We start from the raw sequence: 55,189 nt of genomic DNA on the forward strand, positions 1-55,189 counted from the left end.
CGAAATCGGCGGTACCGTCAGCGTCATCGACAGTCTCAAACGCGAGGTGGTGAAGAAGATCCAGTTCGCGATTGCGGGACTGCGGCCCGAAACCATCCAGCCGGTCGGCATCGCAATCAGCGCGGACGGCAAGAAAGCCTATGTCGCGCTCGGCCCAGCGAACCACGTCGCCGTCATCAACACCGAAACCTACGAGGTGGAAAAATACATCCTGGTCGGCCAGCGCGTCTGGCATCTCGACTTCACCCCCGATCAGAAGACGCTGATCACCACCAACGGCAATTCCAACGACATCACCTTCATCGACACGGCGACGGACGAGCCGGTTCAATCGGTTACGGTGGGCCAGCAGCCTTGGGGCGTGGCCATATCGCCCCACTAGACCGCAGCAATGATCAGGGAGGCCGACGTGATGAATATTTGCCGCGGGGATGTTGCAAGTGCACTAGATGACCAGCGCGCCCCGAAGGAGCCAGCGGCATGCAGCATGTGAGGACAAGCGGAGCTGGAGAGGAGGTGGCAGCGCTCGATGTTGCCGGCATCAGCCATTCCTATGGTCCGAAGCGAGTGCTCCAGGACGTCTCGTTCTCGATCGCGCCGGGAACTTTCACCGTTCTGCTCGGCCTCAATGGGGCCGGCAAGACAACTTTGTTCTCACTGATCAGCCATCTTTACGGCACCCGCCGCGGATCGATCCGCATCTTCGGCCATGACGTCAGCCGCGCTTCGGGCGAAGCGCTCAGGCGTGTCGGCATCGTATTCCAGGCACGCACGCTCGACCTCGACCTCAGCGTCCACCAGAACCTCTCCTACCACGCCTCGCTGCATGGCATTGGCGGACACCAAGCCCGGCAGCGCATTGCCGCGCTGCTCGATACAGTCAACATGCAGGGCCGTCAGCATGACAAGGCACGCAGTCTTTCCGGCGGCCAAATGCGGCGCATCGAGATCGCGCGGGCGCTGCTCCACCGCCCTTCCCTGCTGCTGCTCGACGAGGCGACGGTCGGTCTCGACATCCAGTCGCGTGCGGGCATTTTGGCCACCATCCGCAAACTCGTCGAAACCGAGGGCATCGGTGTGCTGTGGGCGACGCATCTGATCGATGAGGTCGAAGACGGCGACCATGTCGTCGTGCTGCGGCAGGGCGACCTGGTTGCCAAGGGTAAGGTGGCCGATGTCGTTGCGACGAGCGGTGCCAGTTCGATCCGCGACGCCTTTTCCAGGCTCAACCGCATCGAAACAAGCGGCATCGCGGAGATGTCGCCATGAGCGCTCCCGCAATGCCGGCAAAAGTCGCCACCCTCACGCCGGTGAAGTTCGAACAGTTTGGGCTCCACCACTACCTCGTTTGCCTCAAAGGGATCGTCGTGCGGGAGTGCCTGCGCTTCCTGCATCAGCGCGAGCGCTTTATATCCTCGCTGGTTCGGCCGCTCGTCTGGCTGTTCATTTTTGCCGCCGGATTCCGGCAGGTGCTCGGCGTATCGATCATCCCGCCCTACAAGACCTACGTGCTCTACGAGGTCTACATCACGCCGGGCCTGTGCGGCATGATTCTGCTGTTTTCGGGCATGCAGTCTTCGCTGTCGATGGTCTATGATCGCGAAATGGGCAACATGCGCACCCTGCTGGTCAGCCCCTTCCCGCGTTGGTTTTTACTGATCTCGAAGATGCTCGCCGGTGTCGCCGTGTCGATCGCGCAGGTTTACGCGTTCCTGATCGTTGCCTGGTTCTGGGGCGTCAAGGCGCCGCCGCTTGGCTATCTCACCGTGCTGCCGGCGCTGTTCCTGTCAGGCATGATGCTGTGCGCGCTCGGCATGCTTCTGTCCTCAATGATCAAGCAGCTCGAAAACTTCGCTGGCATCATGAACTTCGTCATCTTTCCCGGCTATTTCGCTTCTCCGGCACTCTATCCCTTGTGGCGTATCCAGGAGGCTAGCCCCCTGCTCTACAAAATCTGCCTCGCCAATCCATTTACTTACGCCGTCGAACTGATCCGCTTCGCCTTCTACGGCCAGGTTGACTGGCTGTCGCTGGGCGTCGTTGCCGGCTGCACGCTGCTGTTCCTTGCCGCCGCCATCATCGCCTACGACCCTTCGCGCGGCCTGATGACCCGCAAACAGGACACGGGAGGAAATGCCTGATGGCGCGAATGATCCATGTTCGCGGTCTGGCTCTGGTCGCCATGCTCGCGCCGGGCGTCAACGCCATGGCGGCCAACCCCGATCCAGACTGGCCCTGCATGCAGCGCAAGGTGCCGCAACTCTCGCTCGGCCAGATCTGGAGCGGACCGGACCTTCCTTCAGCGGCGAAGGACTGGTCGAAGGACCCCACCATCTCCGCCCTGATCGAGGAAGTGGCAGCTCGCCGGATGCCGATTGCGGAAGCTCAAAAGAAGATCAGGGATTTCGCGGCCTCCTTGCCGGCCGAGCAACTTGCACCCAAAATGGCGATGATGGTGCAAGGCATGTTCGACCACCTGGACGCCGAGCGCTCGCAGGTGATCTCCGGCATTTCCCGCTACGCCCACAAGCAGCTCGAAATGGCCGCCGCGTTGCGCAAGGAAGGGTCCGATGTCGATGCGTTGCGGGCAAAGCCGGATGCAGATCCCGAAGAGATCGATCGGCGAACCGAACAGCTGAAATTCGCAACGCGAATTTTCAATGAACGCGTCCAATCACTGACCTACGTCTGTGAAGTGCCGACGATAATCGAGCAGCGGCTTTATCAATTGTCCAAGGCCGTCTCGGAAACGCTCGCCGCGAAGAAATAGAACCTCATTCGATCTTCGCGGCGGATATCACGATCCACGGCCGGGCAGCACGCGCCAGCGCTGAACGAAATAACGGGGATGCGTCTCGATCCACTGGGCTACCAGCGATTGCGCCTGCATGAAGGCGGTCCCGGGATTCATCGCCAGGCCGTCCACCATCTGTTCGCGTTGTTCACAGGTCTGCGGCACATCCGTCAGGCAGACCATCATAACGAGCGTGTAGAGCATTACCCCTTGTCCCCTTCGATTCCCGAACCCCATGCCCGGGAGTTTCCGTGATACCGACCAGTCTGCAGGGATCGCACATACGGATCACTTACGGGTGTGAAAGGAACGTGGCCCCCGCTCTTTCGCGCCGCAATATAACATGGCGCTAATCTAACGCCAATGACCGCAGGGCTCGGTCGCGGCCGGGCCCGCAACGAAAAAGCGCGTCCGGCTGTGCCAGTGCCAAAAAATGTGAACTCCTGGAACGCGCTCTCGCATGGGCTCGACCGAAACAGGAATATCATTGTTGTCGACCTCAGACCGGCAGTCCGTTCTGCTTTCGCAGGCTCTTGTCGAAAGCGGATGCGGGGACGAAACGGCGCAGGAAACTGACCTGGCGCGCCATTTTTCCAGCCGCATACCGCCTCTTCGGAGCGGGATCGGTCGCAGCCGCCAAAACGGTCCTGGCCACCACTTCCGGCGCATCGCCTTTTTCCATCGCTTTCCGCACAGCTGCATTCATGCCGGCGCGCGCAGAGTCATAGATGTCAAGCAACTGATCCGGCCTGGCGAGATTTTCTTCAAATGAGGTGCGGGATAGGCGGGCTCCACCAACACGACGCGAATTCCGAAAGTACGCAGTTCGTGGTCGAGCGATTCGGAGTAGCCCTCCACGGCATGCTTGGTCGACGAATAAAGCGCGAAATAGGGAGCTGGAATGAACCCCTGCACCGAGCTCAAATTGACGATTCTGCCCTTGCCTTGGCGGCGCATTGTCGGCAACACCGCTTTGGTTACTCGCATAACGCCAAAGACGTTCACGTCAAACAACGACTTGGCCTGGGCCATCGAGGACTCCTCCGCGCCACCAAGCAGGCCAACGCCGGCATTATTGACAAGCAGGTCGATGCGCCCGGTCTCGGCCAGCACGTCCTGGACAAGTTTCGCCACGGACGTGTCATCGGTCACGTCACAGGCCAGCATGGTAACCCCATCGGATCGGTCGACGACGGCGCGACGGCTGGTTCCGAACACGCGAAAGCCCGCGTTCTGCAGGGCTTTGGCCGTTGTGTGCCCGATACCGCTGGATGCCCCCGTCACCAGGGCGACGCCTAGATTGGTCTTGTTCATGGAGGTCACTTCTTTCTTCGTTTTGGATTGGCGTGGGAGAAGCACGACAGGTCGGAGCGAAAGGCGTCAATCATGAGCGCCTCCGGTACTCGCGCCGGCCAGATCATCCGTCCAGCGCCGGAACAGCGCGCTGGCATTAACGCCTCCGAAGCCGAAGCCATTGGAGATTGCATAGCCCATCGCCATCGGCCGGGCCCGGTTTGCGACGAAGTCGATCCCGTCGCCGGCCGGATCGGGAGCGCTCAGATTGAGGGTCGGCGGTGCCATCTGATCCCTGAGTGCCAGGATTGCGAAGATTGCTCCGAGCCCGCCGGCGGCTCCGAGCAGGTGTCCGGTCGCCGATTTCGTTGCACTGACAGCTATCGCGAAATCGCGCCCGAACACGCTCTTGATCGCTTCGATCTCACCCAGGTCGCCCACCGGCGTGGAGGTCGCATGGGCATTGAGATGACGAACCTCGCGGGGCGAAATCCCTGCTTGGGCGATTGCGATCTCCATGGCCCGGCGCGCACCGTCGCCGTCCTCGGGACCGGAGGTGACGTGATGAGCATCCGCCGTCGTGCCGTAGCCGACAAGCTCGGCCAGCGGTCTTGCGCCGCGCGCCAGCGCGTGGCTCAAGTCCTCGATGACCAGCATGCCGGCTCCTTCGCCCATGACGAAGCCGTCCCGCGACTTGTCGAACGGTCGGGAGGCCTCATCAGGACGGTGATTAAAGGACGTCGAAAGAGAGCGTGCCGCGGCAAACCCACCGAGGCTGACAAGATTCATGCATGCTTCCGTCCCGCCGCACACGGCAATATCGGCCTCGTTGGCGCGGATTAGGCGAGCCGCATCGCCGATCGCCTGAATGCCGGCCGCGCACGCCGTCACGGGTGCACCGAGCGGACCTTTGAAGCCATAGCGGATCGAGACGTGGCCTGCCGCGAGGTTCACCAGGAAGGACGGCACCGTAAAAGGTGATAGACGGCGGACGCCGCGCCGGTCGACCGTGCGCACCGCCTCGGTTATGGCCGGGAACCCGCCGACGCCCGAGGCGATGATCGTGGCCGTGCGCAAGCGATCCGCTTCCGAGACGGGGGCCCATCTTGCTTGGGCGAGCGCCTCTTGTGCCGCGGCCAGCGCAAAGAGAATGAACCGGTCTACCTTGCGCTGATCCTTCGGCGGAAGGATGGCTTCCGGATCGAAACCAGCGTCCGGATCTTCTTCTGTGGAGGGCACCACCCCGCCGACCTTCGCCGGCAGGTCGCACACCACATCATCCGCAAGCCTCCGGATGCCCGAGCGGCCGGCCAGGAGACGCGACCAGGACGTTTCAACATCGGCAGCAAGGGGCGTAACCGCTCCCATGCCCGTAACAACAATCCGTCGCATCTATTTTCCTGTCAGTTTGGGCGCGCCGCAGGCGCTGCGCACGCCATTCAAGCGCCGGCTGCTTCGCGAACCTGTTCTGTCGCCGCATCCAGAAATGCCTGCGCGAGGTCGGGGTCGTTGACGACGCGCGAAAGGAGCACCGCACCGACCATTGTCGAGAGAATGGCCATGGCCTTGTCGCCGGGCCGCTCGCCGTCGGCCTCGCCAACCCAACTACCAAACATCTCAAGATATTCCCTGATCCCGGCTTCGAACGACGCTCTCACGTCCACGCCCTGTCTGGCGGCATCCGAACCGAGCGCCACGATCGGGCAGCCGTCCATCCTTTCTTCGCGATGGTCCATGCTGAGGTAGAACGCGATCACCGCGCCAAGCGGATCCTCGGGTTTTGCCGTAGTCGCGGCCGACCATCGGTGGGTGGCGCTCTCCATCGCCCGTTTGGACGCCTGCGCCGCCAGGTCCTCCTTTGACGCGAACTGCTTGTAAAAAGCGCCTTGGGTCAGCCCGGCACCCTTCATCAGATCCTTAAGGCCAATGCCGTCAAAACCGCGCTCCCGAAAAAGGCGGCTTGCCACATTGATAACGGTTTCACGGTTTTCCGCAGCCTGAATGCGACTTACGCGCATCGGTAATCTCCCTTTTAGCTTGTGTTCGTAATCTATATCTTATATAGAGGGCGAACGCAATCTATCAAGAGAAGATGCGAGATGATCCGCAAAATCCCGACCGCTCCGCTCTTGGCCGCACTGAGATGGGCATGAAAACGAGACCCGCCATCGTGCTGGCGGGCGTCCCGTTCGGTGGTCTTCCCGACAGCGCCACGGATCCGGCCAGCGGACAGAAAACCACTAAGGTTCCACCGGATCAGGAGAGGTCAAATGCTATACAGCTATTTTGTCGAGAAATCGATCCGACAGAGCTTCGACCACGTAAACAATCATCGCTGGGATGAGGCGGTGAAAGCAGTCGCGCCGAATGTCCATCACCGCGTTTCCGGCGCCCACGCGCTCGGTGGTGAGCGCCACGACAAGGAAGCCCTGCGCCGCTGGTTTGAGCGCCTCGGCCGTGTGCTCCCCAATCTCCATCTCACGGTTAACCACATCTGGGTGAAGGGCTGGCCGTGGCACACTACCGTGTTTGCCCAGTGGGACGGCACCGCAACGCTGTTCAACGGCGACACGTCGTACGTCAACCGTGGTCTCCACGTGTTCACCTTGCGGTGGGGCAGAGTCCATGCACTTGAGGAATTTTACGATTCACAAGCAGCGGCCCGCGGTCTTGCCGCCCAAGCGACAGCTGGCCTCGAAGAAGCTGTCGCCGAACAGATTATAAGTTAGCAGCAGCGCGGTGAGAGGCCCGTCGCGTTGACCGCGGGTGCGCTATCCGGCCTCATCGCTTAGCTGGTGGTCGCCCAGTACGGTCGGCTCGGCAAATGCGTATTTCTCCACCAGCGATGCCTCCCGATCCTCGATTATCAGAATCGACCCGGTAGAACGCGATCACCGCGCCAAGCGGGTCCTCGGGTTTTGCCCCGGTCGCGGCCGACCCTCGGAGGGTGGCGCTCTAAATTGCCCGTCTGGACGCCTGCGCCGCAAGGTCCTCCTTTGAGGCGATGCTTGTAAAAGGCGCCTTGGGTCAGCCCGGCACCCTTCATCAGATCCTTGAGGCCGATGCCGTCAAAGCCACGCTTCCGCAAAAGGCGGCTTGCCACGTTGATTGCGGTTTCGCGGTTTTCCGCGGCCTGTATGCGACTCACACGCATCGTCGATCTCTTTTTTTAGATTGCATTCGTAATCTATCTGCTATATAGATGGCGAATGCAATCTAAAAAAGGAGACACGAAATGATCCGCAAGATCCTGAGCGCTTCGCTCCTGACCGCGCTGTTTCTGGCGACCCCAGCGTTTGCCGAGGAAGCTACCGTCGGACGCCCAATCGAAGCCGGCAGCCTGCACAACGGACGCCTCGACATGGTGGTCTATTACGTCCCAATCGACGGCGACCTCCTGGAGGTCACCGCCACCTTCGCGCCCAAGGGCGGAGGCGATCCGCTGCGCGTCGTCATGGGCCTCGCCGACCGCGACTCCGTTGCCTTCTCCATGCCGGGCTACCGGGGCTCTCTCTACGCGTTCTCGAGGTCCGGCGAGGAGGTGACAGTCGCGACTGGGACCGACAAGCATCCGCGCGCCGACGCGCTACCGGACTGACTCGCCGCGCAGGTCGCAGCCGGCCGCTGCCGGTCGACACAGCATAGAGAATGAACGCAATCTATTTCGGCATGAGGCGATGGGCATGAAAAAGCGACTTGTCATTGGGCTGGGCAGCGTCCTGGCCGCGGGGTTAGGGGTGGCCGCATTCGTCACGCTGCCCATTCGCACGCAGGCAACCGCAGTGGCGGATCCGAGGCAGGAAGCGCCGATCGTCAGATTGGTGACGGCGGCGCCAGTGGCTGGATCCGAACGCGGTTTCACGGGCACGATTGCCGCGCGGGTGCAGAGCAATCTTGGTTTTCGCGTACCCGGCAAGATCATCGAGCGCCTGGTGAACGTCGGTGAACGGGTCAAGGCGGGCCAACCGCTTCTGCGGATCGACGACACCGATCTGGCTCTCGCGCTCACCGCCAAGCGCAATGCGGTCGCCGCGGCACGCGCTGTGCTGGTTCAGGCGAGCGCGGACGAAAAGCGCTATGCCGTTCTGGTCAAGAAGGAATTGGCAGCAACTCCGCAGCGCTACGAGCAGGCGAAGGCCGCGTTGGATACCGCGACCGCACAACTCGCCGCCGCCGAAGCGGAAGCGAAAGTCGCGGAAAACGAAGCGGCCTATTCCGTCCTGGTGGCGGACGCGGATGGAACTGTGGTCGAAACCATCGGCGAGCCGGGACAGGTCGTCTCCGCCGGTCAGACAGTGGTTCGGATCGCCCAGGCCGGCCCTCGTGAAGCGGTGGTCGCGCTTCCCGAAACGATCCGGCCGGCGATCGGCTCTGTGGCCGAGGCCGCCGTTTATGCGGCCGATGGGCGCCATACGGCGCATCTGCGGCAGTTGTCGGATGCCGCCGATCCCCAGACCCGTACCTATGAGGCCCGCTATGTGCTCGACGGGGAGGCCGCGGCAGCACCGCTTGGCGCGACCGTGACTATCCGGATCACAAGCCAGGCGAGCCAGCCGGAAGTCCAGGTGCCGCTCGGAGCCGTGCTCGATGATGGCGGCAAGACAGGCGTTTGGGCCCTGGATCGCGCTACCTCGACCGTACACTTCCAACCTGTCGGCCTTGTTCGTGTGACAAGCGAAAGCGCCGTGGTCTCCGGGCTGAACATGGGAGATCCGGTCGTTTCGCTCGGCGCTCATCTTCTGCAGGAGGGCGCTCGCGTCAGGTCTGCTTCCGAAAGCGGGAGCAACTGACGATGAACCTCAATTTTTCAGCGATCGCCGTTCGCGAACGGGCCGTCACCCTGTTCTTCATCCTCCTGCTCGTGGCGGCTGGCGCCTACGCGTTCCTTATGCTCGGGCGGGCGGAGGATCCCAACTTCACCATTAAGACCTGACGGTCACGACGGCATGGCCGGGCGCGACGGCCCGCGAGATGCAGGACCTTGTCGCCGAGCCGTTGGAGAAGCGGCTTCAGGAGCTCACCTGGTACGACCGGGTGGAGACGACCACACGGCCAGGTTATGCGTATATGATGGTTACGCTGAAGGACAGCACGCCGCCATCCGTCGTGCAGGAAGAGTTTTACCAGGCCCGCAAGAAGCTGGGGGATGAAGCCCGCAACCTGCCGCCCGGCGTCTACGGCCCCTTCGTCAACGACGAATATTCGGATGTGAGCTTCGCCCTTTATGCGCTGAAGGCCAGAGGCATGCCGATGCGTGAGCTGGCCAGGCAGGCCGAGGCAATTCGACAGGACCTCCTGCACGTGCCCGGCGTCAAGAAGATCAACATCCTCGGTGAGCGCCCCGAACAGATATTCGTCGAGTTCTCCTATGCCAAGCTGGCAACGCTGGGCGTGTCGGCACAGGATATCATCGTCGCATTGCAGCGGCAGAACACCGTCACACCGGCGGGCTCGATCGATACTCAGGGGCCGCAGGTCTTCATCAGGCTCAACGGCGCTTATGACAGTGTCCAGGCTATCGCCGACACGCCGATCGTTGCCGGGGGGCGGACGCTGAAGCTTTCCGACGTTGCCGAGGTCCGCCGCGGCTACGAGGACCCTCCCACCTATCTCATCCGACGCCAGGGCGAGCCCACCATCATGCTCGCGGCCGTTATGCAGGAGGGTTGGGACGGTCGCGCGCTCGGCAAGGCGCTGGAGGACCGGACGGCGGCCATCGCACGAACATTGCCGCTTGGGATAACGCTCGACAAGGTGTCCGACCAGGCCGTCAACATCACCTCGGCGGTCGACGAGTTCATGTTGAAGTTCGCGATGGCGCTCGGTGTCGTGCTGCTGATCAGCCTGCTCAGCATGGGCTGGCGCGTCGGCATCGTCGTGGCGGCCGCCGTCCCGCTGACGCTTGCCGCCGTGTTCCTCATCATGCTGGAGACCGGCCGGTTCTTCGATCGCATCACGCTCGGCGCCCTCATCCTGGCGCTCGGTCTTCTCGTGGACGACGCCATCATCGCCATCGAGGTGATGGTGGTGAAGATGGAAGAGGGCATGGATCGCATCAAGGCGGCGGCCTATGCCTGGAGCCATACCGCGGCGCCGATGCTGTCGGGAACGCTCGTGACGATCGCTGGGTTCCTGCCCGTGGGCTTCGCACGCTCGACGGCCGGCGAGTACGCTGGCAATATCTTCTGGGTCGTAGGGTTCGCTCTCATCGTCTCCTGGATCGTCGCCGTGGTCTTCACGCCCTACCTTGGCGTCAAGATGCTGCCCGCGATCAAACCGGTCGAAGGCGGCGTTCACGCCATATACGACACACCGAACTATCGGCGCCTTCGCCGGCTCATCATCTTTGCCGTGCGCCACAAGTTCGTAACCTGCGGTGTCGTCGGCATCGTCTTCGCACTTTCGGTTGTCGGCATGGGCAGCCTGAAACAGCAGTTCTTCCCGACATCCGATCACCCCGAAGTGCTGGTCGAGGTTCGTCTGCCGGAAGGCACCAGCATCGAGACGACGACCGCCACAGTGGAGAAGCTGGAGCACTGGCTGGACGGCCAGCCCGAAGCCAAGATCGTGACGAGCTACGTCGGTCAGGGCGCTCCGCGCTTCTTCTTCGCGATGGCACCGGAACTGCCTGATCCTGCCTTTGCCAAGATCGTCGTGCTGACACCGGACGCGGAGGCGCGCGAGGCGCTGAAGCACCGGCTCCGGGAGGCGGTATCGCAGGGGCTCGCGCCGGAAGCCGATGTCCGCGTCACGCAGCTTGTGTTCGGACCCTATACGCCGTTCCCTGTCGAGTTCCGGGTCACGGGGCCTGATCCCGCGCAACTCTATAGCATTTCCGAGAAGGCCCTCGATATCATGCGGGGCGTCCCGGACGTGCGGCAGGCCAACCGCGACTGGGGCAACCGCACGCCCGTACTGCGCTTCATCCCTGACCAGGATCGACTGAACCTCATCGGCCTCTCGCCGGCGGAAGTAGGCCAGCAGCTCCAGTTCCTCCTCACCGGCATCCCTGTCACGCAGGTCCGCGAGGACATTCGCAATGTCCCCATCGTGGCGCGCAGCGCTGGGGCTGAGCGGCTGGATCCGGCGCGTCTGGCGGATTTCTCGCTGATGAGCCGGGACGGCCGCCAGATTCCGCTCGACCAGATCGGTCATTCGGAGATCCGTCTTGAAGAGCCGATCCTGAAGCGCCGCGACCGGACGCCCGTCGTCACGATCCGGTCGGATATCAACGAAGCGACTCAGCCTCCGGAGGTCTCAAAGCAGATCATGAAAGCCCTTCAGCCGCTGATCGCGTCCCTTCCGGCCGGCTATAACATTGAAATGGGGGGATCGATCGAGGAGGCTGAGAAGGCCAACACTGCTTTGGGCAAGATCTTCCCGGCCATGATCGCCGCCATGCTGATCGTCATCATGCTGCAGGTACGATCCTTCTCGACGATGGCCATGGTCGTGCTGACCGCACCGCTTGGGCTCGTCGGCGTCGTGCCGATGTTGCTCACCTTCAACCAGCCCTTCGGGTTCAACGCCATTCTGGGCCTGATAGGGCTGGCCGGCATCCTGATGCGCAACACCCTGATCCTGACCGAACAAATCAAGGAGAACCGTGCTGCCGGCCTTGACGACTATCACGCCGTCATTGAGGCCACCGTGCAACGCACGAGGCCGGTGATCCTGACGGCGCTTGCCGCCGTGCTGGCTTTCATCCCCCTTACGCACTCCGTGTTCTGGGGATCGATGGCCTATACGCTGATCGGCGGCACGGCGGCCGGCACGGTGCTGATCCTGCTCTTCCTTCCCGCTCTCTATGCCGCGTGGTTCCGGATCAAGCCGACCGCAGATGTGGCCCATGAGGCTTCGACCGAGGAACCGGAATTGCAAACAGCGATGGCTGCCGAATAGGGCACTGTTGTCGGAAAAGACGGTTCAAGTTCTCGCCCGCCGGTTTTGCCTGAACATATGCAGGGCCAGCCGGACGATCTTGCCGCTTACAGATGATCGCCCAGGGCGAGCCCGGCAGATCCGTTTCATCAGTCCTGGAGACATCCATGAATCGTCCGCTCCGAATGCGAACTGATCCCGACGAGGTGCGCGCGCGCATCCTGGAGGTGGCGGAGGGGCACTTTCGCCGCATCGGCTACAACAAAACGTCGGTGGCCGACATCGCCTCCGAACTCAGCATGAGCACGGCAAACATCTACCGCTTCTTCCCCTCAAGGGACGCAATCAAAGAATCCATCTGCGGGAAAGCTTTGAACGAGGTAGCTGACATCGCCCTCGCAATCGCGCGCACGAACGCGTCGGCCGGGGAGAAATTGGGTCAGCTACTGACCGCCGTTCACCATCACAAGAAGATGACGCTGGTCAAGGAAAGGCGCATGCACGACCTGATTGTCGCCGCCATGCAGGAGAACTGGGCGACCATCAAGGCGCATATCGAGCACGTGGTAACTACCTTAGGGGTCATTATCCGCGAGGGCATCGAATCGGGCGAATTCAATGTCGACGATTCCGCTACGGCGGCGCGTGCCGTCCACACCGCGTTCACGCCGTTCCTCCATCCGATCCTGATCGAGCACTGCGTCCAATACGGCGAAGACACCGAAGCGGGCCTGCGCGAGCAGATCCGATTCATCCTGAAAGCTCTCGGCAAGTCGGATTGACCAGCCTGCCGTATGCAGGATCAAGCCGCCGCTGATGACATCCACGAGGACTCGACGGAGGAACTTGACACACGAACAGCAACGGTTGCCGAACCATGTGCCGGAAGAGGTGCAAAGCCGTCCCTCGTCCGAGACAGCTCTCCAAAGGCAGCCATTTCGGGCGATGCCCGCTGACCAGCCGGATGCGGACCTTGCAGCCCGCCTTCCGACGGTCGGCTTAGGGGTCGACTCCGGCCGCTCGGCCTTGATCGCTTTAGCGACCGCTCACGCGCAGCTAAGCCATACGGACAAGCGGTTGCGTCGCTCCATTCGGACTTCCATCCTAAATGATTCGAGCCTTAGGGGTTAGTCGAGTCGAAGCTGCCGCTCAGCGCCACCGCCGTTCTCCTGTATTTGCACGCCACGTCCCTACTACGACCGAAACTTGTTGAACTAGGCTAACTCGCGCGACCTCTACTGTTCAGTTCCTCGTGCGGATAGAGCTTGCCGAACAGTGGCAGGTACATCGCGCCCTTGCGCATCAGAAAATCGTGGAAGGTCGCCATCGCCGGCGAAATCGCGTGATCGCTGCGCATCACCGAAAACCATTGCCGGCGGATCGGCATGCCGACAACGTCGAGGATAACCAGCCGGCCGGCTTCGGTTTCGGCAGCGATGGTGTGGGCAGAGATGAACGCGATGCCGAGCCCGGCCATCACCGCCTGCTTGATGGTCTCGTTCGAGTCCATCTCGACGCCGAGATCGTCGATACGGCCGGGCACGTCGCTCAAAAATATTTCCAGCGAGATGCGCGTTCCGGAGCCGGGCTCGCGAATGAGGAAATGCTCCTCGGCGATCCGCTCCTTGGAAATGTCGCGTGCCGACGCCAGCGGGTGGTCGGGCGGTGCGATGATGACCAGCGGGTGATCGCCGAAGACCGAAGCACGCACCGGGACTTCCTTCGCCGGGCGTCCCATCAGCGCGATATCGATGTCGTGGTTCTTCAGATTGTCGATCGTCTCGGCGCGGTTGCCGATGGCAAGGCGCATATCGATATCGGGGTGTTCCTTCATGAAGGCGGCCATCAGCCGCGGCGCGAAATATTTGGCCGTGGAAACGACGCCGAGCCGCAAGCTGCCGGCGCGCACGCCCTTGATTGCATCCATCTTGTCTTCGAGCAGACGAAGCCGCTCCTCGATGGCCTGTGCCGTCTCGACGAAGGCCAGACCTGCGGCAGTGGGACGCATGCCGTCCGACGTCCGGTCGAACAAGGCCAGTTGGAACTCCTCCTCCACCTGCCGCAGCTGGATCGTCACCGCTGGAGGAGACAGGCCTAACACCTTGGCCGCGCTGACGATTTTTCCGTGGCTGATGATTGCCTGAACGGTCTTGAATTGCTTAAGCGTGAGGTTTCTCATATGGCATACTAAAATTTTTTTATTGCCTGAGTAAAGTTATTGAATTTTACTTATCCAGCGTCGTTTGTTCTCCTTTCCCAATCCAGCCGACCCGAGGAGAGGCGGCTGGATCGGGAGGTTACGATGCCAGCGGCAACGCTCGACGCTTTTCTGAACTCCTATCTTGGCGAGCCGGACGAACTGCGCTCCGCGGTCGTAGCGACCATCCGTCAGCTGACGCAGGCGGCCACCACGATCCGCAACACCATCAATCAAGGGGTGCTCGGCACGGCCTTTGCCGGAACCCGCGGCGCCAATGCTGACGGCGACATCCAGAAGGATCTCGATGTCTTCGCCGATGACATCTTCCTCGACGCCATGCGCCACGCTCCGGTCGCGCTCTACGCTTCCGAGGAACTGGAGCAGCCGGTGCTGCTCGACAGGCAAGCGCCTCTTGCCATCGCCATCGACCCACTCGACGGCTCTTCCAACATCGACACCAACGTGTCGATCGGAACGGTCTTCTCGCTCCTCCCTGCAATTGGTGCGCCGGATGGAAATCCGGCCGCCTCGTTTTTGCAGGCAGGGGTGAACCAGCTGGGCGCCGGCTTCTTCATCTACGGGCCGCAGCTGGCGCTGGTTCTGTCGCTCGGCAGCGGCACCCATGTCTTCGTTCTCTCGACCAGGCTCGGCACCTTCGTCCAGGCCTACGAGAGCCGGATCATCCCCCAGCGAACCCAGGAGTTCGCCATCAACGCCGCCAACTACCGGCATTGGGACGAGGCGGTGCGGCTCTACATCGACGACTGCCTCGAAGGTACCGAAGGCCCACGTGAGAAGGACTTCAACATGCGCTGGATCGCCTCCCTGGTTGCGGACTGCTACCGCATATTGATGCGCGGCGGCGTATTCCTGTATCCAGGCGACAAGCGCAAGACTTACCGCCAGGGGCGACTGCGCCTCGTCTATGAGGCAAACCCGATCGCCTATCTCGTCGAACAGGCGGGCGGTGCCGCCACCGATACGATCACCCGCATCCTCGAAATCGAACCAGAGAACCTTCACCAGCGCGTGCCCATGGTTTTCGGATCGGCGCGGGAAGTCGCGCGCATCACCCGCTACCACACCGAGCCGAGCGCCATCGGCGAGCGCGCGCCGCTGTTCAGCCGCCGCGGCCTTTTCAGGGCCTGAAGACCATGTCGGCAAAGCACCCCATCATTACCATCACCGGGTCGTCGGGCGCAGGCACTACCTCTGTCAAGCGCATCTTCGAGCTGATCTTCCGGCGCGAGAACATCGGGGCCGCCTTCATCGAAGGCGATGCTTTCCATCGCTACGACCGCGCCACGATGAAGACGAAAGTGGCCGAGGAGGAAAAGGCGGGCAATCCGAACTTCACCCACTTCCACGCCGAGGCCAATGAACTGACAATCCTCGAAGAGGTATTCGAGGAATATGGCCGCCGGGGAACCGGAAAGACCCGCACATACATCCATGATGAGGATGAGGAGAAGCAGTACGGCACGCCGCCGGGACATTTCACCGAATGGCGCGAATTTCCCCCGAGCGACCTGCTCTTCTACGAGGGCCTGCATGGCTGCGTCGTCACCGACAAGATCAACCTGGCCAGGCACGCGGATCTCAAGATCGGCGTGGTGCCGGTCATAAATCTCGAATGGATCCAGAAGATCCATCGCGACCGCGCAACGCGCGGCTATTCCACCGAGGCAGTGATGGACGTGATCCTGCGTCGCATGCCGGACTATGTCCGCTACATCGTCCCGCAGTTTTCGCAGACCGCCATCAACTTCCAGCGCGTGCCGATCGTCGACACGTCCAATCCATTCATCGCGCGCTGGATTCCGACGCCCGACGAATCGATGCTGGTCATCCGCTTCGCCAATCCCCGCGGCATCGATTTCCCCTACCTGCTTTCGATGATCCACGACTCGTTCATGTCGCGGCCGAATTCCATAGTGGTGCCCGGCAACAAGCTCGACCTTGCCATGCAGCTGATCCTGACGCCGCTCATCCTGCAATTGATCGAACGCAAGAACCGTGTGTCGTGAGGAGGACGCCATGAACAGCCAAGCAGCAGCACTGAAGCCCGTCGCCGCCGTCTCGGAACGCGACATGGCCAACGCCATTCGCGCACTGGCGATGGACAGCGTCCAAAAGGCCAATTCCGGTCATCCCGGCATGCCGATGGGCATGGCCGATGTCGCAACGGTGCTGTTCAGCCGCTTCATCAATATCGATCCGTCGGCCCCCAACTGGCCCGATCGTGACCGCTTCGTGCTGTCGGCCGGGCACGGCTCGATGCTGCAGTATGCGCTGCATTACCTGCTAGGCTTTGAAGACATGCCTATCGAAGAATTGCAGCGGTTTCGCCAGCTGGGCAGCCGCACCGCCGGACATCCGGAATATGGCCATGCGCTTGGCATCGAGACGACGACCGGCCCGCTTGGACAAGGCATTTCGACCGCTGTCGGCATGGCGCTGGCGGAGCGCATGCTTGCGGCCCGCCACGGCGCCGATCTCGTCGACCATTTCACCTACGCGATCGCCGGCGACGGCTGCCTGCAGGAAGGCATCAGCCACGAGGCGATCGATCTTGCCGGTCACCTGAAGCTCTCCCGGCTGATCGTCTTCTGGGACGACAATGCGATCTCGATCGACGGACCGACTTCCCTGTCGACATCGATGGACCAGCCGGCACGGTTCAAAGCCGCCGGATGGCATGTCCAGTCGGTGGACGGCCACGACACCGAAAACGTTGCGGCGGCAATCGAAGCGGCGCAGCAATCGGACCGGCCGTCTCTGATCGCCTGCCGCACGGTGATCGGCAAGGGAGCGCCCAATCTGGGCGGTTCGGAAAAGACGCATGGCGCGCCGCTGGGCGATGCGGAGATCGCCGCGACGCGCGAAAACATCGGCTGGGCCTTCGCGCCGTTCGAGGTGCCGGACGATATCCTTTTCGCCTGGCGCGAGATTGCCGGCCGCGGTCAAGCGGCACGCCGCGCCTGGGAGCAGCGGCTTGCCGCCTCACCACGGCGGCAGGCCTTCGAGAGCGCGGTCGCCGGCGCCCTGCCCGACGCGGTCTTCGAAGCACTCGGCGCTTTCCGCAAGGAGCATGTCGGGAAGGCGACCAAGGTTGCAACGCGAAAAGCCTCGGAAATGGCACTCGCTGCGATCAATGGCGCAACCGAACTGACCGTCGGCGGCTCCGCCGATCTGACGCATTCGAACCTGACGATCACCAAGGGTATGAACCGCATCGCGCCGGGCGACTACGCCGGCCGCTACATCCACTATGGAATCCGCGAGCACGGCATGGCCGCAGCCATGAACGGCATCGCACTGCATGGCGGCTTCGTGCCTTATGGCGGCACCTTCCTGTGCTTCGCCGACTACGCGCGCGGCGCGATGCGGCTCTCGGCGCTCATGGGCCAGCGCGTCATCTATGTGATGACGCATGATTCCATTGGTCTCGGCGAGGACGGCCCGACCCACCAGCCGGTCGAGCACCTGGCGATGCTGCGGGCGACGCCAAACCTCAACGTCTTCCGTCCGGCCGACATCATCGAAACGGCGGAGTGCTGGGAACTGGCGCTGAGAAGCGAGAAGCGGCCGAGCGTGCTGGTGCTCTCGCGCCAGAACCTGCCGATGCTGCGCCAAGCACCTAGCGGCGAGCCACACAGCGACGAGAACCGGTCGAGCCGGGGCGCCTACATCCTGCGCCAGCCAGCCGGGCACCGCGCGGTGACGCTGATCGCCACCGGCTCGGAGGTCGAGATCGCGGTTGCCGCCGCCGAACGGCTGGAGACCGAGCACGGCGTCGCCGCCGCGGTTGTCTCGATGCCGTGCTGGGAGCTTTTCGAGGAGCAGGACGCCGGCACCCGCAAGGCCGTCCTCGGCTCGGCGCCGCGCATCGCCATCGAAGCCGCAGCACGGCTCGGCTGGGACCGCTGGATCGGCGACACCGGCACTTTCGTCGGCATGGCCGGTTTCGGCGCCAGCGCCCCTGCCCCGGACCTTTACCGGCATTTCGACATCACGCCCGAAGCCGTCGCGGCAGCGGCGCTGAAGCTCATCATCTAGGAGAAACCGACAATGGCCCGCATCACCCTTCGCCAACTTCTCGACCATGCCGCCGAGCACGGCTACGGGGTGCCGGCATTCAACATCAACAACATGGAACAGGGCCTCGCCATCATGGAGGCCGCCAGGGCCTGCGATGCGCCGGTTATCATCCAGGCCTCACGCGGCGCCCGTTCCTATGCCAATGACATCATGCTGGCCAAAATGATGGAGGCGTTGACCGAAATCCATCCGGCCATTCCGCTCTGCATCCATCAGGATCACGGCAACAACGAAGCCACCTGCCTGTCGGCGATCCGCCACGGCTTCACCTCGGTGATGATGGACGGATCATTGATGGCGGATGCCAAGACACCGGCGAGCTACGATTACAACGTCGCCATCACCGAACGTGTCGTACGCATGGCGCATTGGGTCGGCGCTTCGGTCGAAGGCGAGCTCGGCGTGCTCGGCTCGCTGGAGACCGGCCAGGGCGAGGCCGAGGACGGGCACGGCGCCGAAGGTGCGCTTTCCCATGACCAGCTTTTGACCGATCCCGATCAGGCGGTCGACTTCGTGACCGCCACCCGGGTCGACGCACTGGCGATCGCCTGCGGTACCTCCCACGGCGCCTATAAATTCAGCCGCAAGCCTGACGGCGGCATCCTGGCCATGCAGGTGATCGAGGCGATTCACGAAAAGCTGCCCAATACGCATCTGGTCATGCACGGGTCTTCCTCCGTGCCGCAGGAACTGCAGGACATCATCAACAACTATGGCGGCGAGATGCCCCAGACCTTTGGCGTCCCGGTCGAGGAAATCGAGCGCGGCATCCGCTACGGCGTGCGCAAGGTCAACATCGACACCGATTGCCGAATGGCCATGGCCGGGCAGTTCCGCCGCGTTGCGACGGAGGACCCGCGCGAATTCGATCCGCGTAAATTCCTGAAACCCGCCATGGACGCCCTGCGCGACCTTTGCCGCGATCGCTTCGAACGCTTCGGCACCGCAGGCCACGCGTCGAAGATCAGGGTGATCGCCATGGATGAGATGGCGAAACGTTACGCCGCAGGAAAGCTCGACCCCCAAATCGCAACCGCGAAAGCCGCCTGAGCGGCAAACAGGAGACCTGCCATGAACAAGATCGACATGCCCTCAGCAGGCACGCTCAAGGAAGGCAAGGGACGCTACAGGTCGGGCGTCATCCCCTACAAGAAGATGGGCTACTGGGAGCCGGACTACCGGCCCAAGGAGACCGACCTGATCGCCATGTTTCGGATCACGCCGCAGCCCGGCGTCGACCACGAGGAGGCGGCCGCCGCCATCGCCGGTGAATCCTCTACCGCGACATGGACCGTGGTGTGGACCGACAGGCTGACCGCCTGCGAGCTCTACCGCGCCAAGGCGTTCAAATCCGAGCCGGTGCCGAACACAGGTCCAGGCACCAGGATCGAGCAACAGTACTTCGCCTATATCGCCTACGACCTCGACCTGTTCGAGCCCGGCTCCATCGCCAACCTGACTGCATCGATCATCGGCAACGTGTTCGGCTTCAAGGCCGTCAAGGCCTTGCGGCTCGAGGACATGCGCATCCCGGTGGCTTACCTCAAGACCTTCCAGGGCCCGGCGACCGGCATCGTGGTGGAACGCGAGCGGCTCGACAAGTTCGGCCGGCCGCTGCTCGGCGCGACGACGAAGCCGAAGCTTGGCCTGTCCGGCCGCAACTACGGCCGCGTCGTCTACGAGGCGCTGAAGGGTGGCCTCGACTTCGTCAAGGACGACGAGAACATCAACTCACAGCCCTTCATGCATTGGCGCGACCGTTTCCTCTACTGCATGGAGGCAGTGAACAAGGCGTCGGCCGCCACCGGCGAAGTCAAGGGCCATTATCTCAACGTCACCGCCGGCACGATGGAGGACATGTACGAGCGCGCCGAATTTGCAAAACAGCTTGGCTCCTGCATCGTCATGATCGACCTCGTCATTGGCTACACGGCGATCCAGTCGATGGCCAAGTGGGCACGCCGCAACGACATGATCCTGCACCTCCACCGGGCCGGCAACTCGACCTATTCGCGCCAGAAGAACCACGGCATGAATTTTCGCGTCATCTGCAAATGGATGCGGATGGCCGGCGTCGATCACATCCATGCCGGCACGGTGGTCGGCAAGCTGGAAGGCGACCCGCTTATGATCAAGGGGTTTTATGACACGCTGCGCGAGGAGCGCACGCCGCAGAACCTCGAAACCGGGCTGTTCTTCGATCAGGACTGGGCCTCGCTCAACAAGGTGATGCCCGTCGCCTCCGGTGGCATCCATGCCGGCCAGATGCACCAGTTGATCCATTATCTCGGCGAGGACGTCATCCTGCAGTTCGGCGGCGGCACGATCGGCCATCCGGACGGCATCCAGGCCGGCGCGACGGCCAATCGCGTCGCGTTGGAGGCGATGATCCTCGCCCGCAACGAGGGCCGCGACTATCTGCGCGAAGGGACCAAAATCCTCGAACAGGCGGCCAGATGGTGCACGCCGCTCAAGGCGGCCCTGGAGACGTGGAAGGACGTCACCTTCAACTACGAATCGACCGACACGGCCGACTTTGTGCCAACCGCAACGCCGAGCTTCTAGACGAAAGGAACCGTCGCCATGATGACCAATCCCGGAAACAAGGTCACGCAGGGACAGTTTTCGTTCCTGCCCGAGCTAACCGATGAGCAGATTTCGGCGCAGATCAAATACGCACTGAAAAACCACTGGGCGGTCAGCGTCGAGTACACGGACGATCCACATCCGCGAAACACCTATTGGGAAATGTACGGCAACCCGATGTTCGACCTGAGGGACCCGGCGGGCATCCTGCTTGAAGTCAACAATTGCCGGAAAGCTATGCCCAACATGTATGTCCGGGTCACCGCCTTCGATTCGACCAAGGGCTGGGAAGCACCGCGCATGTCATTCATCGTCAACCGGCCACCCAATGAACCCGGGTTCCGGCTGCTGCGCCAAGAGCGTGACGGCCGCAGTCAGGGCTATTCGATCGTGCCTTATGCGACCGACAGGCCCGAAGGCGAACGGAGCTAGGCGAACCATGCTGGACGCGATAGCAAAGAGCGCTGCCGCGCAGGGCGAATCGGTTGATCTGCAGGCCGAGTTCGAGGCGTCCAACATCGACGAGGTGATGGACAAGCTCGACCGCGAACTCGTCGGCCTGAAGCCCATCAAGAACCGCATCCGCGAGATCGCTGCGCTGCTCCTGGTCGACCGGCTTCGCCGCAAGTTCGGGCTGATCTCTGGCGCACCAACGCTGCACATGAACTTTACGGGAAATCCCGGTACCGGAAAGACCACCGTGGCGCTCAGAATGGCCGAAATCCTGCATCGTCTTGGCTATATCCGCGAAGGGCACATGGTCGCGGTGACGCGCGACGATCTCGTCGGCCAGTATGTGGGCCACACCGCGCCCAAAACCCGCGAAGTGATCAAGCGCGCCATGGGCGGGGTGCTTTTCATCGACGAGGCCTACTATCTCTACAAGCCCGAGAACGAACGCGACTACGGCCAGGAATCGATCGAAATCCTGCTGCAATGCATGGAAAACAACCGTGACGATCTGGTTGTGATTCTTGCCGGCTACAAGGACAAGATGGACCGCTTCTTCGACAGCAATCCCGGCATGCGCTCGCGCATCGCCCATCACCTCGATTTTCCGGACTACGGCGTCAGCGAACTCAAATCGATCGCCGAGATCATGCTGGCGGAACAGAATTACCGTCTCAGCGAAGCGGCGGCCAAGGCGCTCGAAGAGTATCTCCCGATCCGCATGCGGCTGCCGCATTTCTCCAACGCCCGCTCCGTTCGCAATAGCCTCGACCGGGCGCGGCTTCGCCAGGCCAGCCGGCTTTTCGCATCGCGCGACCGGGCGTTGACGAAAATCGATCTTATCACCATCGAGGAATCCGATATTCGCGGCAGCCGCGTGTTCGCGGAAGGTAAGCTCGAAGGCGAACCGGAGACGAAGGCGCGCTGACAAGATGACGGCGGTTGGTGTGCAGCGACCGGAAACGGACGACAGAATGGGAGCCGACGACCATGGATACCAAGACAATCATCGCGCCCTCGGTGCTTTCCGCGGACTTCTCGCGGCTCGGCGACGAGGTCGAAGCGGTCGTCCGGGCGGGTGCCGATTGGATCCATCTCGATGTGATGGATGGCCATTTCGTGCCCAACATCACCTTCGGTCCGCCGGTGGTCAAGGCGATCCGTAATCGAACGGACAAGGTCTTCGACTGCCACCTGATGATCGCGCCGGCCGACGCCTATCTCGGCGCCTTCGCCGATGCCGGCTGCGACATCATTACGGTGCATGCCGAGGCCGGACCGCATCTCGACCGTTCGCTGCAGGCAATCAGAAATCTCGGCAAGAAGGCCGGCGTGTCGCTGAACCCGTCAACGCCGGAAAGCGTCATCGAATATGTACTTGACCGGCTCGATCTGGTGCTTCTGATGACGGTCAATCCGGGCTTCGGCGGCCAGGCCTTCATTGCGGCGGTCGTCGACAAGGTCAGGCGGGTCAAGGCGCTGGTCGGCCATCGTCCGATCGACATAGAGATCGACGGCGGCGTCACGCCCGAAACCGCTCCGCTGGTCACCGCGGCCGGTGCCAATGTGCTGGTCGCCGGCTCGGCCATCTTTAAGGGCGGCACCGAGGCTGCCTATCGCGCCAATATCGGCACCATCAGGCAGGCGGCCGACGGGGCGATCCGGAAAGCGGCGTAAACCATTTCATCGGAGGAAATCTTGGCGGCAATCCCACCTGTCTGCGATTTCGGCTGGCGAGCCATCGACGCCGTTTTGCCCGGCGTCGACGGCACATCGCATTCGATCTTAAGCCACGCCGGCCCGAACGGGCTGGTGGTGGCCTTCATCTGCAACCACTGCCCCTATGTGAAGGCGGTGATTTCACGGATGGTGCGCGACGCCAATGACCTCAAGGCCGAAGGCATCGGCTTTGTCGCGATCAACTCCAACGATAGCGACGCCTATCCAGATGATTCCTTCGACAACATGAAGCTCTTTGCCAGGACGAACGGCTTCACTTTCCCCTATCTCCATGACGAGCACCAGACGGTGGCGCGTGCCTACGGAGCCGTTTGCACCCCGGATTTCTTCGGGCTCAACAGCGAGTTGACGCTGCAATATCGCGGCCGGCTGGACGCGTCGCGACGCGACGCCGAATTGCTCGGGCTGAGGCGCGACCTGTTCGAGGCGATGAAGCAGGTTGCCCGAACCGGCGACGGACCGCTTGACCAGATCGCTTCGATCGGCTGTTCGATCAAGTGGAAGGATGCTGCATGAACGTCGGCGCAGGCAGGCCGTTTCGCTCGCCCAAGGCGATCCTGTTCGATCTCGACGGCACACTGGTCGATTCGGCGCCTGATATAGCGGCCGCCGTCAACGAATTGCTGGCCGGACGCGATCTGCCGCCGCTGCGGCTGGATCAGGTCAAGGCCATGATCGGCGGCGGCATCAGGAAACTGGTCGACCGAGCCTTCGCGGCTTCCGGCACGCCGCTCCTCGGCACTGCGCTCGATGAGGCCAACCGCGTCATGGCGCCGATCTATCGCAGGCATCTGACCGGCCGCACGAGGCTAATGCCTGGCGTCAGGGAGGTTCTCACGCACTTGCATTTGAGCGGAATAGCCATGGCCGTGGTGACCAACAAGCCGCAGCTGGCGGCTCGCGAAATCCTGCTGCATTTTCGGCTGACGGAATATCTCGGCGCGATCGTCGGCGGAGACGCGGTGACATACTTGAAACCGGCGCCAGACGCGCTGTTGCTGGCGCTCGACCTGCTTCAGGTCGAACCTCGTGACACGCTGATGGTCGGAGACAGCAGCGCCGACGTGGCCGCCGCCCGCGCCGCCGGCATGGCCGTCATTCTGCTGCGTGGCGGATACAGCCAAATTCCCGTTGAAGAGCTTGGCGCCGACCTCGTTTGCGACAGCCTGTTCGATCTGCCTTCCGCGATGCAGAGGCTGCAAGACGCTGCGTGACCCCCAAGCGCAGCCCAGCCAACGCCGGCCGAGCGCGGTCCAACGGCCGGCGGTACCGCGTTATTTGGAGAATTGCTTCAGATAAGCAATGATGTTGGCGATGTCCTCGTCCTTCTTGAGGCCGACAAACGCCATCTTGGTTCCTTTGACCATCGCCTTGGGATCGCGAAGGTAGGTCGTCAGCGTGGCCTCATCCCATTTGACGCCGGACTTGCCGGCCTCGGTCATGGCCTTGGAATAGCTGAACCCCGGATGCGTCCCGGCCGTTCGGCCGATAACGCCGTTCAAGGACGGACCGACCTTGTTCTGGTCCTTGTCTGCGACGTGGCAGACCTTGCATTTGGCAAACACCTTCTCACCCGCCGCGGCATCCTGTGCCTGAGACTGGGTAGTGACAAAGGTGGCGACGGACACGGCGGCGAAAAATGCGACTGCGCGCATGGCATTTCCTCATTGATCGTGTGAGTGCCCGGGACACTTTACGCGTGTCGATGCCTTGATCGCCGGCATTCGTTTTAAAGCGGGAGAGCGAACTATTCGTCCTTCCTCCCCGGACTGGCAGCACCTGCACGCCTCGAAAAGCTAGACCGCCGATGAAGGAAGTCAATCGTACAAAGGTCCTGTTTCGTTTCCCGACTGCGCGACGGGAAGTGTGTAGCGACACGCGGTCCACATCGTAGCGACACGCGGTCCATATCATTGACGCCTGTTGGCCGAACGCGTAGCCTCACTCCAACCGGCTTGCTGTTTGGGCACCTTCAGGAATCCGCGCAACTCCAAAGCACGAACTCTGGAGAGTTCGCCGCGCAGGCGACGATAAGTGCCAAATGGACATGGTCGATCTCATATTAACGGTGTGCCTTAGCGCCAACCCGGGCAATTGCCGAGATGAACATCTCTATTTCGAGAGCCGCGGCTCTCTGTTCCAATGCATGTTCCTGGCGCCCGCCGAGATCGCAAAATGGTCTCAGGAACATCCGAGTCTCAAGGTCGTGCGCTGGAAATGTGCCGTTCCGAGCAAGGAACGAGCGATTTGATCGGCATTCCTGGTTCGTCGACGACCCTGAAAGAGGAGACGCCATGATGATTTCGCGGCGCACGACGCTGCGCTTGGCGGCTCTGGGAGCCATTCTCGCCTCAAAGCCGGTTGCCGTCTTTGCGGCCGCTAAGGTCCGAATTGGTGTCCTGAAGTTCGGCACCGTGAGCTGGGAACTCGATACGTTGAAACGCCACAAGCTCGACGAGGCCAACAGGATCGATCTGGAAATTGTCTACTTCGCCGGGGAGGATGCGACCAACGTCGCGCTGCTGGCCGGCGCGATCGACATGATCGTGACCGACTGGCTGTGGGTCTCGCGCCAGCGCTCCGAGGGCGGCGACCTTACATTGGCCCCTTATTCGACCGCCGTGGGGGCAATCATGGTGAAGGAGGAATCGCCGATCCGGACGCTCGCCGACCTCAAGGGAAAGAAAATCGGTGTCGCCGGCGGCCCGCTCGACAAGAGCTGGCTGCTGGTCCAGGCGCTGGCCAGACGCGATCACGGCCTCGACCTGCCGACAGCCTGTGACGTCGTCTTTGGCGCGCCGCCGCTGATTTCTGAAAAGGCGGTGCAAGGCGAACTCGATGCCGTGCTCAATTTCTGGCATTTCTGCGCCCGGCTCGAGGCCAATGGCTTTCGCCGGTTGATCGGTGCGGATGACGCGACGAAAGCGCTTGGTGCCTCGGGCCCCGTGTCGGCGCTCGGCTACGTCTTCCACGACCAATGGGCGAGCGACAATCCGGATGCCGCCCGGGGCTTCTTGAAGGCATCCAAGCAGGCCAAGGACTTGCTGGCCAAATCCGATGATGAATGGCTGCGCCTGGCGCCGCTCATTCGAGCAGAAGGCAAGGAGCTGGAAAAACTGCGCGACCGCTATCGCCAGGGCATCCCCAGACGGCCGGTCGCCGAAGAAGCGGTCGATGCGGGCAAACTCTATCACGTGCTGGCCGCGATAGGCGGCGAGAAGCTGGTTGGCGGGGCGCCCGAGATGGCGCCCGGCACGTTCTGGCCGGAACTCGCGAAATGACCGCAACGGAAGACAAGTCGGGTCGATCCGGCTTTGCGACGGCGCTGACGCCAGCGCTGACGGTAACGGTTTCCCTGATTGGACTTTGCCTGCTGTGGAGCCTCGCGGCCAATCTGTGGCAAAGCCGAGCTTTCCCCTCACCAGGGCAGGTCTGGCAGGTGCTGCTCAGGGAAGCGGCGAGCGGCGACCTGTTTTATCACCTTGGCGCCACGCTCGGACGGGTTGCTGCCGCGTACGTCGTCGCAATGATTATCGGCTCGGTCATCGGCGTCATCCTCGGCAGCTACCGCGGTGCGAACCGGTTCTTCAGTCCATGGGTGGTCCTGTTTCTCAACATTCCCGCGCTGGTGGTCATCGTGCTCGCCTATATCTGGTTCGGCCTCAACGAGGCGGCGGCGATTGGCGCGGTTGCCGTGAACAATATCCCGAATGTCGTGGTGACGATGCGCGAAGGCGCCAGGGCGTTTGATCCGCGTTATGCCGAAATGGCCACCGTCTACCGCTTCGCCCCACTCGAGCGCGTCCGCCATGTCCTGCTGCCGCAACTGCAGCCCTATTTTGCCGCGGCCTCGCGGTCCGGCATCGCCCTCATCTGGAAGATCGTCCTGGTGGTCGAACTGCTCGGCCGTTCCAATGGTGTCGGCTTCCAGATCTATCTCTACTTCCAGCTCTTCGACGTCGCCGCCATCCTTGCCTACACGCTGGCTTTCGTGGCGGTGATGCTTGTCATCGAACTTCTCCTGGTGCAGCCCATTGAACGACATGCAACCCGTTGGCGCCGTCGTCCCGCTTAGGGTCGATATCGCCGAAAAGACCTTCAGGTCCGCGCAAGGCGTGTCGATCACGGCGCTTCAGGGTCTGTCCTTCGAGGTCCGGCAGGGCGAATTCGCTTGTCTGTTTGGGCCGTCGGGCTGCGGCAAGACCACGACGTTGCGCATCCTGCTTGGACTGGACAAAGACTTTTCCGGCTCTTTCCAACTGCCGCAAGGCGGCTCGAACCGCATCGCCGCCGTGTTCCAGGAGCCGACTTTGCTGCCGTGGCGGACCGTGGAGCAGAATGTCAGGCTGGCGCTGCCGAAAAGCCTAAGAGCGAAGAGTCTCGACGAACTGTTTGACACTCTCGGCCTCGCCGGCATGCGCTGGCTCTATCCGGCGGAGCTTTCGCTCGGCCTTGCGCGTAGGGCAGCGCTTGCCAGGGCTTTCGCCACCGAACCGGCGGTGCTTTTCCTGGACGAACCCTTTGCCTCCCTCGACGAACAGACCGCCGAGCGGCTTCGGCAATTGCTTTTGACCGTCTGGTCGGCGCGGCCTACGACCGCCTTGATGGTAACGCACAATCTGCGCGAGGCACTGATGCTGTCGGACCGCATCATCGTGCTTGCACAGCGCCCAGCCCACGTGCTCGGCATGTTCGACGTAAGATTGCCGCGACAACATCGCAATCCACAGGTGATGAGCGACCTTTTGCGGTCGTTCCAGCAAAAATTTCCGGGTGTGGCCTGATCGCCTTGCCGTTCGGAATGCATATCGGAGAAGACATGCCGATCGACAGGGTACGACGCAGGCTTGTGAACGGCTTCGCCTGCACCGCGGCCAGCGCCGCGATGCTGCCTTGTTGCCTCGGGCGGGCCGCTCTCGCCGCTGCCGGCAGCCTTGAGTTCAAGGTCAGGAAAGTCGCCGACAACGTCTTTGCTTTCCAGGGCGTGGACGAATTGATGAGCGCCGCCAACCAGGGCGCGATCTCGAACCTGGGCGTCGTCGTCGGGACCGACGCCGTTGCCGTCATCGACAGCGGCGGCGGCCTGATCGAGGCAAACGCTCTCATCGCCGCGGTCGGCAAAATAACCGCCAAGCCGGTTCGCTACCTGATCAACACTCACATGCACCCCGATCACGTCTTCGGCAACGCTGCGTTCCGGGAGATCGGCGCGACCATCGTCGGCCATCACAATCTGCCGCGTGCTCTTGAGGCTCGCGGCGCGTTCTACCTGCAAAGCTTTCGCGAACAGATCGGCGGCGCGCTCATGAAAGAGGTCGAGATCGTGCCTCCGACAATGCTGGTCAAGGATCGCCTGCAGCTCGACCTCGGAGGACGCACGCTCGAATTGCAGGCATGGAAGGCGGCTCACACCGACAATGATTTGACCGTTTTCGACAGCGCGACCGGTACGCTGTTTGCCGGCGATCTCGTGTTCATAGGTTCCTTGCCGACGCTCGACGGATCGCTGATCGGCTGGCTCCGCCAGATGGATGCGCTCGCCGCCATCGGCGCCGCGCGCGTCGTGCCGGGTCACGGACCGGTGCCGGCCGACTGGCCGGAGGCGCTGACGGCGGAGCGGCGCTATTTCGAGGTTTTGGCGCGCGATATTCGCAAGGCGATCACCGATGGGATGCCGCTCAGCGAGGCGATCAAGACCGCCGCCGAAGCGAACGCGGCAATTGGCATCTGTTCGACGACTACAATGAGCGCAATGCAACGGCCGCTTTTGCCGAACTCGAATGGGAATAGATCACAGCGACAAGCGCCAGACGTGATCAAGTGGATCGATTTGCCAAACGCGTCGTCAAAGGCTTATCCTCGACATCGGCCTGGGCACCACCTCTCTAACATTGGTGGAGGCATCGAAATGCAAAACCACGCTTACCGAAGCCGGCAACTCGCCTTGCCGCGCGCAGCCATCTTCGCCGCGATCATCCTGGCGGTCGGCACGCTCTTGGGCTCCTCCGGAGCGGCCCACGCGCAGCAGACAACCGCTTCTTCGGACAGGATCTGGCAGGATTTGAAAGGCGACGTATTCGGCGATCGGGCAATTCTCGTCGATACCGGCGTCGTCAGGGTCGAGGCGCCGAAACGGGCGCAGGATGCCGCCATCGTGCCCGTCGACATCTATCTCGACCCGGTCAAGGCGCCCGACGGCATCAAATCCGTCACTTGATCATCGACGTCAATCCGGCACCGGTGGCGGCGACGTTCCTGATCGGCAAGGACGCAGGCGTGACACATCTGTCGACGCGCGTGCGCGTCAACGACTATTCCTATTTGCGTGCCATAGCAGAAACGCAGGGCGGCGAACTCCACATGGCGCAAACCTTCGTCAAGGCGTCAGGCGGCTGTTCGGCTCCCGCCGTCAAAAATATGGACGAGGCCATGGCGACGATGGGACAGATGAAACTGCGCCAGTTCCCGCCTCAAGAGACGATGACGAAGGTGCAGGAGTTGCAGTTGATGATCCGGCACCCGAACAATTCGGGCCTGCAGCGGGATCCGCTGACCCAGTATTTCATTCCCGCGCACTTCATCCACGAACTGTCGATCTCTCAAGGCGATCAGCCGATTCTCTCGATGGAGGGCGGAATATCGATTTCGGAGGATCCCAATTTCCGGTTCGATTTCACCGCGCAAGGCAAAGGCGAAATCCGTGTCGAGGCGACGGACACGGATGGCAAGGTATTTCGCGGCCATTGGCCGATGGAAACGGCGGGACTGTGAGGCGCACGGCCACGCGTGCCTGTTCCGCCTGACTAAAAGCAACGTACGTCGGCTTCAGCCTGCGCGCGTTTCAGTTCCGTGCGCGCCGCCTTCGCTGGCGCGCTTTCGCGAAACAACCCTGCCGCCTCCCCTGTCGTCAACGACATACTTTTGAAGGTCTCCGCCCTCTCATAGTGATCGTAAGGAAGGATCGAGGCGATAACATCGATCGAGCAGGAACAGCTTTCAAGCGCCTGACGTGTCTGGCCATTTGTTTGCATGCAGCCGAGCACGTAGTCGGCAATCGTTGCCGTCGGGTAGTCTCCCGCGGCGTTGGCCGAGTTCGCAAAGGCCAGCGTGGTCGCAAAGGCCACCGGCAAGGTGAGAGATCCAACAGACCTTATCATGAGCAACCTCCAGTTGGCCTGGACACCATGCATCCAGACGGGATCATCGCTCCAATTGGCGACGTGCCGCAAAGCCAGTCAAGTTCCCATGGCCTGCGTATAGGACCAAAGGAGGAATGCCCTATCGACCGACAAGAGCCAGCTTCATGACCCGCTGCGCACCCTCCTTCACGCGTTCATTTCATGCTTCGCTCACTATCGGCAACCAGCGAGACGCACGCATACTTACTTGGAGGTGCCCCGCAGAATATATCGAAATAAAGTCAAATGTGTATCACCTCGAGAATACGGGAACAATATGGTTGCTATATATATCGCGGCTGGCGGTCATCCTCTTATTAGTTTTTCACACGGTGCTTATTTTAATTGTTTCTAAATATTGCATTGCACCATAATCGATATTGCAGCGCAGCGACCCATTGCAGGTTTTTGCTTGCCTGGCCTTTTACGATGACATAGCTTTTTCCTGTTTCCGGCTTCAAGAGCGCCACCGTCATCAGGGAGCGGCGGCAGTCTTTCGAAGACCAAGGGGGGCGGGCGGTAACGGTGCCCTCTGCTTCGGGGTAGGTCGTGACAGCTGCCGGAAAATAACTTCCCAACATGAATTGCTTGGGCAAGCCCTTGTGGGGCTTGACGGTCGATTCTTCACTGCGAACCCGGGAGGATTTTGGATGCGTGTACTTGCGAAAACTACCTACATTCTGACGACCGCGGCGTTTTTATCGCTCGGCGCTGCCTATACGGCTTCGGCCAATGAAGACCTTGCAAAGCTCGCATCGGATGCGAAGAACTGGGCGATGCAGACGGGTGACTACGCCAACACCCGCTATTCCAAGCTCAACCAGATCACTGCCGACAATGTGAAGAACCTGCAGGTCAAATGGAGCTTTTCCACCGGCGTGCTGCGCGGTCACGAAGGCGGGCCGCTGGTCATCGGCGACGTGATGTATGTCCACACGCCTTTCCCAAACAACGTCTATGCTCTGGATCTCAAGAATGACGGCAAGATCCTGTGGAAATACGAGCCCAAGCAGGACACGAACGTCATTCCGATCATGTGCTGCGACACGGTCAATCGCGGTGTTGCCTATGGCGACGGCAAGATCATTCTCAACCAGGCCGACACCACCGTCGTCGCGCTCGATGCCAAGACCGGCAAGGTCGTCTGGTCTGTCAAGAACGGAGACCAGACCGACGGCGGAAAGGGCGAATCCGGCACGTCGGCACCCGTAGTCATCAAGGACAAGGTGCTCGTGGGCGTCTCCGGTGCTGAATTCGGTGTTCGCGGCTGGCTGGCCGCCTACAATCTGAAAGACGGTAAGCTCGCCTGGAAAGCCTATTCGGAAGGTCCTGATGCAGACACCCTTCTCGATCCCGAGAAGACGACCCATCTCGGCAAGCCTGTCGGAAAGGATTCCGGCACGAACACCTGGGAAGGCGAACAGTGGAAGACGGGCGGCGGCACGACATGGGGATGGTATTCCTATGATCCCAAGCTGAACCTGGTCTATTACGGCACCGGCAATCCCTCGACGTGGAACCCGGTCCAGCGCCCAGGCGACAATCGCTGGTCCATGACAATCATGGCTCGCGATGCGGATACCGGTGTTGCCAAATGGCTCTACCAAATGACCCCGCATGATGAGTGGGACTATGACGGCATCAACGAGATGATTCTCGTCGATGGCATGGAGGTCAACGGCGCCAAGCACGACGTGCTGGTGCATTTCGACCGCAACGGCTTTGCCTACACAATGGATCGAGCCACCGGCGAACTTCTCGTCGCCAAGAAATACGATCCGGCAGTGAACTGGGCGACGGAAGTCAACATGGATCCCAAGAGCGACCAGTATGGCCGCCCGCAGGTCGTCGCCAAGTATTCGACCCAGCAGAACGGCGAAGACACCAACTCGACCGGTATCTGCCCGGCCGCGCTTGGAACCAAGGACCAGCAGCCGGCCGCCTACTCGCCGAAGACCGGGTTGTTCTACGTGCCGACCAACCATGTCTGCATGGACTATGAGCCTTACAAAGTGAGCTACACCGCCGGTCAGCCCTATGTGGGCGCCACCGTGTCGATGTATGCGGCGCCTGGCGGTGACGGTAACATGGGCAACTTCATTGCCTGGGATGCAGCCAAGGGTGAGATCGTCTGGTCGAAGCCCGAGCAGTTCTCGGTGTGGTCGGGCGCATTGGCGACAGATGGCGACGTCGTCTTCTACGGTACCCTCGAAGGCTACATCAAGGCGGTCGATAAGGACGGCAAGGAACTCTACAAGTTCAAGACCCCGTCCGGCATCATCGGCAACATCACGACCTACGAGCATGACGGCAAGCAGTACGTCGCCGTTCTGTCCGGCGTCGGTGGATGGGCCGGTATCGGTCTGGCAGGGGGGCTGCTTTCGCCCGACAACGCCGCAGCCTGGCATGGCGCCGTTGATCAGGGCCGTGCGCAGGGCGACCAGACCGCGGTCGTTGGAACCGCTGGTCTGGGTGCCGTCGGCGGTTACGCGGCACTTGCCGACTATACGACACTGGGCGGGCAGCTCACCGTCTTCGGCCTCCCGGACTGATAACCGGGAAGAGCCTTACGGCTAGGTTCGAAAACGAGAGCCCGGGTCACCGGGAAGCCGGGAACCGGGCTCTCGATTGCGCCGCGCACCCAACTCCGATCAATGCCGCTGCACGACGGCAGCCAGGGTTTCTGGCAAACGAAGGAAGAGCCTGAATGATCGTTCGCATTGCAGTTTCCGCTCTCGCCCTGGTCCTGCTGCCTCTGGCCAGCTCAAGTCTAGTACGGGCCGAAGACAGCATGGAGAAAGCCAAGGCGGTGAAGCAAGAAGGAGGCAAATATTTAGATGCGGACGGAAATCCGACCTACAAGATCGAAAACGGAACCGTCGATTGGTACACCTTCAGCGGGTACCGCCGGTATCACTCAGATTGCCATGTCTGTCACGGACAGGACGCCACAGGTTCGAGCTATGCGCCTGCCCTGGCTAATAGCCTGAAGAACATGGATTACGCCACGTTCCTGTCGATCGTCGCCGAGGGCCGCAAGAATGTCGGCGGCGGCAAGGAAAACGTCATGCCTGCCTTTGGCGACAACAAGAACGTCTATTGTTACCTGGACGATCTCTACGTCTATCTGCGCGCGCGCGCCGATGGCGCGGCACCCCGCGGCAGGCCGCCCAAGCACGAAAACAAGGCTCAGGCAGCCAAGGATGCCGAAGCATCCTGCATGGGTGGATGATATGACCGGCTGCACTGCATCGAAGCTGCGCGTCGTTCTGCCGATCCTCGGCGCGCTCGCCTTGCTGCCGTCGAATGTTCTGGCACAAGATGCTGGGCTTGGCGCTGCGGGCGAACTGGTCGATCCCGACATTCTGCGCGTCTGCGCCGATCCCTCGAACATGCCCTTTACCGACAAGAACGGCCAAGGCTTCGAAAACAAGCTGGCTGAACTGGTTGCCAAGAAGACGGGGCGGAAATCAGTCGCTTACACGTGGTTTCCCACTGTCACCGGCTTTGTGCGCAACACGCTTGGGGCCAACCGATGCGACATCATCATGGGCTACGCCCAAGGTGATGAACTGGTGCAGAACACCAATGCCTACTACCGCTCCGCCTATGTGCTCGTATACCCGAAAGGCAACGGCATGGAAGGCGTCGAGACGATCGAAGATCCGAAACTTTCCGGCAAGAGAATCGGCGTCGTCGAAAGCACGCCGCCAACCGCCAACATGGCCGCCAACAAGCTTCTGCGGACCGCCAAGATCTACCCGCTGGCGGTGGATACGCGCGTCACCCCTTCCATGGGGGAGGTCATGATCAAGGACATGCTCGCCGGCAAGATTGACGCGGCGGTCCTGTGGGGCCCGATGGCGGGCTACTATGCCAGGGAACTCGGAGCCGACGTCACGATCGTTCCGCTACTGAAGGAAAAAACCGGCTCGCGCATGTCTTATCGCATCACCATGGGCGTACGCCCGTCCGACCAGGAATGGAAGCGGACTCTCAACCGGGTGATCAGGGAAAACCAGGCGGAGATCACCAAGCTTCTGCTGGGTTACAACGTGCCGCTGATCGACGAGCACGACAATCCGATCACGCAATAGTCGGGATGGGTCAGGAGGAGGAAAAACCTACGCGATGAACAATTGAAGAGAAGACTACAGCTACTTTCGATAGTTTTGTTTTTCGGTCTTTCAAAACCTTGCGTTCATTTGTCCATTTTGAGAACGTGATGGACGAGCCATTGCTTCGGTGCCCTGCAATGGTTGGCTAACCACCGGATCGGCCCCTTCGGGCTGGTAGAAGAGGAGAAATGTTATGAAGAAGAGCTGGACAAAACCGACCATGTGTCAGGTTGCTGCGGGCTTTGAAATTTCGCGCTATCTGCCTGCTGAAATTACTCCCAAGAAGTAGGCCGCAGAGGTGCGTGTCCCTGGCAACAGGGGCACGCATCCCCTTGCCGTATGGGATTTTCGTGAAAGAGTTTGAGGCGCAAAGCGGGCGGGCCATTTTTTGCGGCTGCAAATTGGCTGCTGGTCAGAGAAGCCGCGGGGCGGGCGTTTTCATGCGCTTGAGAATCATCGGATCGGCGGCCGGCGGCGGCTTTCCGCAATGGAACTGCAATTATCGTCTGAGCCGTGCGGCTCGCACCGGGGTAGCTGGCGTGCATTCACGAACCCAATCGAGTGTCGCCGCGTCGGCGGATGGACTCGGCTGGGTTCTGTTCAACGCCTCGCCCGACATTCGCCAGCAGATCGCGGCAACGCCTGAATTGCAGCCCGCGCACGATGCGCCGCTGCGCTCGACACCTATTCGCGCGGTGGTGCTGACCAATGCCGATGTCGATCATGTGGCCGGCCTGCTCAGCCTGCGTGAGCGGCAGCCTTTCGCTATCTATGCAACGACACAGGTTCTGGCGACGCTGAAGGCGAATTCGATTTTCAATGTCCTCGATCCGGCGCTCGTGCCGCGACGCATCTTGCCGCCGGCGCAAGAACTGTCGATCTGCGACGCAGACGGCCACGACACCGGGGTGGCTGTCGAGAGCTTTCCCGTGCCCGGGAAGATAGCCCTCTATCTCGAAGAAAGAGGCCAGCCGGATGCCAATTTCAGCTCCGATGCCGGCGACACGATCGGCGTCCGTATCGCCGGTGCCGGCAACCGCGGCTCCGTCTTCTACATCCCCGGCTGCGCCCGCATCGATGCGACCCTGCGCACGCGTCTAGCCGATGCCGCATGCCTTCTGTTCGACGGCACGGTCTTCACCGACGACGAGATGATTGCTGCCGGCGTCGGCCAAAAGACCGGTGCGCGCATGGGGCATCTGGCAATGTCGGGAGACGCAGGGTCGATCGCCGGCTTGGCCGATGTGAGGATCGCCCGCCGTGTCTTCGTCCACATCAACAACACCAATCCTGTTCTGGACGAGAATTCTGCCGAGCATGCAGCAGTCAAAGCGGCTGGCTGGGAAGTGGCCTGCGACGGGATGGAGATGGAACTTTGAGTGATTTCCACGACGCAGGCAGCAACGGCCTGTCCTCGAGAGAGCTCGAAGCCGTGCTGCGGCAGGTCGGTGCCGAGCGCTATCACAACCATCATCCTTTCCATCACAGGATGACCAGCGGTGCGCTGTCGAGGACCGAGATGCAGGCCTGGGCGCTGAATCGCTATTGCTATCAGGCGGTCATTCCGCGCAAGGATGCCATGATCCTCGCTCATGCCGAGGATCCGGCGTTTCGCGCCGCCTGGCGCAAACGCATCGAGGATCATGACGGCGAGGACGGCTGGAGCGGCGGTATTGCGCGCTGGTTGCACCTGGCGACCTCGCTCGGTCTCGATGCCGACGCGGTGAAGAGCGAGAGGCTGGCCCTGCCGGCGACACGTTTTGCGGTTGGCGCTTACCTCTCCTTTTGCACGAACCGGACCCTGCTGGAGGCGGTCGCGTCGTCGCTGACCGAGATGTTCTCGCCGCTCATCATCGGCGAGCGGGTACCCGCGATGCTGGCCAGATACGATTATATCACCGAGGACACGCTGGCCTATTTCACCCGACGGCCCGAACAGGCCTCGCGCGACGCCGACTTCGCGCTCGCCTATGTGCTCGAACATGCCGACACGACGGAGCGCCAGCAGCAGGCGATCGATGCACTGGTGTTCAAATGCGATATACTCTGGGCCATGCTCGACGCGCTTCAACACGCCTATGGCGAGCCGGGCAATATCCCGCCCGGCGCCTTCCGTCCGGAGGCAGCCCAATGATGGCACTGCGCGAAAGAGCCATGGTGTCGCTGCAGTCGGTTCCATCGCTGCCGAAGCACGTGCGCATACAGTATGACCCCGTGCGCCAGGCGTTCGCCGTGCTGTCGCCCGAAAAGGTGTTCTGGCCAAACGAGATCAGCCTCGACATATTGCGCCGCTGCGATGGGCGGTCCACGGTCGGCCACATCATTGCCGGCCTTGCCGCAGATTATGATGCCGAACAGGAGGCTGTGGCGGCCGATGTCGTCGCCTTTCTGCAGGAATGGTCGGACAAGCTGCTGGTGAAGCTATGAGCGAGCCCCCTCTCCCCCCGATCGGCATGCTGGCGGAACTGACGCATCGCTGCCCGCTGCAATGCCCCTATTGCTCCAATCCGCTCGAGTTGCTGAAGGCCAATCGCGAACTCGACACGCAGAGCTGGCTCGACTTGTTCTCGCAGGCGGCCGACCTTGGCGTTCTCCAGGTGCATCTGTCCGGCGGTGAACCGACGCTGCGTCGCGATCTCGAGCAATTGATCGCCGGGCTTTCGGCGCGGGGCGTCTACACCAACCTGATCACCGCCGGCGTCGGCATTGCGGATGGCCGCATCGAGGCATTTGCCGAAGCCGGGCTCGACCATCTGCAACTGAGCTTTCAAGGCGCACGGCCGGCGACCACCGAGCGCATCGGCAATCACAGGGGCAGCCACGAAAAGAAGCTGGAAACGGCACGCCGCGCTCGCGCGGCCGGCTTGCCGCTTACCATCAACGCGCCGATCCATCGCCACAATATCGAGGAGGTACCGGAATTCATCGATCTGGCCCTTTCGCTGGGTGCGGAGCGTCTCGAGATCGCCAACGTGCAGTACGCCGGCTGGGCGCTGACCAATCGCGATCAACTGATGCCCGAGCGTGCTGCCGTCGACCGGCAGGCGGAGATCGTCGCGGCGGCGCGCGAACGGCTCACCGGCATCATGAACATCGATTTCGTCACGCCGGATTATTTCGCCATCTATCCCAAGCCGTGCATGGGCGGCTGGGCGCGCGACGCCTTCATGGTGACGCCGGACGGCACCGTACTGCCATGCCATGCCGCCCAGACCATCCCGTCGCTCGGTTTCGAGCGTTTTGGAACACGCAGCCTGGCCGCGATCTGGACCGATTCCCCTGCATTTAATGCCTTTCGAGGCACGGACTGGATGCAGGAGCCCTGCCGCAACTGTGAGCGGCGCGAGATCGACTGGGGCGGCTGTCGCTGCCAGGCGATGGCAATCGCCGGCGATGCCGCCGCGACCGACCCGGCTTGCGCGAAATCGCCGATCCACGCGCGCATGGCAATGCTGATCGACGAGGCCCAGCGCGCTGCGACGGTTCCTTCGAAGGACGAACCGTTCGTCTACCGGCGTATCGGCGTCGTCACCGAGCCCGCCTGACTGCCGACCTATTCCTACGGCCTACCCTCGTGAAAGCCGTTCGGCATGCCACGTCATATGGTCATGCATGAATGTCGAAATGAAAAAATAGGAGTGATCGTATTCGTCCTGCATCTGCAATTTCAACGGAATGCCCGCCTTGGAGCAGGCGTCTTCGAGCAGCCAAGGCCTGAGGCCCTCCTGGAGGAAACCGTCTGACGTTCCCTGATCGACCAGGAATTCCGGGAAACGGTATCCATCCTCGATGAGCGAAGTGGCATCGTAGCGCCGCCACGAGGCCTCATCCAGGCCGAGATATTTTTCGAAAGCCGGCTTCGACCAGCCGGCTGTGCTTGGCTGCACGATCGGCGCAAAGGCCGAGCAACTTCTGAAACGCGCGGGATTGTTCAGTGCGATCGTCAGCGCGCCATGCCCGCCCATCGAATGGCCGAAGATCGACTGGCGCGCCATATCTGCGGGAAATTCGCGCCCGATCACGGCTGGCAGCTCCTCGACGATATAGGAATACATGCGATAGTTCTTGGCATACGGCTCTTGCGTCGCGTCGAGGTAGAAACCGGCGCCGCTGCCGAACTGCCAATTGTCCTTTTCATCCGGAATGTCGGCACCACGCGGGCTGGTGTCGGGACAGACAACGATCAAGCCAAGTTCGGCGGCAATACGTCTGTATTCACCTTTTTCCATTACATTCGCATGGGTGCAGGTGAGTCCGGAGAGGTACCACACCACGGGGCAACGGCTTTCCCGTGCCTGCGGAGGCACGAAAATGGCAAACGTCATTTCGCACGAGCAGCTCGTGGAGAGATGCGAGTAAACGTGCTGGGCGCCGCCATGCGACTTGGCAGTCGAGACGAGTTTCAGGTGCTCTGGCATATATTCTTCTCCACCAATTTTAACCGCCGACCGTAGGCTCTACGACATCAAGGGTGATCGCGGCAACCTTGGTGGGCCGGCTGGCGCGCGGGGCTCTTGATCGGAGCCGGGATGGCCTGCCTTCGCCGACCGTCTTGGCGCAGCAAGGCGCGAGAGGCCACTCGCTGGCGCAGCGTTGCCCAGCAAGCCATACGGGCCAGGCTGGGCGATTGTTGGCGGTGCTGGTTATAACAAGGAAGCAGTCACTGCGCAGGCATCGGCGATGCTTCCGGGACGCCGAACTCTGCGCAAATGCGGCTTCACGTCCAATACTTGCCAAACCTGGTCAGCGGCGGTTTAGCAACCCACTGATCGACTTTTGCCCCTGTCACCCATCGCGCAGCAAAGATGATGGTCCGGCGATTTGTCTCCACGAATCGTCGACCTCGCATCGGCCATTCTGAAGCTCAGCGAGGTCGATCGTGACTCGTTGCACGGCGAGTTCGGGTCTCTTCGGCCTGGAGCCCGCCATTGAGACAATACCCGCGCGCTCAAGGGCCGCCAAGGAGCGGGATACGTTCGGCTGCGGACGCGCCGCCAATCTGCACAGTTCCGTGATGCTTTGCGGTCGATACCGATGGATCAGCGCCACCAGCCGACAATTCTCAGGGGTCAACGCCCGCAGAACCTCTTCCGGCGCGCACGACTGAGCCATTGGTTCAGGGACCACCAGATGCCCCGCCGCCTGAGCCGTCGCCGCCGCCATCACTGTCGTGCGTGTTTTCCTCAGTAAGGGTGCTTTCCAAGTAAACAATGGCCTCTACGAAAGACGGAAATGCCTCTTTTACTCTGTCGAGGCTTTCCTGCACCTTGTCTGTTTTCAGGTCAAAACCGTACCGATGCCTCACCAGGTCACGGAATCCCTTTAACTCACTCAAGGACCGATAAAGCTCGGGGTCGAGCACAGCCGGCCGGATGCCTGCAATTTCCGCCGACATCTGATCGAGCACGTCCTGGTGCATCGTAGGTCCTTGGGGAACGAGGCCGTCTATGTCGTTGGAGAGGCTGAGCAGGATGTCCTCGATGCCGTTGTAGACATTGTGGACTCCCAGCGAAACTGCTGCGACCGCGCCCCATTCGCCGAGTGACAGCTCACTCCGATGAGCCGCCACATACCCTCGATTTGCTGGAGTTCCTTCGCAGCGCGGTCGATTTTTGGCGACAGTTTTGCGAATGCCGGATGCTTAAATGCTGTCATTAAGCAATTCCTGCACTCGTTCGGACGAAACGTCTGAGGCAAAGATCAGGTCATAAGGAATGTTCGTTCCACGAAGCTGGTCTGCGACCAAGCGCTCCACCACGGCCCGGCGCGCGGGATCAGTGCGTCCGTGCACCAGCAGATCTACGTCCGAGTGGACGCGGAAACGGTTTTTCGCGAGGGATCCGACAACAGAGATATCGACGCCGCGGGCTTTGGCGTTCCGGAGAATACGCGATACACAGGCTTGCGCGGTCTTCCGGCGATCGTCAGCTCTTCGGTGGATCAAAGTGTCAATTTTGTTCATCTTTTCGCCTGTTGCCTTTGGTCCAACTGTGACCCGAGGCGAGATTTTCGCAACTCCGCAAGTCCGCAAGCTGTGCGTGCAGTCGAAGTTTTAGGCTAAGCGCCGTTAAGGCGAGTGCTAGAAAAGAAGCTGTACGGATTGTCCCTGCGCCGAGAGCAGTTTGACGGCCTTCCGGTCAAACGAGACGAAAGTCTCCCCGCCAAGCCAGCCGCCGTCAAAAGCGATCACGCCGTCCGCGAAATCGCCGCCGGCATCGAGGACTGACAGCCCTGCCTCAATTGCCGGCCGGCTGACGACAACATTCGCGGTGTTCAGCAACGCCCGGATCGCCGCGGCAATATCTTCGCGCTCTGTCTGGTACTGCCGGGCCAGAACCCAGGCGAACTCGCACAAGGCCTGCAAGCTCACCGCCACGATGTCCGCTTTGGCCAGCAGGTCGACGGCAATGGCCGCCTGCCCCTCATCATCGGCGACATAGGCGCGCAGCAGCACATTCGTGTCGGCCGTAACCCTCATTCCTTGCCGGACCCGGCCGCAGCGCCCGCTTCCGCTATCGCCTCGTTGATCTCCTCGATGCTGAGCACCCGGCCGTTCGTCTTGCCTCTGAGGAAGCCGTGGAGGTCCCGGAACGACCCCTTCGCCCGTGCAGCCCTCAATTCCGCCCGACCGTCGGGCAGCAGATCAAGCTCGATCTTCTCGCCCGGTTTGATGCCCAGATGTTGCAGCACGTCCTTGCGGAACGTCACCTGTCCCCTTGTCGTCACTGTCAACGTTGTCATATTAAACATTTCCTGTTCATCGCGATAAGATAATGCAAATCTGCATTATTATCAATGCAGATGGTCGGGGCCAAGCTTGGCGTCCACGCGGCGACTGAATCGCGACCAGCGCTCTGCCAGAGTGAAGTCGCCAAACATCACCTGGAGGTCAGCATGCAAGCCAACACCACGGCCGCTATCCGCGTCCATCTTGCCGCAATATTTGTCTCGTTAGAACTGTCTCGTTCAAAATGGCTCGTCACTTCGCTTCGGCTGGTGTCGGGAATGGCGCGACCGGCGCCGGGAAGCGAGGGAAGGCAGCGTCAAGTTCGAGCCAGAGATTAATAAGAACGAAGCCATCGCCGCGTAGGCGTCTGCCTGCGTGGGTATGGACGGACTCACTCATGCGCAATATGAATCATGAATGGAGATGAGGCCTGCCGTGGCGCTCACATTTTCGCCGCGTCGCTAAGGCAGGTGACGCTCGTTCAATGCCGCTGCGCCGGGCGGGTTGGCCTTCTGGTCTAACGCCGCCCGCAGAAGTGTCGATTATCAGGGGATCTGGTCAATGACCGACAACAAGCCAGACGTGACCAAGGATTGGCAAGCGACGCAGGGCCAGAAGTCCTCCGCCACACGTCTTCGCCTTTTCGCCGCACTCTCGTGGGTCGTCGCCATTGGCGGCGAGATCTACGGAATTATGCTGCTTCGCCAGAACAAGTTCGACCAGGGACACCTGCCGCTGGTCATCGGCCTTCTGGTCGGCATCGCGATTTTCGCAATCGCCGGCAACTTGCTATGGAAGGCGGCCAACAGGCACGATCCGGCTCGTGCATCCGACGCGGCCAGGTTCTTCTTCCAAAACCAGCTCGGCGCAATCATCACACTGATTGCGTTCCTCCCGCTGGTTTTCCTGATCCTCACCGACAAAAACATGGATCCGCGGACCAAGAAGGTTGCCGGCGGCGTCGGCGCTGCGCTGGCGGTGCTCGCGACGGTCATGGGGATCAGTTTCAAACCCCCGTCGGTCGAACAGTACACCCAGGATATGAACGCATGCGCAGCCCAGATCAAGTCGGGGCAGCCTACCACCGCCTGTTCGCCCGATGTCGCCGCTCAGGCGCAGGCGATCGCGACGGACACCGCCGCCGTGGCGGCGGCGACGCGGGACGCGAGCCACCCCGCCGGTCAGGATGTCGTCTACTGGATCGCGCCCGAAAACGGAGCCGCGAAGTCCGCCGAGCCGCATGTTTTCCACCTCTGCGCAGGCGTGAGTCCGCTGAAGGACAAGACCGTGAATAGTGGCTCCGTGACGGAGGCCTACGCACAGAACGCCGTCCGCATCACGAAGCAGATCGATATGGAACAGAAGCAGTGCGGGATCACCCCCACAACCAGCACCAACTGAACCCGTCTGCACTCGATCGGGTCTATCGGCGCCACAGCGCCACTGCTCGCGTCAAATGTGGACCGGATGGACGACATCATCGCCCTGAGCGTTGTTGCACTGATGCGGTTGACCTATGCCATTGCCCCAGCACTCGTGAGCAGGGGTGGCGGGGCGATTATCAACCTCGCTTTCGTTCTGGCCATAACCCCGAGATCCTGAACGGAGTCTACGGGGCCTCAAAGGCTTTCGTCCTTGCCCTTGGGCTTTCGCTTCACAAGGAACTCGGCGAGAGAAACGTCCGGGTTCAACCGTGCTTCCGGGGGCCACGGCTGCCGATTCTGGGAAACAGCCGGAATGTCGCTTGACCATCTTCCCGGCGAAGTCGTCATGAAGGCAGAGGCAATGGTCGACGCTGCATTCACAAGTTTCGACCAAGGTGAATCGATCACCATCCCCTCGCTCCCCGATGCGGCCGATTGGGACGCATACGAGGGCGCCCGGAGAACAATGATGCCTAACCTTTCCCTCAAACTTCCCGCCGCCCCGCTACGGATAGCAGCCGATCTCTATCTTCTCCGGGCAGCGCAGTGCTTCACATGTTCGTTTGCGGACGGGTGGTCGCTTTCGCTTGCCGCGAAATGGACGGTGTGTATACCCGTGGAAGGTCACGAAGGCCCCTACAATCAGCTTTAGAGGAGACTACGTCGATGACGAACGTGCGCGCCCTTGTCCTCGAACGCCAACACGAACTCAAGCTGCGTGACATCGATCTGCCACAGACCGTCGGCCCGGGCGAAGTTCGCATCAAGATCCATACGGTGGGCATCTGCGGCTCCGACGTGCACTACTACACTCATGGCCGCATCGGCCCGTTCGTGGTCGAAGCGCCGATGGTCTTGGGCCATGAAGCCGCCGGCACCGTCGTCGAAACGGGGGAAGGCGTCGAGCATCTGAAGGTCGGCGACCGCGTCTGCATGGAGCCGGGTATCCCCGATCCCAATTCGCGGGCGAGCCGGCTCGGCCTCTACAACATCGATCCAGCGGTCAGGTTCTGGGCAACGCCGCCGATCCACGGCGTGCTGACGCCCTATGTCGTCCACCCCGCCAACTACACTTTCAAACTGCCCGACAATGTCAGCTTCGCCGAAGGCGCCATGGTGGAGCCCTTCGCTGTCGGAATGCAGGCGGCTGCGAAAGCAAAGATCGCGCCGGGCGACACGGCGGTGGTGATTGGCGCAGGGCCGATCGGCACGATGGTGGCGATCGCGGCGCTCGCCGGCGGCTGCGCCCGCGCCGTTGTTGCAGATCTCGCCCAACCCAAGCTCGACATCGCCGGCGGCTATCAAGGCGTGATCCCGATCAACGTCCGCGACAAGAACCTGGCGGCGGAGGTAAAGCGCCTGACCGATGGCTGGGGCGCCGACGTGGTGTTTGAATGCTCGGGCTCGTCCAAGGCATGGGAGACCCTGCTCGATCTGCCGCGGCCCGGCGGCGCGGTAGTGGTGGTCGGCCTGCCGGTGGCGCCGATCGCATTCGATGTCGCCACCGCCTCGACCAAGGAAGTCCGCATCGAGACTGTGTTCCGATATGCCCACCAATATGAGCGGGCAATCGCGCTAATGGGGTCGGGCCGGGTCGACCTAAAGCCACTCATTTCGGCGACCTTCCCCTTCGAAGATTCCATCACCGGCTTCGACCGCGCAGTCGAAGCCCGGCCGGCGGACGTAAAGCTTCAGATCCGATTGCCGGATTAAGGCGAGTTCCAAAGCCCCGGGCTGTCCTCCCGATCTCCTCAATGCGTTGCGTAGCTTCTTGGGCAGCCAAGGCTGGCTGACGGCGGCCCTGAGCGCTTTTGATGCTGGTACACGGCATCTGCCGGCGGCGCTCCCTCCAAAAACAACCCCGTACCCGGCGATCACGGCATCCTCTGGGACTACGACCAAAACCCCTGAGCCTGACGGAACCGACACTTGACAAATCGGCGGCCGTCCGACACGTTCTTAACAAAAGGCACAACAAACTTACAAAAGTTCAAGTTGGCACAATCTGGCCGATAGGGAGAAGGCCGATGCGTCTCTGTGACCGAGCGGAGATTTGCGCGTGAGCACAGTGACCGTGACCCGCGAAACGCCCAGATGGGCCCTGCCCCGGTTCATGACGGCCGAGCATCCTTTCCCCTGGCTCGCGCCGATCACGGTGATGCTTCTCGTTTTCGGCATCTATCCCCTCGCCTATTCGGTTTGGCTGTCGTTTCACAAACGCAATGTCGTCTCCCGGCAGCTCGACTTCGCCGGGCTCCACCAATGGACGCGCGCCTTCTCGGATGCGCGTATGTGGCATTCGCTGGAAACCACGCTGATCTATACCTTCGTCGCGCTTGCGGTTCAGCTTGCGCTCGGCATCCTCATCGCGCTTCTGCTTGACACCGATCGCAAAGGTTACGGGGTGCTGCGGGCGCTGATGACACTGCCGCTGGTGGTGCCGCCGGCGGTGACCGGAATGATGTTCCTGCTGATGCAGGACGGTTCTTTCGGTGTCCTGTCGTTCTACCTCTATGCCCTCGACCTGATCTCGCCGGCACAGCCGATCCTGACGCAGCCCGGAACCGCATTGGCGGCGATCCTGCTGGCAGACATATGGCAGTGGACGCCGTTCATGGTGCTCATCATCCTGGCAGGGCTCAGGGCGCTGCCGAAGGAACCTTTCGAGGCCGCGGCGATCGACGGTGCCAACGGCATCCAGACGTTCTTGCGCCTCACATTGCCGATGCTGCGCAAGGTGATAGCGGTCGCGGTGCTGATCCGCGGCGTCGATCTCTTTCGCATCTACGACTACGTCTACATCATCACCGCCGGCGGGCCTGGCACGGCCACCGAGACGCTTTCATTCTACGCTGGCCGTATCTACTTCACCGGAGACTTTCCCTATGCCGCGACCCTGTCGCTGATCGTGCTCGTCGTCTTGATCGTCGTGTCGAACCTCTTCGTCAGGCTGTTCAAGGTGAGGTTCTGATGGAGTCGTCCCGCGCCCAAACGATCGCCCGTGACGTGCTCGCAGTCCTGGTGGTGGCGATCTTCATGTTCCCGATCGCGTGGTGGGCCCTGTCGTCCATCAAACCTTATTCGGCGATCTTCGACCGCAGCGGACCGGTCTACGTCGGATTCACTCCGACGCCGGACAATTACCGCGTGACGTTGCTTGGCGTCTCACGCGTCGACATCGGCATGGAACAGGGCGGCGAGGCGGCCGGGGTCATCAAGGGTGGCGCCAGTTCCTACGATTCCCGCCAGTCGTTGCTCGACAGCGCCATCATAGCCGTCGGATCGACGGCGCTGACGCTGCTGCTGGCCACGCTGGCCGCCTATTGCCTGTCGCGAATGCAGTTCAGCGGCCAGCAATCCTTCCTGTTCTGGATTCTCTCGCAACGCTTCATGCCGCCAATCGCGATCGTCATTCCGATCGTTTTCATGTTCCGCGATCTCGGCTTGCGCGATACTTATACGGGGCTCATCCTCGTTCACAGTCTGATCAACCTGCCGCTGGCGGTTTTGCTTTTGAAGTCGTTCTTCGACGATGTTCCGCGCGAGGTTGATGAGGCGGCGCTGATTGACGGCGCGACGCGCTGGCAGACGTTCCGACGCGTGGTCCTTCCCATGGTCAAGGGCGGCATCGCTGCGACGGCTGTGCTGTGTTTCATCTTTTCGTGGACCGAGTTCCTGCTCTCACTGTTCCTGACAACGTCGATCCGCACTGTGCCGGTGAAGATCTCGACTTTTGTCACCTCGACCGCGACCGAGTGGGGCTACATCACAGCGCTCGGCACGTCCGCGATCATACCCAGCTTCATCTTTATCCTGCTGGTTCAACGGCATCTGGTCCGCGGCCTCACCCTCGGATCGCTGAAGGAGTGAGGCGCAGACGAGAAGAACGACGACAAAAAAACGCAATGGAGGAACGATCATGAGCTTCAGTGAACACGACAAGAAGACATTCGTCGCCGATACCTGCAATGACTTTACGGCGCGCCGAATAACCAAACGCGACTTCATGAGGAAGATGGCGCTCGCTGGTGTCGGCTTTTCCGCCTTCGGATCGGCCATGCTAGGTGGTGGCCGCACCAATCGGGGGATGCTGGGCCTCGGGGTTGAAGAAGCCCGCGCCCAGGACGCCGATATGCTGAAGTGGCTGGCCGACGTCGGCAAACCATATGCCGGCACCAAAATCCGCTACACCTCGGAAGCGACGCCGCCAACGATTGTTGCCAACCAGCTTGTCGCGGGTGAATTCACCAAGGCAACCGGCATTGAGGTGGAAGTCGAGATCGTGCCGCTGGAGCAGGTTCTCGCCAAGGCGACGCAAGACGTACAGGGCCAGCTTGGCACCTACGACGTCTACTATCTCGACCAGTCCTGGATGGCGACGTTTGCCCAGGATGTCGTCGATCCGCGCGAGTATTATGACCAGAACAAAGAACTGGCGATGCCCAACTTCGACTGGGACGATTTCTCCAAGCCGCTGGTCGACGGCATCGCCATGTACAACGGCAAACAGTGCGGAATTCCATTCGATATTCCGATCTTCATCCTGATGTACCGCAAGGATCTTTTCGACAAACACAACATTGCCCTGCCGACAGACCTCGACGCCTACCTCAAGGCCGTCCAGGCGCTCACAGAGGCGGAAAAAAGCAACGGCATCTTCGGCACCGCGTGCCAGGCGAAGTCCGGCCACTATTCGCTGGAATGCGACTGGACTTTCGCATTGTGGGGCCATGGCGGTTCGATCTTCAACAAAGACAAGAAGTTTGTCGGCAATGACGAACGCGGCGTGGCCGGACTGCAATTCTATCAGGAGCTGGTCAAGAACTCGCCGCCGTCGGCGACGACGTGGACGTGGGACGGTCAGGGACAGGCGCTGACACAGGGACAAGCCGCCATGGCAATCACCTGGGGCGAAGATTTCCCCGGCTTCGACGCCAATGATTCCAAGGTCAAAGGCCTGTTCGAGGCCCTGCCCGCGCCCAAGGAGGTTCCTGGCCGTCGAGCCGCCGCCGATTGCGGCTTCAACGAAATCCCGGCCGTTGGTCACCAAGGTGGCTCGACGATTTCGCTGTCGCAATATTCCAAGAACAAGGAAGCCGCATGGCTGTTCATGCAGTGGGTCTGCTCGAAGGATGTGATGGCGCGGGTATCGACGCTCGGCGGCGGCGCCTCGCCGATGCGCAATTCCTCTTTTACAGATCCTCGGGTCAAGGCGAAGGCCGTTGTCGGCCCCGGAACGACGCGCCATTTCGACGCGATCAAATACACTATCGACAATCAGATGGGATCTGAGCCGGACATGCCGATCTGGGCGGATCTGTCGAACAACGACATTCCGGTTGAGCTCGGCAAATTGCTTACGGGCCAAGACTATGGCGGCGACGCCAAGGCATGCCTGGATGCCATTGCCGGCATTGTCGACGGCAAAGTCAAGGATGCCGGTCTTTAGCGGGTAATCGGTGATTTGGGCGAAGGCGGTTTCGACCGCCCTCGCCCGTTGGCAACGTGGCGGCAATGGTTCCTGATCTCGTCATCGGCATTGATTCCTCGACCTCGGCAACCAAGGCGATCGCCTGGGACCGCAATGGTCTGGCCGTGGCCGAAGGTCGTGCACCCCTTGCAATGTCCAACCCGCGTTCGGGCTATTTCGAGCAGGATCCGGCCGAATGGTGGGCCTCGACTGTCACGGCGCTTCGTGGTGTCGCGGCAACAGTTTCGCCGGCACGCATTGCCGCCCTTGCCATTGCCAACCAGCGCGAAAGCTTCGGACTTTTCGACGAGCAGGGCCAGGCGGTCGGGCCGGCGACGCTCTGGCTCGATGAGCGCGCCCGGCGGAAGGCACGCCGCTTCGGCGAGAGTTTCGGCGCGGCACGGGTCCACGCAATATCCGGCAAGCCGCTGGACGTCATTCCTTGCCTTTACCGCATGATCTGGTTCCGCGAGCAAGAGCCCGAGATTTTTGCCCGGGTGGAGCGGATGGCCGAAGTCCACGGCTATCTGGTCTTTCGCTTGAGCGGCCGGTGGGTGACGTCCACCGCATCCGCCGACCCGATGGGCATACTCGATATGCGAGCTATGGACTGGTCGAACGATATACTGGGGGCAGCGGGCGTCGCCCGGCGCATGATGCTGGATCTGGCGCGGCCCGGCACCGTTCTGGGCCAACTAACTTCGGAAGCGGCCATTTCGACGGGCCTGCGGGAGGGCACGCCGATCGTCGCCGGCGGCGGCGACGGTCAATGCGCCGGCACGGGCGCTGGTGTGTTGCAGGCGCGATGCGCTTACATCAACCTCGGCACGGCGGTCGTCTCCGGCAGCTTCGGCACGGACTACGTCCACGACCAGGCCTTCCGCACCGAAACGGCGGTCGCCGATGATGGCTATATCTACGAGACGTGCCTTCGCGCCGGCACTTTTCTTGTCGACTGGATGGCGCGCGAGATGCTTGGCGTCGATCTGCATGGCGCAAATGATGCCCTGGAGACGCTCGAGGCCGAAGCCGCTGCCAGCCCGATCGGCGCAGGCGGCATAATGCTCCTGCCCTACTGGCAGGGCGTCATGGACCCACACTGGGATAGTGCGGCCCGTGGTGTGATTGCCGGGCTTTCGGGCTCGAGCCGCCGCGGCGACATCTATCGCGCCGTGCTGGAAGGCATAGCGCTGCATCAGGCCGCGACAAGTCAGCGGGCCGCTGCGGCTGCCGCCCAGACCATCGACCAGTTCATAGCGATCGGCGGAGGAGCGAAGTCCGACCTGTGGATGCAAATTCTGGCGGATGCACTCGATCGTCCCATAAAGCGTTCGACGACCGTCGAAGCCTCCTCGCTTGGCGCGGCAATGGCGGCGGCAAAGGGCGTGGGCTGGTTTTCCACCATCGCCGAAGCGTCGCTCGCAATGGCCAGCGAGCCGGCCAAAACCTTCGAACCGGACACGAAACGGGCCGCGCTCTACGCCGAACTTCTTGCGATCCATGCCGATCTTTGGCCAACGCTTTCAGCCTGGAACCAGCGCCTCGCGGCCTTCATGGAGGCCGATCATGGCTGAAACGACCAACTGGAACGCGTTGATCGAGGACGTTGTCGCGGGACGCTGGACAGATCCCAAGACCGGCGCGGCCGCGGTCCTGCCGTTCCAGACGATCGAATTGCTGGAGACGACGGAGGGCCGCGAGGCGGATCTCGTTGCACCCCTGGCGCTAGGCAGCCGCATCGCTGTTGTGTCGGATATCAACACCGTCGATGTGATGGGCAGGCGCGTCGCGAAGGCGCTGCGTGCCATCGCCGACATCGATGAAATCGTGCTGCCTGACGGCCTCGACTGCGATGAGGCAATGATCCAGATGGTCAGGGAGAAGACGCGTCACGCCGACGGGGTCGTGGCCGTCGGGTCGGGCGTCCTCAACGACGGCTGCAAGCATGCAACCTTTCTCGACGAGCGGCCCTATGCCGTCTTCGGCACGGCCGCCTCGATGAATGGCTACGGCGCCTCGACAGCGTCGGTGACCTTGGCCTCCGGGCTCAAGATCTCGCTGCCCTCACACGCGCCCCGGGGCATCTTCCTGGACCTTGGCGTGTCGGCCGCAGCGCCCGCCTGGCTCAGCGCCGCCGGGCTTGGCGACAGCCTCTGCCGCTCCACGGCCCAGATCGACTGGTGGGCTTCGCATCGGCTGTTCGACACTTACTATTCTGAGGTGCCCTACCTGCTGCAGGCGGGCGATGAGGAGCCGATGCTGGCCCATGCGCCTGGCCTTGCCAGGCATGACGTCACCGCTGTCGGGCATCTCCAGCGCGTCCTGACGCTGTGCTCGATGGGCGTGTGCTTTGCCGGCGTTTCCCATCCCGGGTCCATGGGAGAGCACCAGATTTCCCATTGGGTCGACATGTTCGCGGGAGAGCGTCATCCCGGCACCACGCATGGTCAGCAGGTTGGGGTTGCCTCGCTGGTCATGGCGCGTCTGCAAGCGCGGCTGCTGGACATGGAAAAGCCGCCGCAGGCAAGGCCGACCTTCATCGACGAGGCGGCGATGCTGGCCCGTTATGGCGCGCAGCTTGGACCACTTTGCATTGCCGAGATGAAGAAGACGGCACTCGACGCCAGCCAGTCGGAAATCTTCAACCGCAGGCTTGCGGAAATCTGGCCGGCGCTGCGCCAGGAGGTTCGGCCGATGGCAATGCCGGTCGCCCGCATGGAGGCAGCACTCAAGGCTGCGGGAGGGCCGGTCACCGGCGCGGAACTAGGCCTGCCGCGTGCGCTTTGGCACGACGCCATTCGCTATTCGCGGGAAATCCGCGGTCGATGGTCCTTCATCAATCTGGCCGCCGATGCGGGACTCTTGGAAGAGTTTCTGGAGAGCGAATGGTGAGAGCGCATCCGATCGCCAATAGCTCGCATGGCGAAAATGCGATCCAACCGGCAAGGGCAATCGAAGGGTAGCAATTTATGGCGTCTGTCACCATCAGCAACATAAAGAAGGACTATGGCGCCCTCTCGATTATCGATGGACTCGATCTCTCGATCGAGGATGGCCAGTTCGTCGTTCTGTTGGGGCCGTCCGGCTGCGGCAAGTCCACGCTGTTGCGCATGATAGCCGGTCTCGAGCCCATCACGTCCGGTGAGATCGCTATAGGCGACAGGGTCGTCAACACGCTCCACCCCAAAGACCGCAACATCGCGATGGTCTTCCAGAACTACGCGCTTTACGCGCACATGACCGTCTTCGACAACATGGCCTTTTCCATGCAGTTGAAGAAACGCCCAACCGAAGAAATCAAACAGAAGGTCGGATGGGCGGCATCGATCCTCAATCTGACCCCCTATCTGGAACGGTACCCTCGCCAGCTTTCGGGCGGTCAGCGGCAGCGCGTCGCCATGGGCCGCGCCATCGTGCGGGACCCAACTGTGTTCCTGTTCGACGAACCGCTGTCCAATCTCGATGCCAAGCTGCGGGTGCAGATGCGCACCGAAATCAAGGAACTCCACCAGCGGCTGAAGACCACCACCGTCTATGTCACGCATGACCAGATCGAGGCCATGACCATGGCCGATGTCATCGTCATCATGCGCGACGGCCACATCGAGCAGATCGGGCGCCCGCTCGATGTCTACGATCGCCCGGCAAATCTCTTCGTCGCCTCCTTCATCGGCTCGCCCGCAATGAACATGTTCCATGGCGAGGTGGCTGCCGAGCGCGACGTCTGGGTGGTGCGGACCGACGAGCTATCCCTCCCGCTGCCGCCAGGGGCTGCGGTCCGGCCCGGCCAAAAGGTGATCTACGGCATTCGCCCCGAACATCTTCGACCAGTGGCCGACGGGCGCGGCATTCCGGCGAGGATTACGGTTGTCGAGCCGACTGGCCCCGAAATCCACATCTTTGCCAGCATGGGCAACACCGCGATCTGCTCGGTGCTGCATGACCGCATGGAGCTCTCTCCTGGAGCTGTGATCCATCTGGAGCCGGCGCCTGAGCGAATCCACCTGTTCGACCAAGGTAGCGGCGAGCGGCTGGACAAGGGAAGAAGTTGAATGGCGCGGATCCTCATCCTCGGCGCCGGCGTCATGGGCTCTGCCATGACGCTTCCGGCCGCTCACGCTGGTAACCGCATCACTCTTGTCGGGACCCATCTCGATGAGGAGATCGTCGGCTCGGTGGCCAGCACAAGTCATCACCCACGCCTCAACATCACTCTGCCTGATGTGGTAACCGCCTGTTCCTGGACCGAATTCGGGGCGGCGATGAACGATGGACTCGATCTGCTTGTACTCGGCGTCTCGTCGGCCGGCATTCCTTGGGCGATCGACCGCATTGCAGAAAGCATCAAGTCGCCCGTGCCGATACTGATGATTACGAAAGGACTTGCAGCAAGCGACGAAGGCGTGGAAATCCTGCCACATCTGCTTGCCCACGAGATCGAGCAACGCACTGGCTTGTCTGTCCCGGTCATGGCCGTCGGCGGACCGTGCATTGCCGGCGAACTGGCGGCACAGCGCGACACCTCTGTGATCCTGGCCGGGCACGATCCCGACCAGGTGGCCGCGGCGTCCCGCATTCTGCGCGCGCCTTTCTATCATGCGCGATCGTCATCCGATCTCGTCGGCGTCGAGATCTGCGCTGCGTTCAAGAATTTCTACACACTCGCCGTTGGGGCTCCCGTTGGGCTGCTCGAGCGCGACGGCAAGGCGCCCAATGGCGCGCTCATGCACAACCTAGCCTCGTCGCTTTTCTCGCAGTCCCTCGCCGAGATGGCGATTCTGGTCGAAGCTCTGGGTGGAAAGGTCGAAACAGTGCTGGGGCTAGCCGGCTCCGGCGATCTTTATGTGACCTGCCAGGCGGGCCGTAACGGTCGCATGGGGCGCCTGCTCGGCCGCGGCCTGCCCTATTCGGTGGCGAAGCGCGAACATATGAGTTCGGACACGGTCGAGGGCGCGCAAGTGGCGCTGGACCTTGGTCCGACTTTGAAGAATATGATGGCCCGGAGTGTACTTCCCCACGATCGCCTGCCGCTGACGACTGCCATCATCGACGCAATTTGCCATGATGCTCCGCTGGTTTTGTCCTTCGACCGCTATCATCGAGGCTAGCGGAGCCGGGAAACTCGATTGATGCCTCATATCGATGAGCACATGGCTCCGCCGAGCCGCTCTGGACCCGCTGCCGCGGAGTGGACAGGATGATCTGATGGAGAAACCAGCACGAAAGAAACGCGACGGCCGCCAAGCCGTCACGAGTTCCGTCACGGCCGATCGCGAGGAAGGGCTGCTCGTGCGCGCCGCCTGGCTTGCTTATGTCGGTGACCTCACCCAGGCGCAAATCGCCAAGTCTCTTGGCCTGACACGCCTTCGCGTCAACCGGATGCTGGCGCATGCCCGTCAGCGGGGGATCGTTCAGATTCGCATCAATTCCAAGGTGGCGAACTGCATCGAGCTGGAGAACCGGCTGCGGGACGCCTATGGCGTTTCCGACCCAATCGTGGTTCCGACACCGCCCGATCCTACCCTGGTGCCACAGGTCATCGCAGCCGCTGCCGGTGAAGCCCTGTCGCATAGAATCCGTGACGGGATATCGGTGGGCGTGGGATGGGGACGGACGCTCCAGCTTAGTCTGCGGTCAGTGACCGTACGCCCCGTCAGAGGGATGTCGGTCGTTTCCCTGCTCGGCGGGCTCACGCGTGGATCGGCGATCAACATCTATGAAATCGCCTCGCGGCTCGCGGCGCTTTTCGATGCGGAATGCTTCTACATCGCGGCACCGGTGTTCACGGATACGGAGGCCACGCGCGATCTGCTTATGCGCCAGTCCATTCTGGAAGACGCCTTCACCCATGCCCGCGACGTTGACGCCGCTTTCGTTTCGGTGGGCGCGGTGCACAAGGACGCCACCATCTTTCGGATCGGACTGGTAGGAGACGATGATCTCAGATCGCTCCGCGAAGCCGGAGCCGTCGGCGATATTTGCGGCCACTGGATCGGTGCCGACGGACAACTCGTCGATCACCCGCTAAACAGCCGTGTCATCGGCCTCGCCCCCGAACATCTGCGCGACGTCGACACCGTGATCCTGCCCTCCGGCGGCCTCGACAAGGTTCCGGTGCTGCGCGCCGTGTTGCGTCTGGGAGTCGTCGATGTGCTGATCACCGACGAGAAAACCGCTGAGGCGATCCTTGCGGAAGGCGCAGACTGATCTTTACCAGCAGAGCGGCTCGCGAGTGATCGCTTCTTCGCGTCACAGAACCTCGTGGATTTCCTCGATCGAAGTCTCGCCGATCCGCTTGTCGAGAACGATCTCGCCGCGCGCCATCGCCACGACCCGGTCACAGCATTCGAAAATATGATGCATGTTGTGGCTGATGAAGACGCTGGTGATGTTCTGGGCCTTGAGGGCGCGAACGAAGCCGATCACCTTTCGCGTCTCCTTCACCGAGAGATGATTGGTCGGCTCGTCGAGGATCATGACTTTCGACTTGAAGTGCATGGCCCGGGCGATCGCCACGCCTTGGCGCTGGCCGCCCGACAGTTCGCCGACCAGCGCATCGGGCGACCTCAGATGCAGATCGACGTCGGCGATCGCCTTGACGCTTTCGTCACGCATGCGCTTCTGGTCCAGGATGCCGATGCCGAAAACCGAGCCCTTCACCGGCTCGCGCCCGATGAAGACATTGCGGGCGATGGTCATGGTCGGGACCATCGAATTGTACTGGTAGATCGTCTCGATGCCGCGATCCATGGCGTCGCGCGGGTTCGAGAAGCGGACCGGTTCGCCTTCGATCCTGATCTCGCCGCCATCGGGCTTTTGGGTGCCTGACAGGATGTTGATCAGCGTCGATTTGCCGGCGCCGTTGTCGCCGACAAGGCCCAGCGCCTCGTCTGGATAAATGTCCAGAGTGACGTTCTTCAAGGCGTGGACGCCGGAATACCATTTCTGGAGTCCCTTGATCGCGATGATGGGTGCCGCCATGATCAGGTCTCCACTTTCATTGCCCTGCCCCGCTTTCGAAGCCAGGCGTTCACGACGACCGCGAAGATAGTCAGGAAGCCGATTGCCATCTTGAACCAGTTGGCGTCAACCTGGCTCAGCACCAGTCCGTTGTCGATGACGCGGATCAGGGCAGCCCCGATGATGCCGCCGAAGATGGTGCCGATGCCGCCAGCCAGCGAGGCGCCGCCGATGACGGCAGCCGACACAGCTTGCAACTCCAGCCCC

The 55,189-nt window shown here is 61.7% G+C and carries 57 protein-coding genes and 5 pseudogenes (2 of these 62 cut by a window edge); 45 read left to right on the forward strand and 17 right to left on the reverse strand.

What is annotated here, in order from left to right; genetic code table 11:
- The 4 genes from NKI29_RS08145 to NKI29_RS08160 form a co-directional block, all read left to right on the forward strand.
- Positions 1–382, forward strand: the 3' end of a protein-coding gene (locus NKI29_RS08145; RefSeq protein WP_352541893.1) for a YVTN family beta-propeller repeat protein. Its footprint begins 584 nt before the window's first position; the window shows 382 of its 966 coding nt (coding positions 585–966); the start codon falls outside the window, past its left edge; the stop codon is at positions 380–382.
- Positions 383–480: 98 nt separating this feature from the next.
- Positions 481–1,269: a lanthanide ABC transporter ATP-binding protein PedB/LutE gene (locus NKI29_RS08150; protein WP_352724298.1), complete on the forward strand. Its 789-nt coding sequence runs from the start codon at positions 481–483 to the stop codon at positions 1,267–1,269.
- A gap of 11 nt (positions 1,270–1,280) precedes the next feature.
- A complete protein-coding gene (locus NKI29_RS08155) occupies positions 1,281–2,141 on the forward strand; it encodes a lanthanide ABC transporter permease protein PedC (protein WP_352450693.1) in 861 nt (286 codons plus the stop codon).
- Positions 2,141–2,770 carry a hypothetical protein gene (locus NKI29_RS08160; RefSeq protein WP_352724297.1) on the forward strand — a complete coding sequence of 210 codons (630 nt, stop codon included), beginning with the start codon at positions 2,141–2,143 and terminating at the stop codon, positions 2,768–2,770. The genes NKI29_RS08155 and NKI29_RS08160 overlap by 1 nt, the downstream gene beginning before the upstream one ends.
- Positions 2,771–2,797: 27 nt before the next feature.
- Here NKI29_RS08160 and NKI29_RS08165 read toward each other — a convergent pair whose 3' ends face one another.
- From NKI29_RS08165 to NKI29_RS08180, 4 genes and pseudogenes are all read right to left on the reverse strand, one after another.
- Complete coding sequence (locus tag NKI29_RS08165; protein WP_352724296.1) at positions 2,798–2,998, reverse strand: hypothetical protein; 201 nt, start codon at positions 2,996–2,998, stop codon at positions 2,798–2,800.
- A 295-nt stretch (positions 2,999–3,293) separates the two neighbouring features.
- A pseudogene (locus NKI29_RS08170) lies at positions 3,294–4,108 on the reverse strand (oxidoreductase).
- 66 nt (positions 4,109–4,174) lie between these two features.
- The gene (fabF, locus tag NKI29_RS08175) at positions 4,175–5,479 is read right to left on the reverse strand and encodes a beta-ketoacyl-ACP synthase II (RefSeq protein ID WP_352724293.1); all 1,305 of its coding nucleotides are present in this window, start codon (positions 5,477–5,479) and stop codon (positions 4,175–4,177) included.
- A 47-nt stretch (positions 5,480–5,526) separates the two neighbouring features.
- Positions 5,527–6,105, reverse strand: a complete 579-nt coding sequence (locus tag NKI29_RS08180; RefSeq protein WP_352541912.1) for a TetR/AcrR family transcriptional regulator — start codon at positions 6,103–6,105, stop codon at positions 5,527–5,529.
- Positions 6,106–6,357: 252 nt separating this feature from the next.
- Here NKI29_RS08180 and NKI29_RS08185 point away from each other — a divergent pair, with 252 nt between their 5' ends.
- Entirely contained in the window at positions 6,358–6,816 is a 459-nt protein-coding gene (locus NKI29_RS08185) for a nuclear transport factor 2 family protein (RefSeq protein ID WP_352795822.1), read from the forward strand.
- A gap of 127 nt (positions 6,817–6,943) precedes the next feature.
- Here the strand turns inward: NKI29_RS08185 and NKI29_RS08190 are convergent.
- A pseudogene (locus NKI29_RS08190) lies at positions 6,944–7,241 on the reverse strand (TetR/AcrR family transcriptional regulator); the annotation flags it as partial.
- 81 nt (positions 7,242–7,322) lie between these two features.
- Here NKI29_RS08190 and NKI29_RS08195 point away from each other — a divergent pair.
- From NKI29_RS08195 to NKI29_RS08210, 4 genes and pseudogenes are all read left to right on the forward strand, one after another.
- Positions 7,323–7,685 carry a hypothetical protein gene (locus NKI29_RS08195; protein ID WP_352503292.1) on the forward strand — a complete coding sequence of 121 codons (363 nt, stop codon included), beginning with the start codon at positions 7,323–7,325 and terminating at the stop codon, positions 7,683–7,685.
- A gap of 85 nt (positions 7,686–7,770) precedes the next feature.
- Positions 7,771–8,877, forward strand: a complete 1,107-nt coding sequence (locus tag NKI29_RS08200; RefSeq protein ID WP_352795823.1) for an efflux RND transporter periplasmic adaptor subunit — start codon at positions 7,771–7,773, stop codon at positions 8,875–8,877.
- Between the two features lie 2 nt (positions 8,878–8,879).
- A pseudogene (locus tag NKI29_RS08205) lies at positions 8,880–11,989 on the forward strand (efflux RND transporter permease subunit).
- A gap of 146 nt (positions 11,990–12,135) precedes the next feature.
- A complete protein-coding gene (locus NKI29_RS08210) occupies positions 12,136–12,750 on the forward strand; it encodes a TetR/AcrR family transcriptional regulator (RefSeq protein ID WP_352795824.1) in 615 nt (204 codons plus the stop codon).
- Positions 12,751–13,187: 437 nt separating this feature from the next.
- Here the strand turns inward: NKI29_RS08210 and NKI29_RS08215 are convergent, their stop codons facing one another.
- On the reverse strand, positions 13,188–14,147 hold the full coding sequence (locus NKI29_RS08215; protein ID WP_352795826.1) for a LysR family transcriptional regulator: 960 nt from the start codon (positions 14,145–14,147) through the stop codon (positions 13,188–13,190).
- Between the two features lie 123 nt (positions 14,148–14,270).
- Between NKI29_RS08215 and NKI29_RS08220 the strand changes: the two genes are divergently transcribed.
- The 10 genes from NKI29_RS08220 to gph all read left to right on the forward strand — a co-directional run bounded on the left by NKI29_RS08220 (position 14,271) and on the right by gph (position 24,259).
- Entirely contained in the window at positions 14,271–15,317 is a 1,047-nt protein-coding gene (locus tag NKI29_RS08220) for a class 1 fructose-bisphosphatase (RefSeq protein WP_352724288.1), read from the forward strand.
- Positions 15,318–15,322: 5 nt separating this feature from the next.
- Positions 15,323–16,195, forward strand: coding sequence for a phosphoribulokinase (locus NKI29_RS08225; protein WP_352795828.1), 873 nt, complete (start codon positions 15,323–15,325; stop codon positions 16,193–16,195).
- A gap of 10 nt (positions 16,196–16,205) precedes the next feature.
- Positions 16,206–18,227 (forward strand): transketolase, encoded by a 2,022-nt coding sequence (gene tkt, locus NKI29_RS08230; protein WP_352795829.1) that lies wholly within the window; start codon positions 16,206–16,208, stop codon positions 18,225–18,227.
- A 12-nt stretch (positions 18,228–18,239) separates the two neighbouring features.
- A complete protein-coding gene (gene fba, locus NKI29_RS08235; RefSeq protein WP_352724286.1) occupies positions 18,240–19,319 on the forward strand; it encodes a class II fructose-bisphosphate aldolase in 1,080 nt (359 codons plus the stop codon).
- 21 nt (positions 19,320–19,340) lie between these two features.
- Positions 19,341–20,834, forward strand: coding sequence for a ribulose-bisphosphate carboxylase large subunit (locus NKI29_RS08240; protein ID WP_502896649.1), 1,494 nt, complete (start codon positions 19,341–19,343; stop codon positions 20,832–20,834).
- An 18-nt stretch (positions 20,835–20,852) separates the two neighbouring features.
- Positions 20,853–21,287 carry a ribulose bisphosphate carboxylase small subunit gene (locus tag NKI29_RS08245; protein WP_023678835.1) on the forward strand — a complete coding sequence of 145 codons (435 nt, stop codon included), beginning with the start codon at positions 20,853–20,855 and terminating at the stop codon, positions 21,285–21,287.
- Positions 21,288–21,294: 7 nt separating this feature from the next.
- Positions 21,295–22,233 carry a CbbX protein gene (gene cbbX, locus NKI29_RS08250; protein ID WP_352795831.1) on the forward strand — a complete coding sequence of 313 codons (939 nt, stop codon included), beginning with the start codon at positions 21,295–21,297 and terminating at the stop codon, positions 22,231–22,233.
- A 62-nt stretch (positions 22,234–22,295) separates the two neighbouring features.
- Positions 22,296–22,982 carry a ribulose-phosphate 3-epimerase gene (gene rpe / locus NKI29_RS08255; protein ID WP_352455610.1) on the forward strand — a complete coding sequence of 229 codons (687 nt, stop codon included), beginning with the start codon at positions 22,296–22,298 and terminating at the stop codon, positions 22,980–22,982.
- A 21-nt stretch (positions 22,983–23,003) separates the two neighbouring features.
- Positions 23,004–23,561 carry a thioredoxin family protein gene (locus NKI29_RS08260; RefSeq protein WP_023678832.1) on the forward strand — a complete coding sequence of 186 codons (558 nt, stop codon included), beginning with the start codon at positions 23,004–23,006 and terminating at the stop codon, positions 23,559–23,561.
- On the forward strand, positions 23,558–24,259 hold the full coding sequence (gene gph, locus NKI29_RS08265) for a phosphoglycolate phosphatase (RefSeq protein ID WP_352795832.1): 702 nt from the start codon (positions 23,558–23,560) through the stop codon (positions 24,257–24,259). The genes NKI29_RS08260 and gph overlap by 4 nt, the downstream gene beginning before the upstream one ends.
- A 60-nt stretch (positions 24,260–24,319) precedes the next feature.
- On the opposite strand, the gene NKI29_RS08270 is transcribed toward gph, so the two are convergent.
- A complete protein-coding gene (locus tag NKI29_RS08270) occupies positions 24,320–24,700 on the reverse strand; it encodes a c-type cytochrome (protein WP_352795833.1) in 381 nt (126 codons plus the stop codon).
- Between the two features lie 386 nt (positions 24,701–25,086).
- On the opposite strand from NKI29_RS08270, the gene NKI29_RS08275 reads away from it, so the two are divergent.
- The 7 genes and pseudogenes from NKI29_RS08275 to NKI29_RS08300 all read left to right on the forward strand — a co-directional run bounded on the left by NKI29_RS08275 (position 25,087) and on the right by NKI29_RS08300 (position 29,816).
- Entirely contained in the window at positions 25,087–25,296 is a 210-nt protein-coding gene (locus tag NKI29_RS08275; RefSeq protein ID WP_023678830.1) for a hypothetical protein, read from the forward strand.
- A 43-nt stretch (positions 25,297–25,339) separates the two neighbouring features.
- Positions 25,340–26,326: an ABC transporter substrate-binding protein gene (locus tag NKI29_RS08280; protein ID WP_352795834.1), complete on the forward strand. Its 987-nt coding sequence runs from the start codon at positions 25,340–25,342 to the stop codon at positions 26,324–26,326.
- Positions 26,323–27,120: an ABC transporter permease gene (locus tag NKI29_RS08285; RefSeq protein WP_352795836.1), complete on the forward strand. Its 798-nt coding sequence runs from the start codon at positions 26,323–26,325 to the stop codon at positions 27,118–27,120. Before NKI29_RS08280 ends, NKI29_RS08285 begins: the two co-directional genes overlap by 4 nt.
- Positions 27,089–27,829: an ABC transporter ATP-binding protein gene (locus NKI29_RS08290; RefSeq protein ID WP_352795979.1), complete on the forward strand. Its 741-nt coding sequence runs from the start codon at positions 27,089–27,091 to the stop codon at positions 27,827–27,829. Before NKI29_RS08285 ends, NKI29_RS08290 begins: the two co-directional genes overlap by 32 nt.
- Before the next feature lie 35 nt (positions 27,830–27,864).
- Positions 27,865–28,835: pseudogene (locus tag NKI29_RS08295) on the forward strand (quinoprotein relay system zinc metallohydrolase 2).
- Between the two features lie 118 nt (positions 28,836–28,953).
- Complete coding sequence (locus NKI29_RS33445; protein WP_502896650.1) at positions 28,954–29,262, forward strand: hypothetical protein; 309 nt, start codon at positions 28,954–28,956, stop codon at positions 29,260–29,262.
- Positions 29,259–29,816 (forward strand): quinoprotein dehydrogenase-associated SoxYZ-like carrier, encoded by a 558-nt coding sequence (locus tag NKI29_RS08300; protein ID WP_352795838.1) that lies wholly within the window; start codon positions 29,259–29,261, stop codon positions 29,814–29,816. Before NKI29_RS33445 ends, NKI29_RS08300 begins: the two co-directional genes overlap by 4 nt.
- 32 nt (positions 29,817–29,848) lie before the next feature.
- Here NKI29_RS08300 and NKI29_RS08305 read toward each other — a convergent pair whose 3' ends face one another.
- Together NKI29_RS08305 and NKI29_RS08310 are read right to left on the reverse strand one after the other, a co-directional pair.
- Positions 29,849–30,202, reverse strand: coding sequence for a hypothetical protein (locus NKI29_RS08305; protein ID WP_352665692.1), 354 nt, complete (start codon positions 30,200–30,202; stop codon positions 29,849–29,851).
- Positions 30,203–30,564: 362 nt separating this feature from the next.
- Complete coding sequence (locus NKI29_RS08310; protein ID WP_352795839.1) at positions 30,565–30,804, reverse strand: hypothetical protein; 240 nt, start codon at positions 30,802–30,804, stop codon at positions 30,565–30,567.
- A gap of 69 nt (positions 30,805–30,873) precedes the next feature.
- Here NKI29_RS08310 and NKI29_RS08315 point away from each other — a divergent pair, with 69 nt between their 5' ends.
- From NKI29_RS08315 to pqqE, 8 genes are all read left to right on the forward strand, one after another.
- On the forward strand, positions 30,874–32,775 hold the full coding sequence (locus tag NKI29_RS08315) for a methanol/ethanol family PQQ-dependent dehydrogenase (protein WP_352692460.1): 1,902 nt from the start codon (positions 30,874–30,876) through the stop codon (positions 32,773–32,775).
- A 155-nt stretch (positions 32,776–32,930) separates the two neighbouring features.
- Positions 32,931–33,455: a c-type cytochrome, methanol metabolism-related gene (locus tag NKI29_RS08320; protein WP_023678824.1), complete on the forward strand. Its 525-nt coding sequence runs from the start codon at positions 32,931–32,933 to the stop codon at positions 33,453–33,455.
- Position 33,456: 1 nt separating this feature from the next.
- Positions 33,457–34,320, forward strand: a complete 864-nt coding sequence (locus NKI29_RS08325) for a substrate-binding domain-containing protein (RefSeq protein WP_352795840.1) — start codon at positions 33,457–33,459, stop codon at positions 34,318–34,320.
- A 214-nt stretch (positions 34,321–34,534) separates the two neighbouring features.
- Positions 34,535–34,630 carry a pyrroloquinoline quinone precursor peptide PqqA gene (locus NKI29_RS08330; protein WP_101918690.1) on the forward strand — a complete coding sequence of 32 codons (96 nt, stop codon included), beginning with the start codon at positions 34,535–34,537 and terminating at the stop codon, positions 34,628–34,630.
- A 151-nt stretch (positions 34,631–34,781) separates the two neighbouring features.
- A complete protein-coding gene (gene pqqB, locus NKI29_RS08335) occupies positions 34,782–35,720 on the forward strand; it encodes a pyrroloquinoline quinone biosynthesis protein PqqB (RefSeq protein ID WP_352795841.1) in 939 nt (312 codons plus the stop codon).
- Positions 35,717–36,475: a pyrroloquinoline-quinone synthase PqqC gene (gene pqqC / locus NKI29_RS08340; RefSeq protein ID WP_352795842.1), complete on the forward strand. Its 759-nt coding sequence runs from the start codon at positions 35,717–35,719 to the stop codon at positions 36,473–36,475. The genes pqqB and pqqC overlap by 4 nt, the downstream gene beginning before the upstream one ends.
- A complete protein-coding gene (gene pqqD / locus NKI29_RS08345; RefSeq protein WP_352578031.1) occupies positions 36,472–36,768 on the forward strand; it encodes a pyrroloquinoline quinone biosynthesis peptide chaperone PqqD in 297 nt (98 codons plus the stop codon). The genes pqqC and pqqD overlap by 4 nt, the downstream gene beginning before the upstream one ends.
- The gene (gene pqqE, locus NKI29_RS08350) at positions 36,765–37,886 is read left to right on the forward strand and encodes a pyrroloquinoline quinone biosynthesis protein PqqE (protein WP_352795843.1); all 1,122 of its coding nucleotides are present in this window, start codon (positions 36,765–36,767) and stop codon (positions 37,884–37,886) included. The genes pqqD and pqqE overlap by 4 nt, the downstream gene beginning before the upstream one ends.
- A gap of 21 nt (positions 37,887–37,907) precedes the next feature.
- On the opposite strand, the gene fghA is transcribed toward pqqE, so the two are convergent.
- From fghA to NKI29_RS08380, 6 genes are all read right to left on the reverse strand, one after another.
- The gene (gene fghA, locus NKI29_RS08355) at positions 37,908–38,759 is read right to left on the reverse strand and encodes an S-formylglutathione hydrolase (protein ID WP_352795845.1); all 852 of its coding nucleotides are present in this window, start codon (positions 38,757–38,759) and stop codon (positions 37,908–37,910) included.
- Between the two features lie 367 nt (positions 38,760–39,126).
- Positions 39,127–39,504, reverse strand: coding sequence for an HVO_A0114 family putative DNA-binding protein (locus tag NKI29_RS08360; protein ID WP_352450644.1), 378 nt, complete (start codon positions 39,502–39,504; stop codon positions 39,127–39,129).
- Complete coding sequence (locus NKI29_RS08365; RefSeq protein ID WP_352795846.1) at positions 39,458–39,910, reverse strand: ribonuclease toxin HepT-like protein; 453 nt, start codon at positions 39,908–39,910, stop codon at positions 39,458–39,460. Before NKI29_RS08365 ends, NKI29_RS08360 begins: the two co-directional genes overlap by 47 nt.
- Before the next feature lie 72 nt (positions 39,911–39,982).
- Positions 39,983–40,303, reverse strand: a complete 321-nt coding sequence (locus NKI29_RS08370; RefSeq protein WP_352795847.1) for a nucleotidyltransferase domain-containing protein — start codon at positions 40,301–40,303, stop codon at positions 39,983–39,985.
- 117 nt (positions 40,304–40,420) lie between these two features.
- Positions 40,421–40,819, reverse strand: coding sequence for a type II toxin-antitoxin system VapC family toxin (locus tag NKI29_RS08375; RefSeq protein ID WP_352795849.1), 399 nt, complete (start codon positions 40,817–40,819; stop codon positions 40,421–40,423).
- Complete coding sequence (locus NKI29_RS08380; RefSeq protein WP_352474931.1) at positions 40,816–41,082, reverse strand: AbrB/MazE/SpoVT family DNA-binding domain-containing protein; 267 nt, start codon at positions 41,080–41,082, stop codon at positions 40,816–40,818. Before NKI29_RS08380 ends, NKI29_RS08375 begins: the two co-directional genes overlap by 4 nt.
- 547 nt (positions 41,083–41,629) lie before the next feature.
- Between NKI29_RS08380 and NKI29_RS08385 the strand changes: the two genes are divergently transcribed.
- The 11 genes and pseudogenes from NKI29_RS08385 to NKI29_RS08435 all read left to right on the forward strand — a co-directional run bounded on the left by NKI29_RS08385 (position 41,630) and on the right by NKI29_RS08435 (position 54,169).
- A complete protein-coding gene (locus NKI29_RS08385; protein ID WP_352795850.1) occupies positions 41,630–42,469 on the forward strand; it encodes a succinate dehydrogenase/fumarate reductase transmembrane subunit in 840 nt (279 codons plus the stop codon).
- Positions 42,470–42,493: 24 nt separating this feature from the next.
- Positions 42,494–43,012 (forward strand): annotated as a pseudogene (locus NKI29_RS08390) (SDR family NAD(P)-dependent oxidoreductase); the annotation flags it as partial.
- Between the two features lie 146 nt (positions 43,013–43,158).
- Complete coding sequence (locus tag NKI29_RS08395; RefSeq protein ID WP_352795851.1) at positions 43,159–44,205, forward strand: NAD(P)-dependent alcohol dehydrogenase; 1,047 nt, start codon at positions 43,159–43,161, stop codon at positions 44,203–44,205.
- A gap of 346 nt (positions 44,206–44,551) precedes the next feature.
- Positions 44,552–45,463 carry a carbohydrate ABC transporter permease gene (locus tag NKI29_RS08400; RefSeq protein ID WP_023678780.1) on the forward strand — a complete coding sequence of 304 codons (912 nt, stop codon included), beginning with the start codon at positions 44,552–44,554 and terminating at the stop codon, positions 45,461–45,463.
- Positions 45,463–46,362 carry a carbohydrate ABC transporter permease gene (locus tag NKI29_RS08405; RefSeq protein ID WP_352746564.1) on the forward strand — a complete coding sequence of 300 codons (900 nt, stop codon included), beginning with the start codon at positions 45,463–45,465 and terminating at the stop codon, positions 46,360–46,362. Before NKI29_RS08400 ends, NKI29_RS08405 begins: the two co-directional genes overlap by 1 nt.
- 49 nt (positions 46,363–46,411) lie before the next feature.
- Complete coding sequence (locus NKI29_RS08410) at positions 46,412–47,941, forward strand: ABC transporter substrate-binding protein (RefSeq protein WP_352795852.1); 1,530 nt, start codon at positions 46,412–46,414, stop codon at positions 47,939–47,941.
- Between the two features lie 65 nt (positions 47,942–48,006).
- Positions 48,007–49,536 (forward strand): xylulokinase, encoded by a 1,530-nt coding sequence (locus tag NKI29_RS08415; protein ID WP_352795853.1) that lies wholly within the window; start codon positions 48,007–48,009, stop codon positions 49,534–49,536.
- Complete coding sequence (locus NKI29_RS08420) at positions 49,529–50,854, forward strand: iron-containing alcohol dehydrogenase (RefSeq protein ID WP_352795854.1); 1,326 nt, start codon at positions 49,529–49,531, stop codon at positions 50,852–50,854. Before NKI29_RS08415 ends, NKI29_RS08420 begins: the two co-directional genes overlap by 8 nt.
- 77 nt (positions 50,855–50,931) lie before the next feature.
- On the forward strand, positions 50,932–52,014 hold the full coding sequence (locus NKI29_RS08425) for an ABC transporter ATP-binding protein (protein ID WP_352795855.1): 1,083 nt from the start codon (positions 50,932–50,934) through the stop codon (positions 52,012–52,014).
- Positions 52,015–53,070: a hypothetical protein gene (locus tag NKI29_RS08430; RefSeq protein WP_352795857.1), complete on the forward strand. Its 1,056-nt coding sequence runs from the start codon at positions 52,015–52,017 to the stop codon at positions 53,068–53,070. It begins immediately after the preceding gene.
- Positions 53,071–53,167: 97 nt separating this feature from the next.
- A complete protein-coding gene (locus NKI29_RS08435) occupies positions 53,168–54,169 on the forward strand; it encodes a sugar-binding transcriptional regulator (protein ID WP_352795858.1) in 1,002 nt (333 codons plus the stop codon).
- Between the two features lie 42 nt (positions 54,170–54,211).
- Here NKI29_RS08435 and NKI29_RS08440 read toward each other — a convergent pair whose 3' ends face one another.
- Complete coding sequence (locus NKI29_RS08440; protein ID WP_352795860.1) at positions 54,212–54,943, reverse strand: ATP-binding cassette domain-containing protein; 732 nt, start codon at positions 54,941–54,943, stop codon at positions 54,212–54,214.
- A gap of 2 nt (positions 54,944–54,945) precedes the next feature.
- A protein-coding gene (locus NKI29_RS08445) for an ABC transporter permease (protein ID WP_352684039.1) crosses the window boundary here: on the reverse strand, positions 54,946–55,189 show its final stretch. It continues 737 nt past the right edge of the window; 244 of the gene's 981 nt are visible here — the last part of the coding sequence; the start codon falls outside the window, past its right edge; its stop codon occupies positions 54,946–54,948.

This window comes from Mesorhizobium sp. M0678 (assembly GCF_040320505.1).
In the GTDB taxonomy this organism is placed as follows: Bacteria; Pseudomonadota; Alphaproteobacteria; order Rhizobiales; family Rhizobiaceae; genus Mesorhizobium.

What these genes read in the sequence shown, in the direction of transcription:
- NKI29_RS08150 (WP_352724298.1), top strand. Translation starts at nt 481, where the DNA reads ATGCAGCATGTGAGGACAAGCGGAGCTGGAGAGGAGGTGGCAGCGCTC.
- NKI29_RS08155 (WP_352450693.1), top strand. Translation starts at nt 1,281, where the DNA reads ATGCCGGCAAAAGTCGCCACCCTCACGCCGGTGAAGTTCGAACAGTTT.
- NKI29_RS08160 (WP_352724297.1), top strand. Translation starts at nt 2,141, where the DNA reads ATGGCGCGAATGATCCATGTTCGCGGTCTGGCTCTGGTCGCCATGCTC.
- NKI29_RS08165 (WP_352724296.1), bottom strand. Translation starts at nt 2,998, where the DNA reads ATGCTCTACACGCTCGTTATGATGGTCTGCCTGACGGATGTGCCGCAG.
- fabF (WP_352724293.1), bottom strand. Translation starts at nt 5,479, where the DNA reads ATGCGACGGATTGTTGTTACGGGCATGGGAGCGGTTACGCCCCTTGCT.
- NKI29_RS08180 (WP_352541912.1), bottom strand. Translation starts at nt 6,105, where the DNA reads ATGCGCGTAAGTCGCATTCAGGCTGCGGAAAACCGTGAAACCGTTATC.
- NKI29_RS08185 (WP_352795822.1), top strand. Translation starts at nt 6,358, where the DNA reads ATGCTATACAGCTATTTTGTCGAGAAATCGATCCGACAGAGCTTCGAC.
- NKI29_RS08195 (WP_352503292.1), top strand. Translation starts at nt 7,323, where the DNA reads ATGATCCGCAAGATCCTGAGCGCTTCGCTCCTGACCGCGCTGTTTCTG.
- NKI29_RS08200 (WP_352795823.1), top strand. Translation starts at nt 7,771, where the DNA reads ATGAAAAAGCGACTTGTCATTGGGCTGGGCAGCGTCCTGGCCGCGGGG.
- NKI29_RS08210 (WP_352795824.1), top strand. Translation starts at nt 12,136, where the DNA reads ATGAATCGTCCGCTCCGAATGCGAACTGATCCCGACGAGGTGCGCGCG.
- NKI29_RS08215 (WP_352795826.1), bottom strand. Translation starts at nt 14,147, where the DNA reads ATGAGAAACCTCACGCTTAAGCAATTCAAGACCGTTCAGGCAATCATC.
- NKI29_RS08220 (WP_352724288.1), top strand. Translation starts at nt 14,271, where the DNA reads ATGCCAGCGGCAACGCTCGACGCTTTTCTGAACTCCTATCTTGGCGAG.
- NKI29_RS08225 (WP_352795828.1), top strand. Translation starts at nt 15,323, where the DNA reads ATGTCGGCAAAGCACCCCATCATTACCATCACCGGGTCGTCGGGCGCA.
- tkt (WP_352795829.1), top strand. Translation starts at nt 16,206, where the DNA reads ATGAACAGCCAAGCAGCAGCACTGAAGCCCGTCGCCGCCGTCTCGGAA.
- fba (WP_352724286.1), top strand. Translation starts at nt 18,240, where the DNA reads ATGGCCCGCATCACCCTTCGCCAACTTCTCGACCATGCCGCCGAGCAC.
- NKI29_RS08240 (WP_502896649.1), top strand. Translation starts at nt 19,341, where the DNA reads ATGAACAAGATCGACATGCCCTCAGCAGGCACGCTCAAGGAAGGCAAG.
- NKI29_RS08245 (WP_023678835.1), top strand. Translation starts at nt 20,853, where the DNA reads ATGATGACCAATCCCGGAAACAAGGTCACGCAGGGACAGTTTTCGTTC.
- cbbX (WP_352795831.1), top strand. Translation starts at nt 21,295, where the DNA reads ATGCTGGACGCGATAGCAAAGAGCGCTGCCGCGCAGGGCGAATCGGTT.
- rpe (WP_352455610.1), top strand. Translation starts at nt 22,296, where the DNA reads ATGGATACCAAGACAATCATCGCGCCCTCGGTGCTTTCCGCGGACTTC.
- gph (WP_352795832.1), top strand. Translation starts at nt 23,558, where the DNA reads ATGAACGTCGGCGCAGGCAGGCCGTTTCGCTCGCCCAAGGCGATCCTG.
- NKI29_RS08270 (WP_352795833.1), bottom strand. Translation starts at nt 24,700, where the DNA reads ATGCGCGCAGTCGCATTTTTCGCCGCCGTGTCCGTCGCCACCTTTGTC.
- NKI29_RS08275 (WP_023678830.1), top strand. Translation starts at nt 25,087, where the DNA reads ATGGACATGGTCGATCTCATATTAACGGTGTGCCTTAGCGCCAACCCG.
- NKI29_RS08280 (WP_352795834.1), top strand. Translation starts at nt 25,340, where the DNA reads ATGATGATTTCGCGGCGCACGACGCTGCGCTTGGCGGCTCTGGGAGCC.
- NKI29_RS08285 (WP_352795836.1), top strand. Translation starts at nt 26,323, where the DNA reads ATGACCGCAACGGAAGACAAGTCGGGTCGATCCGGCTTTGCGACGGCG.
- NKI29_RS08290 (WP_352795979.1), top strand. Translation starts at nt 27,089, where the DNA reads ATGCAACCCGTTGGCGCCGTCGTCCCGCTTAGGGTCGATATCGCCGAA.
- NKI29_RS33445 (WP_502896650.1), top strand. Translation starts at nt 28,954, where the DNA reads ATGCAAAACCACGCTTACCGAAGCCGGCAACTCGCCTTGCCGCGCGCA.
- NKI29_RS08305 (WP_352665692.1), bottom strand. Translation starts at nt 30,202, where the DNA reads ATGATAAGGTCTGTTGGATCTCTCACCTTGCCGGTGGCCTTTGCGACC.
- NKI29_RS08310 (WP_352795839.1), bottom strand. Translation starts at nt 30,804, where the DNA reads ATGTTGGGAAGTTATTTTCCGGCAGCTGTCACGACCTACCCCGAAGCA.
- NKI29_RS08315 (WP_352692460.1), top strand. Translation starts at nt 30,874, where the DNA reads ATGCGTGTACTTGCGAAAACTACCTACATTCTGACGACCGCGGCGTTT.
- NKI29_RS08320 (WP_023678824.1), top strand. Translation starts at nt 32,931, where the DNA reads ATGATCGTTCGCATTGCAGTTTCCGCTCTCGCCCTGGTCCTGCTGCCT.
- NKI29_RS08325 (WP_352795840.1), top strand. Translation starts at nt 33,457, where the DNA reads ATGACCGGCTGCACTGCATCGAAGCTGCGCGTCGTTCTGCCGATCCTC.
- NKI29_RS08330 (WP_101918690.1), top strand. Translation starts at nt 34,535, where the DNA reads ATGAAGAAGAGCTGGACAAAACCGACCATGTGTCAGGTTGCTGCGGGC.
- pqqB (WP_352795841.1), top strand. Translation starts at nt 34,782, where the DNA reads ATGCGCTTGAGAATCATCGGATCGGCGGCCGGCGGCGGCTTTCCGCAA.
- pqqD (WP_352578031.1), top strand. Translation starts at nt 36,472, where the DNA reads ATGATGGCACTGCGCGAAAGAGCCATGGTGTCGCTGCAGTCGGTTCCA.
- pqqE (WP_352795843.1), top strand. Translation starts at nt 36,765, where the DNA reads ATGAGCGAGCCCCCTCTCCCCCCGATCGGCATGCTGGCGGAACTGACG.
- fghA (WP_352795845.1), bottom strand. Translation starts at nt 38,759, where the DNA reads ATGCCAGAGCACCTGAAACTCGTCTCGACTGCCAAGTCGCATGGCGGC.
- NKI29_RS08360 (WP_352450644.1), bottom strand. Translation starts at nt 39,504, where the DNA reads ATGGCGGCGGCGACGGCTCAGGCGGCGGGGCATCTGGTGGTCCCTGAA.
- NKI29_RS08370 (WP_352795847.1), bottom strand. Translation starts at nt 40,303, where the DNA reads ATGAACAAAATTGACACTTTGATCCACCGAAGAGCTGACGATCGCCGG.
- NKI29_RS08375 (WP_352795849.1), bottom strand. Translation starts at nt 40,819, where the DNA reads ATGAGGGTTACGGCCGACACGAATGTGCTGCTGCGCGCCTATGTCGCC.
- NKI29_RS08380 (WP_352474931.1), bottom strand. Translation starts at nt 41,082, where the DNA reads ATGACAACGTTGACAGTGACGACAAGGGGACAGGTGACGTTCCGCAAG.
- NKI29_RS08385 (WP_352795850.1), top strand. Translation starts at nt 41,630, where the DNA reads ATGACCGACAACAAGCCAGACGTGACCAAGGATTGGCAAGCGACGCAG.
- NKI29_RS08395 (WP_352795851.1), top strand. Translation starts at nt 43,159, where the DNA reads ATGACGAACGTGCGCGCCCTTGTCCTCGAACGCCAACACGAACTCAAG.
- NKI29_RS08405 (WP_352746564.1), top strand. Translation starts at nt 45,463, where the DNA reads ATGGAGTCGTCCCGCGCCCAAACGATCGCCCGTGACGTGCTCGCAGTC.
- NKI29_RS08410 (WP_352795852.1), top strand. Translation starts at nt 46,412, where the DNA reads ATGAGCTTCAGTGAACACGACAAGAAGACATTCGTCGCCGATACCTGC.
- NKI29_RS08415 (WP_352795853.1), top strand. Translation starts at nt 48,007, where the DNA reads ATGGTTCCTGATCTCGTCATCGGCATTGATTCCTCGACCTCGGCAACC.
- NKI29_RS08420 (WP_352795854.1), top strand. Translation starts at nt 49,529, where the DNA reads ATGGCTGAAACGACCAACTGGAACGCGTTGATCGAGGACGTTGTCGCG.
- NKI29_RS08425 (WP_352795855.1), top strand. Translation starts at nt 50,932, where the DNA reads ATGGCGTCTGTCACCATCAGCAACATAAAGAAGGACTATGGCGCCCTC.
- NKI29_RS08430 (WP_352795857.1), top strand. Translation starts at nt 52,015, where the DNA reads ATGGCGCGGATCCTCATCCTCGGCGCCGGCGTCATGGGCTCTGCCATG.
- NKI29_RS08435 (WP_352795858.1), top strand. Translation starts at nt 53,168, where the DNA reads ATGGAGAAACCAGCACGAAAGAAACGCGACGGCCGCCAAGCCGTCACG.
- NKI29_RS08440 (WP_352795860.1), bottom strand. Translation starts at nt 54,943, where the DNA reads ATGGCGGCACCCATCATCGCGATCAAGGGACTCCAGAAATGGTATTCC.